The following is a 57,671-nucleotide window of genomic DNA, read 5'->3' as shown; positions in this document are numbered from 1 at the left end:
ACCGGCGCCGAGCCGGTGCGGTTGCCGGTACCGGGTTTCGAGCGGTCCAATGTGTTCACGCTGCGCTCGCTGGCCGATGCGCGCGCGGTCATCGCCGCGAGCGCCGGCGTGCGCACTGCGGTGCTGATCGGCGCAGGCTTCATCGGCCTGGAGGTGGCCGCGGCGCTGCGTACCCGCGGGCTGGAGGTGCACGTGGTGGCGCGCGAAGCCGAGCCGATGGCCACGGTGCTGGGACCGGTGCTGGCGGCGGAACTGGTACAGCTGCATCGCGGACACGGGGTGGTGTTCCACCTGCAGACCTCGCCAACCCTGTTCGATGGCAGCCGGGTGCTGCTGGAGGATGGCACCCCCGTGGACGCCGGGCTGGTGATCGTCGGGGTCGGGGTGGCGCCGCGCACCGCGCTGGCGGCTGCGGCAGGACTCGCGGTTGACCACGGCATCGTGGTTGACGAGCAGCTGCAGACCTCGGCACCGGGGATCTATGCGGCCGGCGACGTGGCCCGCTACCGCCAGGATGGGGCGCTGCGCCGGGTCGAACACTGGGTGCACGCCCAGCGCCAGGGCCAGGCGGCTGCGGCCAACCTGCTTGGCGCGGCGCAGGCGTTCACCGACGTGCCGTTTTTCTGGACCCATCACTACGGCCTCGACCTGCGTTACAGCGGCTATGGCGCCGGCTGGGACCAGGTGCAGCTTGAAGGCTCGCTGCCCCGTGGCGATTGTCTGGCCCGCTTCAGCCGGCAAGGGCAACTGGTGGCGGTGGCTTCGGTCGGACGTGACCGCGACAACCTGCTGGCGGAGGCGCAGCTATGGCACTGACCGCCTTCGTGTTGGCCGGGGGCGGCAGCCTCGGTGCGGTGCAGGTGGGCATGCTCAAGGCGTTGTGCCAGCGGCGCATCGTGCCCGACCTGCTGGTCGGGGCTTCCGTGGGGGCAATCAACGCGGCCTATTTTGCGGCGCGCCCGGATGCGGCCGGCGCGGCCGCGCTGGAGCAGGTGTGGCTCGGGTTGCGGCGGGCCGAGGTGTTCCCGCTGTCGTTGCGGCACAGCCTGAGCTGCCTGCTGGGGAGCGGCCAGTATCTGGTCGATTCCGCACCATTGCAGGCCCTGATCGCCGCGCAGCTGCCCTATTCCCGTCTGGAGCAGGCGACGGTTCCCTGTCATGTGATTGCCACCGATGTGCTGGATGGCTCTGAAGTGGATTTTTCCGACGGACCGGCGGTCCCGGCCCTGCTGGCCAGCGCGGCGATTCCCGTGGTGTTTCCGCCCGTGCAGCTGGGCGGGCGCTATCTGGCCGATGGCGGTGTTGGCGGATTGACGCCAATATCGGTGGCCTGTGCCTTGGGGGCTACGCGGGTGCTGGTGCTGCCTACGGGCAGATCCTGTGCACTGCAGGTGCCGCCGCGCGGGGCGATCGCGATCGCGCTGCATACCTTGAACCAGATGGCGATGCGCCAGTTGCAGGCCGATATCGAACGCTTTGCCGGTCGGTGCGACCTGCAGGTGGTGCCGCCGTTGTGCCCGCTGGCGGTGCATGCCTATGATTTTTCGCATACCTCCGAATTGATCGGACGCGCCGAGGTTTCCACGGCGGCCTGGTTGCGTGACGGGCCGGAGGATCCGGACCCGCGCTGGCCGCTGGCGCCGCACCGGCATCCGCACCACTGAGTTGCCAGCGTCTCCGCCGCCGTGGGCGCAGCGGCGGAGATCAGGTTGCGGTGCCGGCGGGACTCAGTCGGCGCGGCCGCCGAACTCGCCGGTGGTGGTGTTGACCAGCACGCGTTCGCCGTTGGCGATGTACTCGGGCACCATGATTTCAATGCCGCTGTTGAGCTTGGCCGGCTTCGGGCGCTTGGTGGCGGTGCCACCCTTGAGCTCGGGCGGGGTCTCCACCACTTCCAGCACCACATGCTGCGGCAGCTGCACCGCCACCGGCTGGTCGTCGATCACCTGCACGAAGATATTGCCCAGGCCTTCGGTGATGTAACCGGCATCGTCACCGATCACTTCGGCATCGAGCGTATACGGGGTGTAATCCTCGTCGTCGAGGAACACGAACGCGTCGCCATCCTTGTAGGAATAGGTGGACTGGCGGCGCAGCAGTTCGACTTCGGGCAGGTTGTCATCGGCGTCGAAGCTGGCATCGAGCTTGTTGCCGCCGGGGACGCTGTACATGATGAAACGGAAGCGGACATTGCCGCCGCGGCCCTGCGGCGAGCTGCGCTCGATGTCGCGGACCTGGTAGACGCCGTTGTTGTATTCGACGACGTTGCCTTTCTTGATTTCGTTGGCTTTCATGACATGGGGCCGATCAGTTGGAAAACGGTGGCGGGCGCGTTGCGGGCAACCTGCCGGGAAAGTTACTTCGGTGCCAGGCGGACGGCGCCGTCGAGGCGGATGGTCTCGCCGTTGAGATAGGTGTTGCCGAGGATATGCGCGACCAGGCCGGCGAAATCCTCGGGCTTGCCCAGCCGGGGCGGGAACGGGATGGAGGCGGCCAGCGACTGCTGCACGGCGTCGGGCATGCCGTCGACCATCGGCGTCCAGAAGATGCCCGGTGCAATCGTCATCACGCGGATGCCGAAGCGCGACAGCTCGCGCGCCATCGGCAGGGTCATGCCGACCACGCCGCCCTTGGAGGCGGAGTAGGCGGCCTGGCCGATCTGGCCTTCATAGGCGGCCACGCTGGCGGTGTTGATGATCACGCCGCGCTCGCCGTCGAGGCCGGCTTCGTTGTGCTGCATCAACTCGGCGGCGGCCTTGGCGACGTTGAAGCTGCCGACCAGGTTGACCATCACCGTGGACTGGAAATTGGCCAGCGGCATGGACGCTTCCTTGCCGAGCACGCGCCCGGCGCCCAGGATGCCGGCGCAGTTGATGGCGGCATTGAGCCCACCGAGGAATTCGCGCGCGGCCGCCAGGTTGGCGGCGACGCCGGCCTCATCGGTGACATTGGTGGTGAAGTAGCGCGCCTTGTCGGCGCCCAGCCCGGTCACCGCGGCGGCGCCCTTGTCGTCATTGAGATCGAACAGGGCCACTTTGCCGCCGTGGGCAACAAGGTGCTGCGCCACGGCCAGACCGAGGCCGGAGACACCACCGGTGATGACGGCACGTACAGAAGACAGCTGCATCCAGATGATCCTGCTGATGTGGAGAGCGCCGATTCTAGCCGAAGCGGCACGCGCGGCCGCGGGCGCCGGGATTCAGGCGATGCGGCGGGCGAAATCCTCCGCCGACAGCCCCGGTGCGAACAGGAATCCCTGGCCCACCGGCACCCCCAGTTCGAGCAGGAACTGGCGCTGCGCCTCGGACTCCACACCTTCGGCCACCAGCCCCAGGCCGAGGCTGCGGGCGATGCCGCAGACCGCCTCGCACACCGCCACATCCGAGCGGTTGCCGGGCACGCCCTCGACAAACAGCTGGCTCAGCTTGAGCCCGTGGATCGGCAGCCGGCGCAGGTAGTTCAGTGCGCTGTAGCCTTCGCCGAAGTCGTCGATGGTCAGCATCACCCCCATCTCGCGCAGCTGGGCAAAGGTGCGCAGGGTGGACGGGGCATCCTCGATCAGCACCCGCTCGGTGAACTCCAGCTCCAGCGCGGTGCCGGGCAGCGCGAACCTGTCCAGCGCCTCGCGCACGTGGCGGGCCAGCTCATCGCCGGCAAACTGGCGGTAGGACACGTTGATCGCCACGCGCACGATGCCCAGCCCCTGGTCCAGCCATTCGCGCACCTGGCGGCAGGCTTCGTGCAGCACCCAGTTGCCGATGCGCACGATGTCGCCGGTGCTCTCGGCGTGGGCGATGAACAGGTCCGGGCGCAGTTCGCCCAGCATGATGTTCTGCCAGCGGATCAGCGCTTCGGCGGCGACCACGCGGCCATGGCGCAGGTCCACCTGCGGCTGGTACACCAGCCGGAATTCGTTGTCGTCCAGCGCCCGGCGCAGCCGGCTTTCGATCTGCAGCCGGTCCTGCTGGCGTTGCGCCAGCTCCGGGGAGAACAGCTGCCAGGCATTGCGCGAACGCCGCTTGCACTCGTACATCGCCATGTCCGCGTTCTGGATCAGCTGCTGCGGGCGGTTGCCATCGTGCGGGGCGCGGGCGATGCCGATGCTGGTGGTGACCGAGAACTCGTCGCTGCCCAAGGTGAAAGGGCTGGAAAACGCCTCGGTGATCGCAGTCGCCAGCCGCTGCGGTTGTCCCGGCTCGGTACGGGCATCACACACCACCAGGAATTCGTCGCCGCCGAAGCGCGCCAGCAGGCCTTCGCTGCCCACCGCGGCGGCGATACGGCGGGTCGCCTCGATCAGCAGTTCATCGCCGGCCGCATGCCCGAGCATGTCGTTGACCACCTTGAACCGGTCCAGGTCGATGTACAGCACCGCGACCGCGGCATGGCTGGGATTGGCCATGCGCATGTCCAGGTCGGTCAGCGCCGCGTCGCGGTTCATGATCCCGGTCAGCGGGTCGGTCCGGGCCTGGATGCGCAGGGTTTCCTCGCCCTGCTTGCGCTCGGTGATGTCCTGCAGGGTGCCGGCAATGCGCGAGCCGGCCACATCGCCCGCTTCCACCTCGCCGACCATGCGGATCCAGAAACTGTGGCTATCGGCGCGTTGTCCCTGCAATTCCAGCTCGAATCCCGTGCGCCGCTCGACCACGTCCAGCAGCGCCCGTTGCAACTGCTCGCGGTCCTCGCTGCGCAGGCACTCGAGCAGCCGCTGCAGGGTTTCAGGCGGGCGCTGCTGGCCGAGGATGCGCTGGGCTTCGCCGGTCAGGTACAGCCGCTGCTGGCCGCGGTCCCATTCCCAGCCGCCGATATGGGCCAGTGACTGGGCGCGGTCGAACAGCGCGTTGTCACGCTTGAGTTCGGTGATGTCGCTGAACAGTGCGAACACATGGTCGGGGGTGTCGCAGCCGGAGGAGAAGACCGGGACATTGGTGGTGGAAATCCAGATCATGCGGCCGCGCGGGCGGTGGTACAGGCCGATGATGGTGCTGCGGGTGGTACGGCCGGCGTGGAACGCCAGCGAGACCGGCCATTGCGCGGGAGTGATCGGATGGCCGTTTTCATCGACGGTGATCCAGTCCTCGCCGCTCATCGCCGGCCGCGTCGCTCCCGCGGCCGCACCATTTACGCCGAGGATGCGGTAGGCGGCCGGATTGGCGGAGACCAGTTTCAGCTCGCGGTTGAACAGCATCACCCCCTTGTCGATCGATTCCATCAGCAGGCGGTAGCGCGACTCGGCCTCCCAGCGCCGGCTCAGATCGCGCGCCACCGCGACAATGCAGCGGTCGCCCTCCTGGACGAAGCCGGCCGAATGCACCTCGACCGGGAAGCGGCTGCCATCGCCGCGCATGTTGGTGACTTCCAGCACATAGGTTTCGCCGCGATCGAGCGTTTCCCATACCGGTTGCAGGTGGCCGTCGGGCAGGTCCGGATTCAGGTTCTCGATCGGCTGCCCGACGATTTCCTCGCGCGGGCGGCCATAGGCCTGGATGCCCGCCGTGTTGAGATCGAGCACGGTGCCGGTTTCGCTGAGGATGCTGACCGGATCGGGCACGGCATTGAACAGGGTGGCGTAGCGGCGCTGTGCCGACAGTCGCGCGGACATGGCCGAGGACAGGGCATCGCGGGCGGTGGCCAGCAGGCGTTGCAGCTCGGGAACGAGCGGCCCGGCGAGGGCCGCATCCAGTTCGGCCAGTGCATCGACATGGGCGGTGGGGTGATCACCGACGGAAGGGTCGTCGCGCTGGCCGGAGGTCGTCATGTCGTTGTCAGTGCTCGCCCTGTCTTGCTGCCCGTTTCGCGGCCCAGCCGTTCGGCCAGCCAGCGGCCCGTCGCCGCCAGCGCCGCAAGGTCGACGCCGGTCTCCATCCCCATGCCGTGCAACATATACACCACATCCTCGCTGGCGGCATTGCCGCTGGCGCCGCGGGCATAGGGGCAGCCGCCAGCGCCGGCCACCGCCGCATCCACCACCCGCACGCCTTCTTCCAGGCAGGCGGCGATGTTGGCCAGCGCCTGGCCGTAGGTGTCGTGGAAGTGCACCGCCAGCGCCGCCATCGGGATCTCCGCCGCGACCGCACGCAGCATCGCGCGGGCCTTGTGTGCGGTGCCCACGCCGATGGTGTCGCCCAGCGAAATCTCGTAGCAGCCCATGGCGTGCAGGCGGGTGGCCACGCGGACCACGTCGGCCAGCGGTACTTCGCCCTGATACGGACAACCCAGCACGGTGGAGACATAGCCGCGGACCTTGACCCCGTCGGCGGCGGCGCGCGCCAGGATCGGCTCGAAACGCTGCAGCGACTGCTCGATACCGGCGTTGGTATTGGTGCGGTTGAAGGTCTCCGAGGCCGCGGTGAACACCGCCACTTCCTGCACCCCGACCGCGCGGGCGCGCTCGTAACCCTGCTCGTTGGGCACCAGCACCGGGTAGTCGACCCCGGGAAGCTTGTCGATGCCGGCATAGACTTCGGCCGCGTCGGCCAGCTGCGGAACCCAGCGTGGACTGACGAAACTGGTGGCCTCCACGGTTTTCAGCCCCGTGGCCGCCAGCCGGTTGATCAACGCGATCTTGTCGGCGGTGGAAACCTGGACTTTTTCATTCTGCAGGCCATCACGCGGGCCCACTTCGACGATGCGGACGAAATCTTTCATACGGACCTGTTGCGGTAATCGGGTGGGAGGAATCCATGGAGCGGATCGGGCGGCCGGCCGACGCCGGATCGCACGGGGATCCGGTGGTTCCCGGCGACATGGCTGATGGCGCCCGCAGGGACTCCATCATAATGATTGGCGCGGGGCACGGCTCACGCCGGCCCGCCTCCGCCGGCGCTATTGCGGAACAGTGCAGTGCGACCGGAAAGCCGCGGCGGTCCGCTTGCTGGTCCCGCGTTGTTGGCCGTCGGGACTACGGGCGGCAGCGCACCGCCGGCGCGCCGGAACACCGCTCAGCCCTGGGTTGCCCAGCGCGGCGGGCGCTTGTCGAGAAACGCCGACAGCCCTTCCTTGCCTTCGGGGGAAGCGCGCAACGCGGCAATCAAGGCGGCATTGGCCTGATCCAGGCGGTCGCGCTCACCGCTGGCCGCCGCGACGTTGCGCACCAGGGTCTTGGCCGAGGCCGCCGCGACCGGTCCGGCCTTGCCGAGCAGGTCGAGCTGGCGCTGCACCGCCTCATCCAGTTGCGCAGGCACCACCATCTGGTGGATCAGGCCGATATTGAGCGCGGTGGCGGCATCGAAATGCTCGCCGGTGGTGAAGTAGCGTCGGGCCTGGCGCGGGCCGATGGCGGCAATCACGTACGGGGAAATGACCGCTGGCAGCAGGCCCAGGCGGCTTTCGGTCAATCCGAAACGGGCATCGGAACTGGCGATGGCGATATCGCAACAGGCGATCAGGCCGACACCGCCGCCAAAGCTGGCGCCATGCACCCGCGCAATCGTGGGTTTGGGCAGCTCATCGAGGGTGCGCATCAGCCGCGCCAGGGCCAGCGAGTCACGCCGGTTTTCTTCTTCCGTGGCCGAGGCCATCGCCCGCATCCACTGCAGATCCGCACCGGCCGAGAACGAGACCCCATGGCCGGCCAGCACCACCGCGCGGATCTCCGCAGCCTGCGCGGCCGTATCCAACGCGGCGGTCAACGTGGCGATCAGTTCGGCATCGAACGCATTGTGCAGGGCAGGCCGGTTCAGATGCAGCGTCAGCACCGATCCTGCGCGTTCCATCAAGAGTGCGTCGCTCATCGAACATCCTGTGAGGTTGAAAATCCGGGGAATCATAGCGTTCAACCGGGGGGCCGCCATGACGCGGCGCGGCGATGCTACAATTGATAACCATTCTTATTCAACATACAGGCGCCCATTAAGTGACGTTGTCAGATTTGCCGCTGCAAGGCAGTGCTCTGGTGGAGGACGTGCAGGACAGGTACGCCAACGACGCGATTGCCAGGAGACTCCGTGAGCTTGGGTTTGTGAAAGGCGAAGAGGTACGGATGGTGGCGCGTGGGCCGGTCGGTGGCGAGCCGTTGCTGGTCCAGGTTGGATTTACCCGGTTCGCGTTGCGCAAGAGTGAAGCGGCGCGTGTTCATATTTCCTTGTCGGGAGCGACGCGATGAGCAGCGCGGAGGCATCGATGCTGCGGCTGGCGCTGGTGGGCAATCCCAACTGCGGCAAGACCGCGCTGTTCAACCAGCTGACGGGCAGCCGCCAGAAGGTCGCCAATTACGCCGGCGTCACCGTCGAGCGCAAGGAGGGCCGCATGCGTGGTCCGTCCGGGCGTGAATATGCGGTGCTGGACCTGCCGGGCGCCTACAGCCTGCAGCCGGCCAGCCTGGACGAAGCGGTGACGCGCGACCTGTGCCGCGGGTTCTACCCGGGTGAGGCGGCGCCGGATGTGCTGGTGTGTGTGATCGATGCCACCAACCTGCGCCTGCACCTGCGCTTTGCGCTGGAGCTGCGCGAGCTGGGCAAGCCGATGATCGTGGCGCTCAATATGGTGGACGCGGCCAAGCGCCGCGGCATCCAGATCGATGTCAACGCCATGGAGCAGGCCTTGGGCGTGCCGGTGGTGGAAACCGTGGCGGTGCGCCGCAACGGGGCCCAGGCGCTGGTGTCCAGGATCGACCTCCTGCAGCCGGCGTTGCAGCCGCTGCCGTCCGCGCCGGCCGAGCGTGGCGACTACCACCAGCAGGTGCGCGAAATCCTGGGTGCGGCGGTGAGCATGCCCAGCCGTACCGCCAAAATCGACGACGCGCTGGACCGCTGGCTGCTGCACCCGGTGTTCGGGCTGCTGACCCTGGCCGTGGTGATGTTCCTGATCTTCCAGGCGGTGTTCGCCTGGGCAGCGCCGCTGATGGACGGCATCGAGGCCGGCTTCGGCTGGCTCGGCGAGCACGTCGCTGCGGTGCTGCCGGAAGGGCCGCTGGCCAGCCTGATCAGCAACGGCATCATCGCCGGCGTCGGCGGCGTGGTCGTGTTCCTGCCGCAGATCCTGATCCTGTTCGCCTTCATCCTGGCGCTGGAGGAATCCGGTTACCTGCCGCGCGCGGCGTTCCTGCTCGACCGCATGATGGCCTCGGCCGGTCTGTCCGGGCGTTCTTTCATCCCGCTGCTGTCCAGCTTTGCCTGCGCGGTGCCGGGGATCATGGCCACCCGCAGCATCCAGGACCCGCGCGACCGCCTGGCCACCATCCTGGTGGCGCCGCTGATGACCTGTTCGGCGCGCCTGCCGGTGTATGCGCTGCTGATCGGTGCGTTCATTCCGGAAGGGACCGTGGCGGGCGTGGTCAACCAGCAGGGCCTGGTGCTGTTCGGGCTGTACGCGGCCGGCATCCTCAGTGCGCTGGCGATGTCGTGGATCATGAAGAAGTGGCGCCGCGACAAGAGCGAGCACCCGCTGATGCTGGAGCTGCCGTCCTACCGGCTCCCGCATCCGCGCGACCTGGCGGTGGGCTTGTACGAGCGCGGCATGATCTTCCTCAAGCGGGTGGGCGGCATCATCCTGTCGCTGACCATCCTGCTGTGGGTGCTGCTGTCGTTCCCGGGTGCACCGGCCGGCGCCACCATGCCGGCGATCGATTACAGCTTCGCCGGCCAGATCGGCCATGCGATGACACTGTTCTTCGCGCCGCTGGGCTTCAACTGGCAGATATGCATTGCATTGATCCCGGGCATGGGCGCCCGCGAGGTGGCGGTGTCCTCGCTGGCGACGATCTACGCGTTGTCGGCGGCCGATGACGACGCCGCCATCCAGGCGCTGACCCCGGTGGTGAGCCACGGCTGGTCGCTGGCCACCGGCCTGTCGCTGCTGGTGTGGTTCATCTATGCGCCGATGTGCATCTCGACCCTGGCTACGATCAGGCGCGAGACCAACTCGTGGAAGCAGGTGGGGTTCGCCACGTTCTACCTGTTCGGCGCCGCCTATGTCGCCGCGCTGATCACCTACCAGGTGACCGTGGCACTGGGCGGTGGCTGATGGACGCCGGTCTGCTGCTGCAGTACGTGGTGATCGCGCTGGCGGTGCTGTTCAGCGCCTGGGTGGTGGTGAAGAAGCAGTTCCCCGGCACCACGTGGCGGCTGCGCGGCACGCTTGCGTTGTGGCTGCTCAAGCCGGAGCGCGCGCACTGGATACAGGCATGGGGGCGCCGGATCGCGCCGCCGGCCAGCGGCGCGGGCAGTGCCTGCGGCGGCTGTGACGGTTGCGGGCCGAGCGGGCCCAAGGCGGACTGAGCGCCTGTCCGCTTTCCGGCGATAGGGGTCTGCCGGGCGTTGCCCGGCACTACGGTCTGCTTGGGCAGGTCCTGCAGCGCTGGGCGATTCCCCGTTTCGCGTCACGGCGATGTCGGCCAGGCTGCGCGTCTGGCCAATCGCGCTTTCTGCACGCAACCCTTGTCTGCTGGGGTCATGAACCGGTAGCTTGCCGGCCATGAACAACACTCCCTTGCGTTTGCTTATCCATGGCGCGTCCGGTCGCATGGGCCAGGCATTGCTGCGTCTGGCCGCCGAAGATTCCTCGCTGGAAGTGGTCGCGGCCGTGGTCCGCCGCTCGCCGCCGCAGCGGGTGATCGATGGCGTCCCGCATTTCGCTGCCGGCGAACTCGGGAGTGTTCCCGTTTTCGATGTGGCGGTGGACTTCAGCCTGCCCGAAGGATTCGATCCGGTGCTGGCGCTGTGCCTGCAGCGCAGGGCCGGGTTTGTGTCCGGCACCACCGGGATCAGTGCCATGCAGCAGGCGGCATTGGCCGACGCGGCCACGCGGATCCCGCTGGTCTGGGCCACGAACTTCAGCCTCGGAGTGGCGGTGCTGGCCGATCTGGTCGAGCGTGCCGCGGCCAGCCTGCCGGGCTGGGACTGCGACATCGTCGAATCCCATCATGTGCACAAGAAGGACGCGCCGTCGGGCACCGCGTTGACGCTGGGGGCTGCGGCGCAGGACGGCGGCGCCGATCCGCGTTATGCCAGCCTGCGGGCGGGCGACATCATCGGCGAGCATCTGGTCCAGTTCACCGGATTGGGCGAGCGGATCGAACTGGTGCACCGGGCCACCAGTCGCGACATCTTCGCGCGGGGCGCGCTGCATGCCGCGCGACAGCTGAATGGGCGCACGCCGGCGTTCTACCGGGTACGTGACCTGGTGGCGCCGGCGGATTGAGCGCGCGCGGCCAGTCAGTTGTATTCCCCTGTCCGCAGGAGCCGGGCAGGGCAAAAACCCCTTAAAGCGCTGGCGTAGCCGCGGCCTTGCCGCTACAATTCCCGCTCGCCGAAACACGTCAGCCGGACCGGTCCTGAGCCGCAGTCCGCGCTTTTTTGCAACCGTTTTTTGCGGTTGATGCGGGCGTGGCTTCGGAGTCCCCTTCGGTAGCCAAAGTGAGATTCCCGTGACCCAAGCCGCAATTCTCGTGCTCGAAGACGGCACCGTATTCGAGGGCGAATCCGTTGGCGCGCCCGGCCTGTCCGTGGGCGAGGTGGTGTTCAACACCGCCATGACCGGTTACCAGGAAATCCTGACCGACCCGTCCTACGCCCGGCAGATGGTCACGCTGACCTACCCGCATATCGGCAATACCGGCATGACCGACCAGGATGACGAGGCCGCCCAGGTGTGGTCGGCCGGTCTGATCGTGCGTGATGTGCCGCGCCGCCCCAGCAGCTGGCGCAGCCAGATCTCGCTGCAGGACTGGCTGCTGCAGCGTGGCGTGGTCGCCATTTCAGGTATCGACACCCGCAAGCTGACCCGCATCCTGCGCGAACGCGGCGCCCAGAACGGTGCGCTGATGGCCGGCGATGACATCGACGTGGAAAAGGCGCTGGAAGCGGCGCGCAAGTTCCCCGGTCTGAAGGGCATGGACCTGGCCAAGGTGGTCAGTACCGCCAAGCCGTATCCGTGGACCGAAGGCCAGCTGGATCTGGATCGCAACGAGTTCGTCAGTGCCGCGCCGAAGTACAAGGTGGTGGCCTACGACTTTGGCGCCAAGCTCAATATCCTGCGCATGCTGGCCGAGCGCGGTTGCGACATCACTGTGGTACCGGCACAGACCTCGGCCGCCGAAGCGCTGGCACTGAACCCGGATGGCATCTTCCTCTCCAACGGCCCGGGTGATCCGGAGCCGTGCGATTACGCGATTGCCGCGATCCGCGAGTTCGTGGCCAGGCAGATCCCGATTTTCGGCATCTGCCTGGGCCATCAGCTGCTGGCGTTGGCCAGCGGCGCCAAGACCATCAAGATGGCCCATGGCCACCATGGCGCCAACCATCCGGTGCAGGACCTGGAAGACGGCCGGGTGATGATCACCTCGCAGAACCACGGATTCGCGGTGGATGAAACCACGCTGCCGGCCAATGTGCGCATCACCCACCGATCGCTGTTCGACGGCAGTAACCAGGGCATCGCACTGACCGATGCGCCGGCGTTCTCCTTCCAGGGTCACCCGGAAGCGTCGCCTGGCCCGCATGACGTCGCCTCGCTGTTCGACCGCTTTGTCACCAGCATGGAGCAGTCGCGATAACCCTGCTGGGGGGCTGGGCTTGGTGATGGCTGCTTTATTCGACAATCGCATTACACAAGGAGAGAGGCAGTGAGGAAGATTGCTCGTGTGTTGTTGCTGTTGGTGGCGCTTCCCGTTCTGGCGATGGCGCGGGAAGTGCCTGTCCAGGATTTCTTCAAGAATCCCGAGTTCACCGCCATCAGCCTGTCTCCCGATGGCAAGCACATCGCCTTGAGCGTTCCACAGGCCGATCGCACGGTTCTGGCCGTTATGCGTGTGGCTGACAATGCGGTGATAGGCAAGTGGGATTACGGTGCCGACCGTCATTTCCGTGAAGTGACGTGGGTCAACAACGAGAGGTTGCTGTTCACGGTCACGGTCAAAACCGGCGCGTTCGATTTTGAAAAGCAGACCGGGGATCTGTACGCCTCGAATATCGATGGCAGCAAGCGCATCGATATCCCCAACGGCGGCTACTACAGCATCGTCGACCTGACGCCGGAAGATCCCGCCACGATCCTGGTGCAGCGCTCCGTCGACAACGCGTATCTGTTCAAGCTGAATGTCTACAACGGAAAGTTGACGACCGTGGCCACCGCTCCGGTCGAACAGGGCAGCTTTCTGGTCGATCATGACGGCGTCGTCCGTTTCGTCTACGGCGTCATGAACGACGGCAGGAATCGCACCTATCGCCGGGAAGCGGAACGGTGGGTTCTGATTCATGAGAGTGAGCGCAACGGCGCCACCTATGTGCCGCTGGGTTTTGCCGGGGACAACCGCGGCGTCTACATGGCGAAGGGAGAGGATGGGCGCCCCGAGACGCTGGTTCTGGTCGACAGTGAAACCTGGCAGGAGCGAAAGCTCTCCAGCAACGACAATGTAAGTCCTTCCGGCTATCTGTGGAGCAGCGACCGCAAGACGCTGTTGGCGGTGCGTTACGAGGACGGGCTTCCGTACTGGGATTTTGTCGACACCGCACATCCCGAGTCCAAGGCGTACGCAGGGCTGGTGGCGGCATTCAAGGACAAAGCGGTGACGTTCATGCGGGCCTCCGATGACGGACGTTATCTGATTGCCCGGGTGTATTCGGATCTCGCTCCGCCTGCGGCATACCTGTTCGACAGGAAGGAAGGCAGGGCGCGCTTTCTGGTCAGCAGCATGGACTGGATCAAGCCGGAAGAAATGTCACCGATGAGGGCTGTGCAGGTCAGGACCCGTGACGGGCTGACCCTGCATGGCTACCTGACGGTTCCGAAAGACCACCCGGGAAAAAATCTTCCGTTGATCATCAATCCGCACGGTGGGCCGCATGGTCCCCGTGACAGCTGGGGATTCAATCCCGAGGTGCAGCTGCTGGCCAACCGGGGTTATGCGGTTCTGCAGGTGAACTACCGCGGTTCCGGCGGCTATGGAAATGCTTTCGAAGGCATGGGCTACCGGAAATGGGGCACGGCCATGCAGGACGACCTGACCGACTCGGTCAACTGGGCCATCGCCCAGGGAATAGCCGATCGCGATCGCATCTGCATTTATGGGGCGTCCTACGGCGGCTACGCGGCGCTGATGAGTGCGGTGCGGGAGCCGGATCTGTACAGGTGCGCGGTTGGATATGTCGGCGTCTATGATCTTGATGCCCAGCGCGATGCCGATTTCATGGCGTCCAAGGCAGGTCGCAGCTATCTGCGCGACGCCTATCCCCTGGAGCGCTCCGAGCGCGTCGCACAATCTCCCGCTTATGGCGTGGAGCGGCTGAAGGCGGCGGTCATGCTCGTCCACGGCGAGAAGGATTTACGCGTGCCGATCAGGAACATGCACTTCCTGGTGAGCCAGATGGCCAAGGCCGGCAAGGCGCCGGAAGTGACCATCGTTGAAAAGAAGGAAGCCCACGGTTTCCGTGATCCAGGAAACAACGTCAACCTCTACACCAGGATGCTGGCGTTTTTCGATAGACATCTCGGCAGCAAAAATGCTGTTTCGCAAAATTCACAGTAATCGGAAAAAACAGGCCATGCCCAAGCGCAGTGACATCAAAACCATCCTGATCATCGGCGCGGGTCCGATCGTCATCGGCCAGGCCTGCGAGTTCGACTACTCCGGTGCGCAGGCGTGCAAGGCGCTGCGTGACGAGGGCTACCGCGTGGTGCTGGTGAACTCCAATCCGGCCACGATCATGACCGACCCGGAGATGGCCGACGCGGTCTACATCGAGCCGATCAACTGGCAGACGGTCGAGAAGATCATCGCCAAGGAGAGGCCCGACGCGCTGTTGCCGACCATGGGCGGGCAGACCGCGCTCAACTGCGCGCTGGACCTGGCCGACCACGGCGTGCTGGAGAAGTACAACGTCGAGTTGATCGGTGCCAAGCGCGAGGCCATCCGCATGGCCGAGGACCGCGAACTGTTCCGCGTGGCGATGGGCGAGATCGGCCTGGAATGCCCCAAGGCCGCCGTGGCCCACACGCTGGAAGAGGCGCTGGAAATCCAGGCCACGGTCGGCTATCCGACCATCATCCGCCCGTCCTACACCTTGGGCGGCAGCGGTGGCGGTATCGCCTACAACCGCGAAGAGCTGATCGATATCGTGACCCGCGGCCTGGAATTGTCGCCGACCACCGAAGTGCTGGTCGAAGAGTCGGTGCTGGGCTGGAAGGAATTCGAGATGGAGGTGGTGCGCGACACTGCCGACAACTGCATCATCGTCTGTTCGATCGAGAACCTCGATCCGATGGGGGTGCATACCGGTGACTCGATCACCGTGGCCCCGGCGCAGACCCTGACCGACAAGGAATACCAGCGCCTGCGCGCGGCATCGATCGCGGTGCTGCGCAAGATCGGCGTGGATACCGGCGGTTCCAACGTGCAGTTCGGCATCAATCCGGACAACGGCCGGGTGGTCGTGATCGAGATGAACCCGCGCGTGTCGCGCTCCTCGGCGCTGGCTTCCAAGGCCACCGGTTTCCCGATCGCCAAGGTCGCCGCCAAGCTGGCGGTGGGTTACACCCTGGACGAACTGCGCAACGAGATCACCGGCGGGCTGACCCCGGCCTCGTTCGAACCGGCGATCGACTATGTGGTCACCAAGATTCCGCGTTTCGCCTTCGAGAAGTTCCCGGCTGCCGATGCCCGCCTGACCACCCAGATGAAGTCGGTGGGCGAGGTGATGGCCATGGGCCGCACCTTCAAGGAATCGTTGCAGAAAGCCCTGCGCGGCCTGGAAATCGGCAAGGTCGGCCTCGATCCGACCGGGCTGGATCTGGCCAGCGGGGACGATCTGGTCACGCTCAAGCGCGAGCTCAAGGCGCCGGGTCCGGAACGCCTGTTCTACGTCGGTGATGCCTTCCGTGCCGGCATGAGCGTGGATGAGATCTTCGCGCTGTCCTTCATCGATCCGTGGTTTCTCGACCAGATCGAGGAAATCATCCGCGATGAAGCCCGCGTTGCCGCCGAGGGCATCCACGCCCTGGATCGCGCACGCATGCTGCAGCTCAAGCGGGCCGGGTTTGCCGATGCGCGGCTGGCGCAGCTGACCGGCAGCGACGAGTCCTCGGTGCGCGCCCTGCGGCACGCCCACAACGTGCGCCCGGTCTACAAGCGCGTGGATTCCTGCGCGGCTGAGTTCGCCACCGATACCGCCTACCTGTATTCGACCTACGAGGACGAATGCGAAGCGGCGCCGAGCAACCGCGACAAGATCATGATCCTGGGCGGTGGCCCGAACCGCATCGGCCAGGGCATCGAGTTCGACTACTGCTGCGTGCATGCCGCACTCGCGCTGCGCGAGGACGGCTATGAAACCATCATGGTCAACTGCAACCCGGAAACCGTCTCCACCGATTACGACACCTCCGACCGCCTGTACTTCGAGCCGCTGACGCTGGAAGACGTGCTGGAGATCGTCGCGCTGGAAAAGCCCAAGGGCGTGATCGTGCAGTATGGCGGGCAGACCCCGCTGAAGCTGGCGCGCGCACTGGAAGCCAATGGCGTGCCGGTGATCGGCACCTCGCCGGACTCGATCGATCTGGCCGAAGACCGCGAGCGTTTCCAGCAGCTGGTTGAAAAGCTGGGCCTGAAGCAGCCGCCCAACCGCATTGCCCGCAACCCCGATGAGGCGCTGCTGCTGGCGCGCGAGATCGGCTATCCGCTGGTGGTGCGCCCGAGCTACGTGCTGGGTGGCCGCGCGATGGAAATCGTCTACGGCGAATCCGACCTGGCGCGCTATGTGCGCGATGCGGTCAAGGTCTCCAACGATTCGCCGGTGCTGCTGGACCGCTTCCTGGATGAAGCGGTGGAAGTGGACGTGGACATCATCGCCGACAGGCAGGGCAACGTCCTGATCGGTGGCGTGATGGAGCACATCGAGGAGGCGGGCGTGCATTCGGGCGATTCGTCCTGCTCGCTGCCGCCGTACTCGCTCTCGGCCAAGACCCAGGACGAGATGCGCCGGCAGGTGGTGGAACTGGCCAAGGCGCTCAACGTGGTCGGGCTGATGAACACCCAGTTCGCGATCCAGACCAGCGACGAGGGCGATGACACCGTGTACCTGCTGGAAGTGAACCCGCGTGCCTCGCGCACCGTGCCGTTCGTGTCCAAGGCCACCGGCATGCCGCTGGCCAAGATCGCCGCCCGCTGCATGGCCGGCAAGACGCTGGCCGAGCAGGGCGCCACCCGGGAAGTCGTGCCGGGCTACTACTCGGTCAAGGAAGCGATCTTCCCGTTCGCCAAGTTCCAGGGCGTGGATCCGATCCTCGGGCCGGAGATGCGCTCGACCGGTGAAGTGATGGGTGTCGGCCGCACCTTCCATGCCGCCTTTGCGCGGGCGCAGGAGGCAGGCAGCATCAAGGCTCCGCCTTTGGGCAAGGCGTTCGTCTCGGTACGCGACCCCGACAAGAAGCGCGTGTTGCCGGTGGCGCAGGCGCTGGTCGAGCGCGGCTACACCCTGGTGGCCACGCGCGGCACCGGCGCATGGCTGCAGCAGCACGGTCTGGAGTGTGAAATCGTCAACAAGGTGGCTGAAGGCCGTCCGCATATCGTTGACCGGATCAAGAACGGCGAGATCGTGTATATCGTCAATACCACCGAAGGCCGCGCGGCCATCAACGATTCGTTCTCGATCCGTCGCGAAGCGTTGCAGCACCGCGTGACCTATTCGACCACCGTCGCCGGCGCCAAGGCGCTGGTGCATTCACTGGAATTCCGCGGCACCGGTCCGGTATTGGCGCTGCAGGAGCTGCACAAGGAGTTGGAAGCATGAGGGCACCGATCACGCTGAAGGGCGCGCAGCGCCTGCGCGAAGAACTCGACCATCTGAAGTCGGTCAAGCGGCCCAAGGTCATCGCGGCGATCGCCGAAGCGCGTGAACACGGCGATCTGAAGGAAAACGCCGAGTACCACGCCGCGCGCGAAGAGCAGGGCTTTATCGAAGGCCGCATCAAACAGCTCGAAAGCGAGCTGTCGCACGCCGAAATCATCGACATCAGCAAGCTCAACGCCGGCTCCAAGGTGGTGTTCGGCGCGACGGTGACGCTGGCCGACGTCGAGACCGACGAAGAGAAGCGTTACCAGATCGTGGGTGACCTGGAAGCCGACATCAAGCTGGGCCTGATCGCGATTTCCTCGCCGGTGGCGCGCGCGGTCATCGGCAAGCTGGAGGGCGATGCCATCGCGATCGATGCGCCGGCCGGGCAGCGCGAGTATGAAATCGTCAGCGTCCAGTACCTGGACTGAGTGATGGCCACGGCAACGCTGCTGCTGCCGGCCCGCAGCCGTTTTCCGGCGGGCACGTTGCCTGTCGAGGTGGCCCGTGCGCTGGGGCGGGCCGATCGCGACAGCGCGCAGGACGGTGAGCTGGCGCAGTTGCGCCGGCATTTCAGGCCGGTCCCCGAGGCGTGGCCGGTGGCGGCACTGACCCGCCAGCTGGACGTGGGCGATGCCGATGGCGCGTGCTGGCTGCGCGCCGATCCGGCCTATGTGGTGCCCGACATGCAGGGCGCCCGCCTGATGGGCTATGGCGAAACCCTGCAGCTGGACACTGCCGATATCGCCCAGCTGCTGCCGATGCTCAAGCCGCTGTTCGGCGATCACGGGTTCATTCTGGATGCGCCGGTGGCCTCGCGCTGGTACCTGCGCTTGCCGCCCGGGTCGCCATTGCCGGCGTTTGCGCCGCCGGACGAGGTGCTCGGCGACGACCTGTTCGGCCATCTGCCTGCAGGGGATCTGGGGCGCCGCTGGCGGTCGCTGTTGACCGAGGCGCAGGTACTGCTGCACCAGCATCCGTGGAACCGGCAGCGGATTGCGCAGGGCAAGCCGGCGATCAATTCGCTGTGGTTCTGGGGCGCGGGCCTGCTGCCCGAAGCGGTGACCACGCCGCATGTGCAGGTGCGCAGCCGCGATGCGCTGCTGCAGGCCTTGGCCAAGGCGGCCGGGGTGGTCGCCGATGACCGCGAACAGGTCGATGCGCTGGTGGATCTGCGGCAGTTGCGCTCGCTGCAGCAGCTGGGTGCGGACGTCATCATGCCGCTGTTGGCGGCGCTGGCCCGTGGCGAGTTGCATACGCTGGTGCTGGATTTCCAGGATGGGGCGCAGTTCCGTATCGATCGGCGCCAGCGCTGGCGTTTCTGGCGCAAGCCCTTGCCCGCGCTGGGCGCATGACCGTCGCTGCGGAAATCGTCCGCCGCGACGCAGCCGAGCCCGGTGACTGGCCGGCTGACAGCCTGCCGCTGTTGCGGCGGATCTACGCCGCCCGCGGGGCACGCACTGCCGACGAGGCGCAGCCGCGTCTGGCCAGTCTGCACGCGCCCGAACTGATGGGCGGGATGGAGGCCGCGGTGAAGTTGCTGGCCGCCGCCATTGCCGCCGACAAGCGCATCCTGGTCGTGGGCGATTTCGACTGCGATGGCGCCACGGCCTGTGCGGTGGGCGTGCGCGGCCTGCGCCTGCTCGGTGCGCGCGACGTGGTGCATGCGGTGCCCAACCGGATGCTGCATGGCTATGGACTGTCACCGTCGCTGGTGGCCGACCTGGCGGTGATGCAGCCGGATCTGCTGGTCACGGTCGATCACGGTATCGCCTGTCATGCCGGCGTCAGCGCCGCCAAGGCATTGGGCTGGCAGGTACTGGTCACCGACCATCACCTGCCGGGCGACCAGCTGCCGCCGGCCGATGCGATCGTCGATCCCAATCTCTGCGATGACCCGTTTCCCAGCAAGGCGCTGGCGGGTGTGGGCGTCATCTTCTATGTATTGATGGCGCTGCGGCGCCATTTGCGCGGGCAGGGCGCCTTTGCCGCCACGCCCGAACCGGACCTGCTGACCCTGCTGGACCTGGTGGCCGTCGGCACCGTCGCCGACCTGGTGGTGCTCGATGGCAACAACCGGGCGCTGGTGGCTGCCGGATTGCGGCGGCTGCGCAGTGGCAAGGGCTGCGTCGGTTTGCGGGCATTGATCGAGGTCAGTGGTCGCGATGTGCGGCGGTTGACCGGCAGCGATATCGGTTTTGCACTGGCGCCGCGGCTCAATGCCGCCGGCCGGCTGGAAGATATGGCGCTGGGCATCGAGCTGTTGCTCACCGAGGATTGCACGCAGGCCCGCGAGATTGCCGCGACCCTGGAGGAAATAAATTCCGAACGTCGCGCCGTGCAACAGCTGATGACCGACGATGCCGAGCGGGCAGTGTCCCGCGCGATGCGGCTGGCCGAAGGCGAGCGGCCGATTGCCGCCTGCCTGTTCGACCCGGACTGGCATCCGGGCGTGGTCGGGCTGGTCGCCTCCAAGATGAAAGACCGCCTGCATCGCCCGGTGATCGCGTTCGCGCCGGCCGAACCGGGCAGCACCCAGCTGCGTGGCTCGGCCCGTTCAATCGCCGGTTTCCACATCCGTGACGCGCTGGCCGCGGTCAATGCGCGCCGGCCCGGGCTGATGGAGAAGTTCGGCGGCCACACGATGGCGGCGGGATTGAGCCTGAAGCACGGGGATCTGCACGAGTTCGAGCGCATCTTCCGGCAGTGCGTGCAGGACAGCCTGGATCCGGCACTGCTGCAACAGCAACTGCTCAGCGACGGCGAGCTGTCCGCCGGCGAACTGGACTACACACATGCCGAGGCGCTGCGCCTGGCCGGGCCGTGGGGGCAGGGGTTCCCCGAGCCGTTGTTCGATGGACATTTCGAGGTGGTGCAATGGCGGGTGTTGAAGGAGCGGCACCTGAAACTGGTGCTGCGCGGCAGCGGCCGTGCCGATCCGCTCAACGCCATCCATTTCAATGGCTGGAGCGGCACTGCGCCCGCCAACCGGGTGCATATCGCCTATCGCCTGGTCAGCGATGACTATCGCGGCGGACAGGCGGTGCAGCTGATCGTCGAGGCGTTGCAATCGCTGGCCTGAGGCCGGCGCCGGCGCTTCATCGGCACCAACCAGCGGCCATTGCTGCTGGAATCCAGGCCGGAGCTGGATCACCTGCTGCCCAGCTCAGGCGGTGGCCGGCAAGGTCGCGCCGGGTTTCACCGGGATTCGCGCCTTCAATCCGAACAATGGCCGGAGCCAGCCGACGCGGCGGATGAGGTACTCGTGCATCAGCACGCAGCCACCGACCGTGCCCGCCAATACCAGCAACGGTTCCGTCCATGGTCCCAGTTGCAGTGGCTTGAGCCAGAACAGCAGGGCGATGATCAGGCTCTGGTGCAGCATGTACCACGGGTAGATTGCCTCGGTGCAATACGGCAGCCAGCGGAATGGCCGGTCCAGCGTCATCTTGGCCCAGCCCAGCAGGGTCAGCAGTGCGCACCACAGATAGACCGACTGGGTGACCAGCACCTGCGTGGTCCAGAACCCGTCCGGCCATTGCCGCAGCTCCGAATCGACCGGCAGCACGCGGCCCAGCACGCGTATCCCGAAGTACCAGCCGATTGCGCCCAGCGCCAGCCAAAGCGTCACCCGCCGCAACGCGATGACCTTTTCCCAGAAGCGTGGCTCACGGGCCAGCAGGTAGCCGGCGAGGAACACCGTGCCGTACTTGGCGTGCTGGTACCAGTCGTTGACCAGTGCGTTGGTTGACGGATAGCGCGGGTCCAGCCATGCCACCAGGCCAGCAGCATCAAGCACGGCAGGCCGATCAGGATTGCCGGGTGCGCGGCAACGAAGCCGGTCACCGCGCGTTGCACCGGCTGCGAGCCCAGCGCCGGCATCAGCAGCGCCAGCAGCATGGTGTAGACCCACAGGTAGGCCAGGTACCACAGATGGTTCCAGGTGATGCCGAACTGCCAGCCGGCGAAGCTGCCCTCCGGCCACGGACGCACCTGCCAATAGCGCAGCAGGAACGCCCAGAATCCCGGTTCGGCGTGGCCGCTGCCCAGCGCTTCGCAATATGGCTGGATCGGTACCACCACAAACATCCCGAACAGCAGGGGCAGCAGCAACCGCCAGCTTCGCGACGCGGCGAAGCGGCCCAGCCCGCGCTCCGGGCGCATCAGTGCGATGGCGATGCCGGAGATCAGAAACAGCAGGGCCATCCGCCACCGGTTCACGAACAGCATCGGCCACTGCAGCCACTCACCGAGGTACGTGCTCTTGAGGTGGAAACCCCAGTCGTCCACGTAGGCCATGGCCGTGTGATAGAGGATCAGCAGGGCGAAGGCGAACACGCGCAGGGCGTCGATGTCGTGGCGGCGGGTCATGGGAACTCGGCGGTGGGAAGACCGCGGCAGACTGCGCCTGCCCACCGTGCCCGGCCAGCGACAAGGGCCGCACGCACGGGGAAAAGTGACGAATGGCGGTTCCCCGGGGACGGGCAGGGGCGGCTACCATGCCGGTCCCGATGCACTCTGGCGGTCACCCGCGCATGGACGATTCGATGGCCAACGCTTCCCCGGCACGCTGGCACCCGGCGACCCGTTTCATGGTCTGGTTGGCCATCCTGATCGTGACGGCGGTGGCCAACGCACTGCTCGAGGTCATGGACGCGCAACGCCGTGGCAACGAGCTGGAACTGTGGCAGCCGATGGTCTGGGAACTGAGCAGCGTGGCGATGATCCTGCTGACCCTCCCGCTGCTGTGGCGGGGTTGCCAGCGCTGGCCGCTGCATGCCGACACCTGGAGGCGTCGCCTGCCGGTGTACCTGCTGGCCAGCGTGGTGTGGTCGTTGGTGCACGTGGCCGGGATGATGGTCCTGCGCCATCTTGCCTATGCGACATTGGGTTACCACTACCAGGACGATGCCGGCTGGTTGGCGCGGATGCTGTACGAGTACCTGAAGGACGTGCGCGCGTTCTTCAGCTTCGTGGCGATCGAACATTTCTTCAGCTGGTTCGGCCGCCGCCGCCGGGGCGAGGCGCATCTGCTGGCAGCCCCGGAAGATGGAGCGCCGACAGAGCGGGTGGAGCGCCCCGAGCGCTTTCTGGTGCGCAAGCTGGGGCGTGACTTTCTGGTGGCCACGGCGGATATCGAATATGCCCAGGCGGCCGGCAACTACGTGAATCTGCGGGTGCGCGGCCACGACTATCCGCTGCGCAGCACCATGGCGGCATTGGAGGCGCGACTGGATCCACAGCTGTTCGCACGTATACATCGCAGCTATCTGGTGAATATGGCGCGGGTGGACTCGATCGAGCCACTCGAGGCTGGCGAGGGGCGGGTGCATCTGCGCGACGGAACCCGGGTTCCCTGTAGTCGCCGTTATCTGCCGCCGTTGCGGGCAAGGGCAAGCCAGGGCGTCGTGTAGCGGCGCGCAGCATGCCGGGAGAGAGGGGCACGGCCGGCAAGCCAGACCGGTTGTGGCCGGCCCGGCACAAGGACGCTCCAGTCGGCGATGACCGTTTCCGCTGTCGTCGCGGCTGTTTGCGCAGCGGTGTCAGCTGGTCGCCGCAATGGCGGGGGGGCGGGGGGGCGGGGGATGCTAGAATTGCAGCCTTGTCTGCCTTTCATCCCATGACCATGATTGAACTCAATCCCGTGCGCCATCGGATCAGTGATCTCACTGACCGGGTGGTTTCACTCAGGGGGTATCTTTGACTACGACGTCAAGAAAGAACGTCTGGAAGAAGTAACCCGCGAACTCGAAAACCCCGATATCTGGAACAACCCCGAATACGCCCAGGCCTTGGGGCGTGAGCGTTCGATGCTCGACAAGACGGTCAACGGCATCGGTTCGGTGCTGGAAGGGCTGGGCGAGGCCAGCGAGCTGCTCGAGCTGGCGGAAAGCGAACAGGACCAGGACACCGCCGATGCGGTGCTCGCCGATCTGGACAAATACCAGGCGCATATCGAGAAACTCGAGTTCCAGCGCATGTTCTCCGGTGAGATGGACAGCTGCAACGCGTTCGTCGATATCCAGGCCGGTGCCGGCGGTACCGAAGCCCAGGACTGGGCCGAGATCATGCTGCGCATGTACCTGCGCTGGTGCGAGGCGCGCGGCTGGAAGACCGAGCTGATGGAAGTGTCCGGTGGCGATGTGGCCGGGATCAAGTCGGCGACGTTCCGGGTCGAGGGCGAGTTCGCCTATGGCTGGCTCAAGACCGAGATCGGCGTGCACCGGCTGGTGCGCAAGTCGCCGTTCGATTCGGACAACCGCCGCCACACCAGTTTCACCTCGGTGTTCGTGTCGCCGGAAGTCGATGACAACATCGAGATCGACATCAACCCGGCCGACCTGCGCACCGATGTGTACCGCTCGTCCGGCGCCGGTGGCCAGCACGTCAACAAGACCGAGTCGGCGGTGCGCATCACCCACATCCCGACCAATACCGTGGTGGCGTGCCAGACCGGCCGCAGCCAGCACCAGAACCGCGACACCGCGATGAAGATGCTGGCCGCAAAGCTCTATGAGCTGGAAGTGCAGAAGCGCAACACCGAGCGCGACGCGCTGGAAGCGACCAAGTCCGACATCGGCTGGGGCAGCCAGATCCGCAATTACGTGCTCGACCAGAGCCGTATCAAGGACCTGCGTACCGGCATCGAACGCACCGACACGCAGAAGGTGCTTGACGGCGACCTGGACGAGTTCATCGAAGCCAGTCTCAAGTCCGGCCTGGAGGCCGGCTCCAAACGCAGCGACGCGTGAACGTAATGGCCCCATCGGGGCCGTTACGCTGTAAGCCCGGCGGATGGAGCAACGCGCTTTGCGACCTGTCCGCACCGGTTTCACTCCCCCATATCCAGCATCCAACGCCATGAACGATCAGACCCCCGCCCCGCAGCCTGCCGTCGACGAGAACAGCCTCATCGCCGAGCGCCGCGCGAAACTCACCGCCTTGCGCGGGCAGGGTATTGCCTACCCGAACGACTTCCGCCGCGCGCATTTTTCCGGCGACCTGCAGGCCGAGTTCGCAGATGCCGAAACGTGGACCGCCGACGCGCTGGAAGCATCCGGGCGCAGGGTGAAGATGGCCGGCCGGCTGATGGCCAAACGGGTGATGGGCAAGGCCAGCTTCGCGCAGATCCAGGACGAATCCGGTCGCATCCAGTTGTTCCTGCAGGGCAGCGTGCTGGGCGATGCCTACACCGCGTTCAAGGGCTGGGACGTGGGCGACATCATCGCCGTCGAGGGTGGTCTGACCCGTACCCGGACCGGCGAGTTGTCGGTCAAGGCCAGCAGCATCCGCCTGCTGACCAAGTCGCTGCGGCCGCTGCCGGACAAGTGGCATGGCCTGGCCGACGTCGAGCAGCGCTACCGCCAGCGCTATGTGGACCTGATCGTGACCCCGGAGTCGCGCGAGGTCTTCATCAAGCGCTCCAAGATCATCCGCGCGATGCGCGCGTGGCTGGACAACCGCGACTTCCTCGAAGTCGAGACGCCGATGATGCACTACATCCCCGGCGGCGCCACCGCCAAGCCGTTCACCACCCACCACAACGCACTGGATATGGAGCTGTACCTGCGCGTGGCGCCGGAGCTGTACCTCAAGCGGCTGGTGGTCGGCGGGCTGGAGCGGGTGTACGAGATCAACCGCAACTTCCGCAACGAAGGCGTATCCACCCGCCACAATCCGGAATTCACCATGATGGAACTGTACGAGGCCTACGCCACGTACAACGAGGTGATGGATCTGACCGAAGGCGTGATCCGTGATGTCGCCCAGCAGGTTCTGGGGCGGATGGATGTGGAGTGGGACGGGGTGACGATCGACCTGGCCCCGGCCTTCCGCCGCTGGCGCATGGACGAGGCGGTGCGTCACCACAACCCGGAAATCTCCGCGGCCGACTGCACCGACCGCGACGCGCTGGCGCGCCATTGCGAGCGTCTGAAGCTCAAGATCAAGCCGTCCTACGGCTGGGGCAAGTTGCTGCTGGAGATCTTCGAGGCCACGGTCGAACACACCCTGGTGCAGCCGACCTTCATCACCGACCACCCGGTCGAGGTGTCGCCGCTGGCCCGCGGCAGCGACAACGAGCCCGGCTATACCGACCGCTTCGAGCTGTTCATCAACGGCAAGGAGATCGCCAACGGCTTCTCCGAGTTGAACGACCCTGAAGACCAGGCCGCACGCTTCCAGGCGCAGGTCGAGGCCAAGGAGGGCGGCGACGACGAGGCCATGCATTACGACGCCGACTACATCCGGGCGTTGGAGTACGGCATGGCGCCGACCGGCGGGCTGGGCATCGGCATCGACCGGATGGTGATGATGATGACCGGCCGCAGCTCCATCCGCGATGTGCTGCTGTTCCCCTATATGCGCCCGGAAAACTGAGGACGGTGCTGCCGGGGCCCTGGCCGCCGGCATTCCCCGCTACGGTTGTCACGGTCCGGAACGGCGGCCGGGTATACATTCAATGCCCCTTCGGGGCGGTTTTGCGAACCCGCACGTTGCACTCCGGTGGGGAGCGGCTTGATGATGGGGGGCAACCGGGTCCATCAGGGGAATCGCTATGAAAGACTGGAGTGGGCAGGCCGCCTGTATTCCGTCGGCCAAATCCTCTTTTCCGGATCATCTCTACAGCGGGGAATATGCGGCGGATATGGTTTTGAACATCGTCATAGTGGACGACCAGACATCGGCGCGGACGATGCTGCGGCACGTGATCGAAGACATCGCCACGGAGCTGGTGGTGCACGATTTCGCCGATCCGGTCGAGGCGTTGCGCTGGTGCGAGGCCGAGCACGCCGATCTGGTGCTGCTGGACTACCGCATGCCGGGCATGGATGGCCTGGAGTTCGCGCGTCGCTTCCGGCGGCTGCCACGCAATCGCGATATTCCGATGATCCTGGTCACCGTGGTCGGTGATGAACCGGTCCGCCAGGCGGCGCTGGAAGCGGGCGTGATTGATTTCCTGGTCAAGCCGATCCGGCCACGCGAGCTGCGGGCGCGTTGCCACAACCTGCTGCAGCTGCGCAAACAGAGCGAGAACGTCAAGCAGCGGGCGCTGTCGCTGGAGCAGCGCCTGCTGGCAAGCATGAACGAGGTTGAAGAGCGCGAGCGCGAGACCCTGTCGCGGCTGGCGCGGGCGATCGAATACCGCGATGTCGGCACCAGCGCCTATCTGGAACGCATGGCCCACGTGGCCGGATTGATCGCCGAACAGTTGGGCCTGCCCGAGGAGCAGGCGCGGTTCATTGAAATGGCTGCGCCGCTGCATGACATGGGCAAGATCGCCATTCCCGATGCGGTGCTGCTCAAGGCCGGCAAGCTGGACGAGGATGAGATGGCGGTGATGCGCCGGCATCCGCGGATCGGCTACGAGTTGCTCAGTGGCAGCCAGAACCGCTTCATCCAGATCGGCGCGTTGATCGCGCTGCGTCACCACGAGCGTTTTGACGGCAGCGGCTATCCCGATGGTCTGGTCGGCGATGCGATTCCGCTGGAGGCGCGGATCGTGGCGGTGGCCGATGTCTTCGACGCGCTGCTTTCGCCGCGCCCCTACAAGGAAGCGTGGACGCTGGATGCGACCCTGGCCTATCTGTATACCCAGCGCGGGCGCCTGTTCTGCCCGGCATGCGTTGACGCGCTGATGCGCGGCCGCGAGGCGCTGGAGCAGATCTGCGCGCAGTACTCCACCGCGTCCGTGCGTCCGGGCTGGTGACATGCATACCGGCGTCCCGGCTTGGGTGAAACAGCGCCTGGCACAGCGCCCGGACAGCGAACACGGCCAGGTGAGCGTCCGGATGGTCCTGATCGCCCTGATCCTGGCCTACGTGCTGTTGCCCACGGTGCGCGCGGAACTGCCCGCGGCGCAGTATCAGGGCGTGCTGTTGATCGTGCTGGGCGGGTTGGGCTTGTCGCTCCTGCTCGCGGCTTGGCTGCTGATGGTGCCGGGGCGATCCGATCCGCGCCGGGTGGCGGGAATGCTGGCCGACTACGGGCTGATGGCGGCCGGCATGGTGCAGATGGGCGAGCCGCTGGCCTGGGTCTATGTGGTGGTGATGTGGGTCACCGTCGGCAACGGCATGCGCTATGGCAACCAGTATCTGTATGTGGCCGTAGCCATGGCCCTGGCCAGCTTCGGCGCAACGCTGGCGCTGACCGACTATTGGCAGCAGAACCTGCGGCTGGGGCTGGGGCTGCTGATCGGGCTGGCGGCGGTGCCGCTGTATTTCTCCAGTCTGCTGCGGCAGTTGACCCGGGCGATGGCCGAGGCGCGCCGCGCCAGTGAAGCCAAGAGCCGCTTCCTGGCCAATATGAGCCACGAATTCCGCACCCCGCTCAACGGCCTGTCGGGGATGGCCGAAGTGCTGGCCACCACCCGGCTGGATGATGAGCAGCGCGAGTGTGTGAGCACCATCCAGGCTTCGTCGCGCAGCCTGCTGGCGCTGGTGGAGGAGGTGCTGGACATCTCCGCGATCGAGGCCGGCAAGCTGCGGGTCAGCGCCGAGGATTTCTCGCTGGACGAGACGATCCAGGCCATCGGCCTGATCCTGCTGCCGCAGGCGCGGGCCAAGCGGCTGGAGTACCGGGTGGTGATTGCCGCCGAGGTGCCCGACCGGCTGCGCGGCGACGCCGGCCACCTGCGGCAGATCCTGCTCAACCTCGCCGGCAACGCGGTCAAATTCACCGACAGCGGCAGCGTGGAGATCCGCGTCGCGCTGATGGGCCCTGTAAGCGCGGATGGCATCCGCTTGCATTTCGACATTCTCGATACCGGCAGCGGGGTGCCGGAGGCGTTGCGCCCCCGCCTGTTCGAGGCGTTCGAGCAGGCCGACGTGTCGATGTCGCGGCGCTACGAGGGAACCGGGCTTGGAACCACCATCGCCAAAGGCATGGCCGAAGCGATGGGCGGCACCATCGGCTACGCCGAGAATGCCACCGGCGGCAGCCGCTTCTGGGTCGAACTGCCGTTCCAGGCGGCTTCCAGCGCGCAGCGCCGGCATGCGTTGCAGCAGGTGCCGGCGGTGCGGGTCGAAGGCGCGCGTGGCGACAGTGGCAACGTCATCGCGTTTTCCGACCCGTTCCTGCGCCATCGGGCACGGGTGCGCAGCATGCAGATCCTGGTGGCCGACGACCACCAGGCCAATCGCATGGTGCTGCAACGGCTGCTACAGAAGGCCGGCCATCGCGTCACCTGCGTCAGCGGTGGAGAGGCGGTGCTTGAAGCGCTGGCTGAGACCGATTTCGATGTGGCCATCGTCGATCTGCACATGCCCGGCATGAGTGGGCTGGATATGCTCAAGGAGTTGCGGGTGATGCAGTCCGGCGGTGGGCCGCGCACGCCGGTACTGGTGCTCAGCGCCGATGTCACCGCCGATGCCATCCAGCGCTGCCTGCAGGCCGGGGCGCATGCCTTTCTGGCCAAGCCGGTGGTGGCCACGCGGCTGCTGGACACCCTGGGCGAGATTGCCACCCGCGGCCGACCCGCCACTGCGGCGCCGATCATGCGCGCGCCGGCGACCGGTGACTGTGTATTCGATCCGGGCGTGCTGGATGAGCTGGCCTCACTGGGCATGGGCGAGGGCTTCGAACGCGAGTTCATCAGCCAATGCCTGAATGATGCCGACGGTTGTCTGGGAGGCATTGCCCATGCCGCTGAAAGCGGCAACTGGGAACGGCTGCGTGAACATGCCCATGCGATAAAAGGGGTGGCAAGCAACCTGGGTCTGGTACGGCTGGCCGAGCAGAGTGGCCAGATGATGCGGATGGCCGACTGGCAGTTGCAGGCCGAATGGCGTCAGCGCCAGGGCCAGCTCAATGCCAGCCTCAGCGAAGGCCGGTTGGCACTGGAGGCGCGCGCGCGCCAGATTGCCCAGCACAGTGGCGGCGATGCGCCGTAACCGTAACGATCGGCGCCGAAGCCCGGCATTGCGCCGGGCCTGATTCCCCCAGTCCGCTCACTTTCCGGTGATCGCTCAGGCGTTGTCCATACCGCTGCGGCGGGTCTGCGCCTTGACCAGCCGGTCCATCGTGCGCAGCGACTTGTCGCCCAGCGCCAGTGCCGATTCCACCCAGACCTTGGTGATCTCCAGCAGCTCGTCGTAACTGACCGCCTGGGCCACGTTGCGCGCCGCGTTCATCGCCAGGTAGGAGTGCGGATTGCGCTGCTGCTGACGGATCAGGTCTTCGACCGCCTTGACGCCCTGGCCCTTGGGCACCAGCACATCGACCACGCCCATCGCGTGCATCTCCTCGCTGCTGTAGATGCGCCCGTCGAGGATGATCTTTTCGGCCAGCTGTGGCACCACCCGCTTGCACAGGAACGAATAGGCCCCCATGCCCGGGAACAGCCCGAACAGCACTTCCGGCAGGCCCATGCCCACCCCCTCCTCGGCCACGATGGTGTGGCAGGCCAAGGCCATTTCCAGCCCGCCGCCGAGGGCATCGCCCTGGATCAGCGCGATGCTGCGCACGTCGCCGCCAAAGCCGACATGCAGGTGATGGACGCCTTCGATGCAGCGTTGCGCGTACGCCAGCAGCTGCTCGCGGTTGCCCGTGCGGATCAGCCGTGTGAACAGATCCAGGTCGCCGCCCAGGTTGTACGCGTTCGCCTCGGAGGCCAGCACGAAGTGACGCAGCTGGCCGCGGCTGTGCGGCGCTGCCGGGCGGGTGAGGGCGCTCATGAAGTTCCACATCTCATCCAGCATTTCCGGACGGCAGCACGGGCGCACGCCCGGAGCAGCGTCGGCGTGCATGTACAGCCAGTGCGCGTCACCGCTGGCCGAGGAGTCGACACGGATGGTGGAATAGGGGCGGCTGGCGTGCAGCTTTTCGATCATGCTCATGGGGTCTTGTCCTTCAGGGAAAAGCCCGCTCAGGGGACGTGGGCGGCGGGCGAGGCGCGTTCACACGGCGATCCTACACCGCACTCATGGGCATGAATGAGCAGGGCCCCTGCCGTTGCCGGCAGAGGCCCTGTGATCGCGACCCGGAAGGGGGTTACGCCGCCGGGGTATCACGCAGCTCGCGGCGGAGGATCTTGCCGACGTTGGTCTTCGGCAACTCGTTGCGGAATTCGACAATGCGCGGGTGCTTGTAGCCGGTGAGATTGGCGCGGGCGAATTCCTTGACCTGTTCTTCGGTCAGGTTCGGGTCCTTCTTGACGATGACGACCTTCACCGCCTCGCCGGACTTCTCGTTGGGCACCCCCACCGCGGCCACTTCCAGTACGCCGGGCATCATCGCGATGACGTCTTCGATTTCGTTGGGATATACGTTGAACCCGGACACCAAGATCATGTCCTTCTTGCGGTCGACGATATAGAAGAAGCCCTGCTCATCCATGCGCGCCATATCGCCGGTATGCAGCCAGTTGTCCGCGTCGAGCGCCTGCGCGGTGTCCTCCGGGCGGTGCCAGTAGCCCTTCATCACCTGCGGGCCACGGATGCACAGCTCGCCGACTTCGCCGGCCGGCAAGGTCTGGCCGTCATCGCTTTTCACACAGGCGTCGGTGGAGGGAATCGGCAGCCCGATCGCGCCGTTGTACTCCTTCAGATCCAGCGGATTGATACAGGCCGCAGGCGAGGTCTCGGTCAGGCCGTAGGCCTCCACCAGGGTGCCGCCGGTGGTCTTCTTCCAGCGCTCGGCCACCGAGCGTTGTACCGCCATGCCGCCGCCCAGGGTGACCTTGAGGCCGGAAAAGTCCACCTGGTCGAAACCGGGGGTGTTGAGCAGCCCGTTGAACAGGGTGTTGACACCGGTGATCGCGGTGAAGCGGACGGCCTTGAGTTCCTTGACGAAACCTTTCATGTCACGCGGGTTGGTGATCAGGTAGTTCATGCCGCCCAGTTTCATGAAAACCAGGCCGTTCGCCGTCAATGCGAAGATGTGATAAAGCGGCAGGGCGGTGATGATCACTTCCTTGCCCGGTTCCACGCCGGAGCCGGAAATCCATGCCGAGGCCTGCTGCATGTTGGCGATCAGGTTGCGATGGGTCAGCATCGCGCCCTTGGCCACGCCGGTGGTGCCGCCGGTGTACTGCAGGAAAGCGATATCGTCGTGGTCGATTTCCACTACCGGCATCGGGTGGCGCTTGCCCAGCCTGAGCGCGTCACGGAACCGCACCGCGCCGTGGAGGCGGTAGTCAGGCACCATCTTCTTGATGTACTTGAGCACGAAATTGACGATCGGCCCTTTCGGAAAGCCGAGCATGTCGCCCAGTCCGGTGGTGATGATGTGCTTGACCTGGGTCTGGGCAATCACCTGCTCGACGGTCACGCCGAAGTTGTCCACCACCACCAGCGCCACCGCGCCGGAATCGACCAGCTGGTGTTTCAGCTCGCGTGGGGTGTAAAGCGGATTGACGTTGACCACGGTCAGCCCGGCGCGCAACACGCCGAAGGTGGCAATCGGGTACTGCAGGCAGTTGGGCATCATCAGGGCGACGCGGTCGCCTTTCTTGAGCTGCAACTCACCCAGCAGATAGGTGGCGAACTGTTCGACCAGGGCATCGGCTTCGCCGTAGGTCAAAACTTTGCCGAAGTTGGAATAGGCGGGCCGGTCCCGGAATCTGGCGACAGAAGTGTCGAATACCGCTGCCACCGAGCGGAACTCATCGACGTCGATTTCGGCCGGTATTCCAGCCGGATAGCTCTGCAACCACGGGCGTTCCTGACTCATATTCCCCCTCCAGGATCAATGATGCGGTTATTGGATGAAGCCCCGACAATGAACTGTCCTGCCCCTGATGTCAGCATACCGTTCCGAATGGGAAAGGCGAAGAGATCCAGGGTTCGGGCCGTATTGGGCGGACTGCTGTTTGCGTTGATCGTGCCGGTTCTGGGCGGATGCAGGACTGCGGCTCCCGAGCAGCGTCTGCGCGAACCTGTCGCGCGGATGCAGGCGGCCGTGACATGCGGTGAGGTCCGGGATTTCATGGGGACGGTGGCCGAAGACTACGGCATGGACCGGGTCGCGCGGGCGCCGATGCTGCGCGCGCATCGGCTGGTCCATCGGGAGCTGGGCCTGCACGCCCGGCGGCTCGCCATCGAGATGGGCACCGATACCGCGGTTGTGCGATTTGCCGTGGTGTCGACTGGCCGCTGGCTCCCCGGGCGCGGGCAGCTGCACTTCATCATCAGTGGCTGGCGGCAGGTGGACGGCCAATGGCAGCTGCATCACGCGCAATGGCAACCGCAGGGCGATGCACCGCTGCGATAGCCGGCCGTTGAAACTGCCTGCCGGGCATGGCGATTGCCACGCCCGGCAGGGGGATCACGCCGCGTTGCGGCCGGCCAACTGGCGCAGCACGTACTGCAACAGACCGCCGTGCTTGAAGTACTCCACTTCCTTCGGGGTCAGCAGCATCACCGTCACTTCGAACTGCTGGCGACTGCCATCGGCCTTGGTGGCGGTGACCGTGGCGCGCTTGCTGGCGCCATCATGCAGGCCTGCGATGTCGATCGTTTCCGAGCCATCCAGCCCCAGTTTCACCGCGCTCTGGCCGTCACGGAACTGCAGCGGCAGCACCCCCATGCCGACCAGGTTGGAACGGTGGATGCGTTCGAAGCTTTCGGCGATCACCGCCTTGACTCCGAGCAGGTTGGTGCCCTTGGCCGCCCAGTCGCGGGAGGAACCGGTGCCGTATTCCTTGCCGGCCAGCACCACCAGCGGCACGCCGTCGGCCTTGTACTTCATCGCCGCATCGTAGATCGGCAGCTTTTCCGGCTGGCCGCCGCCTTTGGGGAAGTACAGCGTGTTGCCGCCTTCCTCGCCACCGAACATCAGGTTCTTGATGCGGATGTTGGCGAAGGTGCCGCGCACCATCACATCATCGTTGCCGCGACGGCTGCCGTAGCTGTTGAAGTCGGCCGGCTGCACGCCGCGTGCCTGCAGGAAACGGCCAGCGGGTGAGTCCTTCTTGATATTGCCGGCCGGGGAGATGTGGTCGGTGGTGATGGAGTCGCCGAACAGGCCCATGATGCGCGCGCCGTGGACATCGTCGACATGGCCGACCTGCATCGTCATGCCGTCGAAATACGGCGGGTTCTTGATGTAGGTGGACGCGGTATCCCATTCGTACAGCTCGCCCTCGGGCGAGGCGATCGCGTTCCAGCGGCTGTCGCCCTTGAACACGTCGGCGTAGTGCTGCTTGAACATTTCCGGGCCGACGGTCGCGGCGATGGTGTCGCCGATCTCCTTGTTGCTGGGCCAGATGTCGCGCAGATAGACCGGGTGGCCGTCGCTGCCGGTGCCCAGCGGATCGCGGGTCAGGTCGATGTCGGTGGTGCCGGCGATGGCGTAGGCCACCACCAGCGGCGGCGAGGCCAGGTAGTTCATCTTCACTTCGGCGTGGATACGGCCTTCGAAGTTGCGGTTGCCCGACAAAACCGACGCCACTGCCAGATCGCCTGCGGCAATGCCGGCGCTGACTTCCGGCGGCAGCGGGCCGGAGTTGCCGATACAGGTGGTGCAGCCGTAGCCGACCACGTAGAAACCGAGTTTCTCCAGCTCGGTCAGTACCCCGGCTTTTTCCAGGTAGTCGGTGACTACCCGCGAACCCGGCCCGATCGAGGTCTTGACCCATGGCTTGCGTTGCAGGCCCTTGGCCGCGGCGTTGCGCGCCAGCAGCCCGGCGGCGAGCATCACCGCCGGGTTGGAGGTGTTGGTGCAGGAGGTGATGGCCGCGATCACCACCGCGCCATCCTTGAGCCGCACCTGTTTGCCCTCGATCTGGATGTCGGCCAGGCCCTTGACCAGGTTCTCGTTGCCCACCGCCGCGCCGCCACCCTCATTGATGAAGCCGGCTACCGCGTCGCTGCGCTGGTCGCGATGGGCCGTGAAGCTGCCCACGTTCTGGCGGAAGTTGGCCTGCATGTCTTCCAGCAGCACGCGGTCCTGCGGGCGCCGCGGGCCGGCCAGCGAGGGCTTCACATCGCCCATGTCCAATTCCAGTGTGGCGCTGTATTCGGCGTGGGCTGAGCCCGGCTCGTGCCACAGGCCCTGCGCCTTGGCATAGGCCTCGACCAGCGCGATCTGCGCTTCGCTGCGGCCGGACAGTCGCAGGTAGGTCAGCGATTCGGCATCGATCGGGAAGATGCCGCAGGTGGCGCCGTATTCCGGGGCCATGTTGCCGATGGTGGCGCGGTCGGCCAGCGGCAGGTGCTGCAGGCCTTCGCCGAAGAACTCGACGAACTTGCCGACCACCCCGTGCTTGCGCAGCATCTGGGTGACGGTCAGCACCAGGTCGGTCGCGGTCGCGCCCTCGGGCAGTTGGCCGCTGAGCTTGAAGCCGACCACCTGCGGAATCAGCATCGACGAGGGCTGGCCGAGCATCGCCGCCTCGGCCTCGATTCCGCCCACGCCCCAGCCCAGCACGCCGATGCCATTGATCATGGTGGTGTGGCTGTCGGTGCCGAAGACGGTGTCCGGATACGCCAGCGCGGTGCCGCCGCTCTCGGCGGTCATCACCACCCGGGCCAGATTTTCCAGATTCACCTGATGGACGATGCCGGTGTTGGGCGGCACCACCTTGAAATTCTCGAAGGCGGTCTGGCCCCAGCGCAGGAAGCCATAACGCTCCTGGTTGCGCTGGAACTCGATCCGGCCGTTGATGTCGAGCGAGTCGATGCTGCCGAACGAGTCCACCTGCACCGAATGGTCGATCACCAGCTCGGAGGGGATCTGCGGATTGATCTGCTCCGGCTTGCCGCCGAGCTTGACCACCGCATCGCGCATTGCCGCCAGGTCGACCACACAGGGCACGCCGGTAAAATCCTGCAGCACCACGCGCGCGGGCATGAAGGCGATTTCGATATCGGGTTCGGCGCTCGGGTCCCACTTGGCCACCGCTTCAATATGCTCCTTGCCGACGGTGATGCCGCCATCCTCATGCCGGAGCAGGTTCTCCAGCAGGATCTTCATCGAATACGGCAGGCGGGAAATATCGAACTGCTGGCCCAGTCTGGGCAGGCTGAAGTAGTCGTAGGTGGTGCCGGCGACCTTCAGTTGGCTGCGGGTGGAGAACGAATCGCTCATGTGGGATGACTCCTCTTGCGGATGGCTGGCATCAGGCCGCTGGAAGCGGCCCTGCTTGCGTTTGCCGGGACGGGCAGATCAGGTGGTCACCTTGAGTATGAACCATTCAGCCGACGCACCGCGGTGGCAGCGGTTCCCACGCTACACGGCAAGGTGTGTCGTGAATGTCATTTGCCGGGGGCGGATCCGTTGCCCGGGAAGGCGCAGCGCAGCGCGGGCCGAGGCCGGCGAGGGTGGAGGTATGCCCTGTCAAGTATGTATAATTCATCCATACTTTGGAGGGCCTGCCGATGGAAGCCACTGTCGCTGAACGCGGCCAGATCACCTTGCCCAAGGCGGTCCGCGATGCACTGGGCCTGACCAAGGGCACGCTGCTGAAGGTCGAACTGGACGGCAGCCGCATCATCCTGCGCAAGAGCGTGGATGACGCCATTTCCCGTGCCCGCGGCAAATTCGCGCTGGACGGTTTCGAATCGGCCGAACAGGCCGTGCGTACCGTCCGTGACGAGACCGGCGAGGCATGATTGCCGTCGACTCCCCGGTCCTGATCGAACTGCTCAGCGACGGCCCGCGTGCCGACGCGGTGGAAGCCTGCCTGCGGCAGGCGCTGGTCGGTGGCCGGGTGGTTGTCTGCGGCACCACGCTGGCCGAAATCTGCGCCTCGCTGCGTGGGGGCGCCGTGGTGCAGGAAGCGCTGGAGGAAATGGGCATCCATTTCAGCCCGCTGGAAGCCAAATCCGCATTGCGTGCCGGTGAGATGTACCGCCGTCATCGCCAGCGCGGCGGCGACACCCGCCGCATCGACGATTTCATGATCGGCGCCCACGCACTGCTGCAATGCGACGGCCTGATCACCTGGAACGACACCTTTTATCGCGATTACTTCAAGGGCTTGAAGCTGATCGTGCCGCACGTCTGAGCCCATCCATTTTTTAACCGTATCACCCGGGAGTTGTCATGTTGGAAGCCTACCGCCACCACGTAGCCGAGCGCGCCGCGCTTGGCATCCCGCCGCTGCCGCTGACCGCACAGCAGACGGCCGACGTCATCGAGCTGCTGAAGAACCCGCCGGCAGGCGAGGCCGAGTTCCTGCTCGAGCTGATCACCCACCGCGTGCCGGCCGGCGTCGATGACGCGGCCAAGGTCAAGGCCTCGTACCTGGCCGCCATCGCCTTTGGCAGCGAGAAGAGCGCGCTGATCAGCCGCGCGCGCGCCACCGAGCTGCTGGGCACCATGCTCGGCGGCTACAACGTCGCGCCGCTGATCCAGCTGCTGGACGATGCCGACGTCGGCGCCATCGCCGCCAACGCCCTGAAGCACACCCTGCTGGTGTTCGACGCGTTCCATGACGTGCAGGAAAAGGCCAAGGCCGGCAACGCCAACGCCCAGTCCGTGCTGCAGAGCTGGGCCGATGCCGAGTGGTTCACCTCCAAGCCGGAAGTGCCGCAGAGCCTGACCATCACCGTGTTCAAGGTGCCGGGCGAAACCAATACCGACGACCTGTCGCCGGCGCCGGACGCCACCACCCGCCCGGACATCCCGCTGCACGCGCTGGCAATGCTGAAGAACAAGCGCGATGACGCACCGTTCGTGCCGGAAGAAGACGGCAAGCGCGGCCCGATCCAGGAAATCCTGTCGCTGAAGGACAAGGGCAACCTGGTTGCCTACGTCGGTGACGTGGTCGGCACCGGTTCCAGCCGCAAGTCCGCTACCAACTCGGTGCTGTGGTTCACCGGTGAAGACATCCCCTTCATCCCGAACAAGCGCTTCGGCGGCGTCTGCCTGGGTTCGAAGATCGCCCCGATCTTCTACAACACCATGGAAGATGCCGGCGCGCTGCCGATCGAGCTGGACGTGTCGCAGATGAACCACGGCGACGTGGTCGAGCTGCGTCCGTACGACGGCAAGGCGCTGAAGGGCGGCGAAGTGATCGCCGAATTCCAGGTCAAGAGCGAGGTGCTGTTCGACGAAGTGCGTGCCGGTGGCCGCATTCCGCTGATCATCGGCCGCGGCCTGACCGCCAAGGCGCGCGAAGCGCTGGGCCTGCCGGTCACCGATCTGTTCCGCCAGCCGACCGCGCCGGTCGACACCGGCAAGGGCTTCAGCCTGGCGCAGAAGATGGTTGGCCGCGCCTGCGGTCTGCCGGAAGGCCAGGGCGTGCGCCCGGGCGCCTACTGCGAACCGAAGATGACCACCGTCGGCTCGCAGGACACCACCGGTCCGATGACCCGTGACGAGCTGAAGGACCTGGCGTGCCTGGGCTTCTCGGCCGACCTGGTGATGCAGTCGTTCTGCCACACCGCCGCTTATCCGAAGCCGGTGGACGTGAAGACCCACCACACCCTGCCGGAGTTCATCTCCACCCGTGGCGGCGTCTCGCTGCGTCCGGGCGACGGCATCATCCACTCGTGGCTGAACCGCATGCTGCTGCCCGACACCGTCGGCACCGGTGGCGACTCGCACACCCGTTTCCCGATCGGCATTTCCTTCCCGGCCGGTTCCGGCCTGGTGGCCTTCGCCGCCGCCACCGGCGTGATGCCGCTGGACATGCCCGAGTCGGTGCTGGTGCGCTTCAAGGGCAAGATGCAGCCGGGCGTGACCCTGCGTGATCTGGTCCACGCGATTCCGCTGTACGCGATCAAGCAGGGCCTGCTGACCGTGGCCAAGCAGGGCAAGAAGAACATCTTCTCCGGCCGCATCCTCGAGATCGAAGGTCTGTCGGAGCTGAAGATCGAGCAGGCGTTCGAACTGGCCGATGCCTCGGCCGAGCGTTCGGCGGCCGGTTGCGCGGTCAAGCTCGACAAGGCGCCGATCATCGAATACCTGACCAGCAACATCACGCTGCTGAAGTGGATGATTGCCGAGGGTTATGCCGATGCCCGCACCCTGGCGCGCCGCATCGAGAAGATGGAACAGTGGCTGGCCGACCCGCAGCTGCTGGAAGCCGATGCCGATGCCGAGTACGCCGCGGTCATCGAGATCGACCTGGCCGAAATCGTCGAGCCGATCGTGTGCTGCCCGAACGATCCGGACGATGCCAAGACCCTGTCCGACGTGGCCGGTGCGCAGATCGATGAAGTCTTCATCGGTTCGTGCATGACCAACATCGGCCACTTCCGTGCCGCGGCCAAGCTGCTGGAAGGCAAGCGCGACATCCCGACCCGTCTGTGGATCGCACCGCCGACCAAGATGGATGCTGCCGAGCTGACCAAGGAAGGCCACTACGGTACCTTCGGTGCCGCTGGCGCGCGTATGGAAATGCCGGGCTGCTCGCTGTGCATGGGCAACCAGGCGCAGATCCGTGAAGGCTCCACCGCGATGTCGACCTCGACCCGCAACTTCCCGAACCGCCTGGGCCGCAACACCAACGTGTACCTGGGTTCGGCCGAATTGGCCGCGATCTGCTCGCGTCTGGGTCGCATCCCGAGCCGTGAGGAGTACATGGAAGCGGCCGGCGTGCTGGCCGGTGCCGGTGATTCGATCTACCGCTACATGAACTTCGACCAGATCCAGGAATACCAGGACGTGGCCGATACGGTCAGCGCCTGATCCTGACGGTTGCGCAACAGAGGAAAGCCCGGCATATGCCGGGCTTTTCTTTGTACGTCAGCTTGGGGTGGCGAGGGTCGTTGCCGTTGCAGAGCGCGCCGCGGTGCTCAGGCCCGGAGCGCGCGGTTGTGGTCAAGCAGCCATTGCTCCAGCGCCGCGGCCGGCAACGGGCGCGAAAACAGGTAGCCCTGCAGGATGTCGCAGCGCTGTTCGGTGAGGAAACGGCATTGCTGTTCGGTTTCGACGCCTTCGGCGACGACGCGTTTACCCAGGTGTTCACCGATACGCAGCACCGAGGTGATAAGCATGCGCGCCGCTTCGCTGTGTTCGATCTCGCGCACGAAGCTCATGTCCAGCTTCAACTCGCTGATCGGCAGCCGGTGCAGATTGCTGAGGCTGGAATATCCGGTGCCGAAATCATCCAGCGACAACGGGATGCCGAGCGCGCGGATGGCTTCCAGGTTGAACAGCGTCTGCGGGAGTGGCGACAGCATCACGCCCTCGGTGATTTCCACCACCAGGGCATCGGCGGGCAGCGCGTGGCTGTGCAGCAGGTCTTCCAGCTGCAGGGGCAGGGCGATATTGTCGAGGTTGCGCGCCGACAGGTTCACCGATACCCGCGGCACGGGCATTCCTTGCTGCCGCCAGCGCGCCAGATCCGTGCACGCCTGCTGCAATACCCAGCGGCTGAGGTCGTCGATCAGCCCGCACTCTTCGGCCAATGGAATGAACTGCGCCGGCGATACCGGACCCAGGTGCGGGTGCTCCCAGCGCACCAGCGCTTCCACGCCGTACAGTTCATGCGTACTGCTGCATACCTGTGGCTGATAGTGCAGCTGCAGGTCGCCGCGCCGCAGCGACTCGCGCAAGGCGGTTTCCAGCGCGACCCGTTCCTGCGCCACGCGGTTCATGTCGGCACTGAAGAAACGGAAGCTGCCGCTGCCTTCGTCCTTGGCCCGGTACATCGCCAGGTCGGCGTGCTTGAGCAGGGTTTCGATATCGCGGCCGTCGTCCGGATATATCGCCACGCCGATGCTTGCGCTGCTGTACACGGTCATGTGCCCGACCACGCGCGGCCGGGCAATGGCGCCGAGCAGGCGCTCGCACAGCACGGCGACCTGCGCGGTGCCGTCGCCGGCCAGCAGCAGCACGAATTCGTCACCGTTCAGACGCCCGATCAGCGCCTCGCTGCCGGCGGTCTCGGCAAGGCATTGGGCGATGTCGCGCAGCAATCCGTCACCGGCGGCGTGCCCCTGGGTTTCGTTGATGCGTTTGAACCGGTCCAGGTCGAGATAGAGCACGGCCAACGAGGTTTTTCTGGCGTAGGCGGTGGCGAAGATCTGTTCGGCGCGCGCGTGGAACATGATCCGGTTGGGCAGTCCGGTGAGCGCGTCATAGAACGCCAGCTGGTGCATCCGTGCCTTGGTCTTTTCCCGTTCCATTGCCAGCGAACACAGGTGCAGACACAGTTCGGCCAGCTTGCGGTGCCACGGACCCGGAGCCATGGGCTGGCGGAAATAGAACGTGAAGGTGCCCAGCACCTGGCCGGTACTGGATTTCACCGGGATCGACCAGCACGCGCGCAGCTGCTGCGACAGCGCCGGTTCGCGATGGGCGGAAAACAGCGGATCGGTGGCGATATCGACCACTTCAACCGCCCGGCCGCGCCAGGCCACCGCGCCACAGGCGGCCGTGCCCGGACCCGGTAACTGTCCGTCGAACCGTTCGGTGAAGATCCGCGGAAGACTGGGCGCGGCCAGCAGACGCAATCTGCCCTCCGCATCGAGGCGATAGATCGACACGACCACATCCGGGGCCACCCGTTCGACTTCCTGGCAGATCAGCGCCATCGATTCGTGCAGCGATTCTTCGCGCACCAGCGCTTCGAGCACCCTGTTGTGCAGTACCTCGTTGGTCTTGGCCGCGGTGATATCGGTCAGTACGTTGATGAATGAACTGGGGTCGCCATGCTCATCGGCGATCGGGGTGGCCACCACCGACGTCCACAACGGGCTGCCATCCTTGCGATAGGCGAGCAGATCGGTCTGGTGCGGGACCCCGGCGAGGTGGTGCGTGGTGAGAAATTCCAGTGTCTCCGGGTCGCTATGGCGGCCGCCGACCAGTTCACGGAGGCGCCGCTGCAGCGCCTCGTCCGGAAGATAGCCGAGCATCCGGGTAAAGCCGTCATTGACATACTGGAGATGCCCTTGGCGATCGCACAGCAGGATGGCGTTGTCGCTGCGATCCAGTGCCAGCGACAGGCGCTGCACATGCGCCTGCTGCTCAAGTGATGCGGTGACATCGCGGACGAAGGCGATATACAAATTTCGGCGCGGGTGCGCCACCGCCGAGATGCTGACCGCCAGCGTGTGCCGGCTTTCACCGGTCTGGCGCCGCACCAGGTAACAAGGGCGCACGCTTCCGCCGGCGCAATTGCGCAGGTCGGCGAGGATGTCGTCGCATTCGCCACCGCGCAACAACACCTCCACCGGCTGCCCGATCACCTTTGCACGCGGCACGCCCCACAGGGTCTCCGCAACGGTGTTGTAGAACGCCACGCGCAGGCGGGTGTCGACCACCACGATGCCGGCGGGCGCATGCTGCAGGCCCTGCAGCAGCAGTGCAAGATCGGGCACGTGCGCGGTGGTCGCCACGCCGGTGTCCGGGTGGTCGGTCGTGTGCCGCGAGGTGGATTGATGCGGAACTGGCGTCATGCCATGGCAGCCTTGAGGTGGGCTATTTTTGCCGGGAAAGCGCGACGAGGCGCGCCGCAATGATGTCCAGCGGCAGGATTTCCGCCGCCGCGTCGAGCTTTACCGCGCTGCCCGGCATTCCCCAGACTACGCTGCTGGCCTCGTCCTGCACCAGCGTTGGCGCACCGGCCTGGCGCATTTCCAGCAGGCCGCGGGCGCCGTCATCGCCCATGCCGGTCAGGATCACGCCGATCGCGTTGGGTCCGGCACTGAGCGCGACCGAACGGAACAGCACATCCACCGCCGGCTTGTGCCGGTTCACCGCAGGGCCATCGTCGATCCGGCAGCGCCAGCGGGCACCGTCGCGGATGACGCGCAGGTGGCGGCCGCCGGGTGGCAGATAGGCATGGCCGGGCAGCACCGCTTCGCCGTCGCTGGCTTCGCGCACGCTCATGGCCGAATAGCGGTCCAGACGTTGCGCAAAAGCGCTGCTGAAACTGGCCGGCAGATGCTGGGTCATCACCACGGCGGGGGCATCGGCGGGCATGCCTTCCAGCACCACGCGCAAGGCTTCGGTACCCCCGGCCGAGGCACCGATCGCGATCAGGCGGTCGGTGCTGCGGAATTTCATCGAGGGTGAACCCGGCGGCAGCGGATCCAGCGGGCGTCTGCCAGGCTGCGGGCGGGCGAGGGCACGTACCCGCGAGCGCGCGGCCATCTTCACCTTCGCGCAGATTTCCTCGGCATATGTTTCCAGTCCGCGGGCCACGTCGAGTTTTGGCTTTGAGACGAAATCCACCGCGCCCAGGGCCAGTGCCTGCAAGGTGGTATCGGCGCCGCGCTCGGTCAGCGATGACACCATCACCACCGGAACCGGGTACAGCCGCATCAGGTTTTCCAGGAATGCCAGGCCATCCATCCGCGGCATTTCCACGTCCAGCGTGATCACGTCCGGATTCAGGCGTTTGATCTTCTCCCGCGCCAGCAGCGGATCGGAGGCGGTACCGGCTACTTCGATGCCGGGATCGCGTGACAGGATCTCGCTCAGCACCTGCCGAACCAGAGCGGAGTCGTCGACGATCAGCACGCGGCAGGGTGCTTCCAGACTCATTCGAACAGCTCCACGCCACCGGTGACCGGCGCCCGCGACAACTGTGCACGCACCGCGGATTCGGTAACGGCCACCTCATGCGCATGTGGCAGGCGTTGAACCACCACGCGCCCGGTGACCGGGAAGAACCAGATCTTGCGCGGATGGATGCCGCACAGGTCCTCGGCCAGCACCGGAATGTGCTCGGCTTGCAGGTACTGGCGCACGAACTCGGCATTGCGGGTGCCGACCGGGTTGCTGGTGAAACCCTTGAGCACGTTGGCGCCACCGAACACCTTGGCTTCCAGCCGCTTGCGGTGCGCACCGCGCTTGAGCAGGTCGTTGATCAGCAGCTCCATCGCGTAGCTGCCATAGCGCGCCGGGGCGCCGTCACCGACCTGGCCTTCGGGCAGCAGGAAGTGGTTCATGCCACCGATGCCGAGCAGCGGATCGCGGATGCAGGCGGCCACGCAGGAGCCCAGTGTGGTGCACAGCGCAGTGTCATCGTCGACCACCAGGTACTGGGTCGGCAGCAGTTTGGCCGCCATGGTCTGGAAGCGGCTGTCGCGGTAGCGCATCACCCCGTCGGCTTGCACGCTGGGCTTCATGCGCCTGCTCCGCGCGTGCGCCGGTACAGGGTGCGTCCGCAGGGCTGGATCAGGTCGGCCGCGTGCAGGTAATTCTCCGAATGGCCGGTGTACAGCAGACCGTCATCACCCATGTGGTGCACCAGACGCGACAGGATGCCGCGCTGGGTCGGCTTGTCGAAGTAGATCATCACGTTGCGGCAGAACAGGGCATCGAAAGGGCCAGCCACTTCGTACCGCGGGTTCAGCAGGTTCAGCGGGCGGAACTCGATCAGCGCCCGCAACGCGGGCAGCACCCGGCACTTGCCCTCATGCGGGCCGCTGCCGCGCTGGAAATAGCGGCGCTTGAGCGCAGGGTCGAGGTTGGCGATACGTTCGAGCGGATACACGCCCTGGGCGGCGGTCGCCAGTACCTGGGTATCCACATCGGTGGCCAGGATCCGTACCGGAGGGCTGGTGGTGCCAAAGGTTTCGCACGCGGTGATCGCCATCGAATAGGGCTCTTCACCGGTGGACGCGGCGCAGGACCACAGTTGCAGCGGGGCGCGGCTGGCGCGTTGGTGCAGTTCTTCAGCCAGCTTTTCAAAGTGGTGAGGCTCGCGGAAGAACGAGGTCAGGTTGGTGGTCAGCGCATTGGTGAACGACTGCCACTCCTCGCCACCCTCGCTTTCCAGCCGGTCCAGATAGTCCTGGAACGAGCGCAGACCCAGCGCCCGCAGGCGACGCGACAGCCGGCCATAGACCATGTCGCGCTTGGCCGGGGCCAGCGCGATGCCGACGCGCTGGTGGATCAGCTCGCAGACGCGGCGGAAGTCGCGGTCGCTGAACTCGAAGTCGCGGCCGGCGGGGGTGGGTGCGGACAAAGTCATGGCGTGAGCGGGCGTCAGCTGTACTGGACGGCGGGCGGTTTGCCGGCAACGGCCGGCTTCCCGGTGCTTGCCTGCTTGAGCCGGAATGCCGATACCGCCTGGCCCAATTGCCGGGCCTGTTGTTCCATCGAGCGCGCGGCAGCGGTGGCTTCCTCCACCAGTGCGGCGTTCTGCTGGGTGGTCTCGTCCATCTGGGTCACGGTCTGGTTGACCTGTTCAATACCGGCCGACTGCTCCTGCGAAGCGGCGGCAATCCCGGCCATGATGTCGGTCACGCGCTGCACCGAGGACACGATCTCGCCCATGGTGGTGCCGGCCTGGTGTACCAGGGCGGAGCCTTCGGACACCTTGTCGACCGAATCGTCGATCAGGGTCTTGATCTCCTTGGCGGCGGCGGCCGAGCGCTGGGCCAGGGTGCGCACCTCGCTGGCGACCACCGCGAAGCCGCGGCCCTGTTCACCTGCACGTGCGGCCTCCACGGCGGCGTTCAGCGCCAGGATATTGGTCTGGAAGGCGATGCCGTCGATCACCGAAATGATGTCGGCGATCTTCTTCGAGGACTGTTCGATGCCGGTCATGGTACTGACCACCTGGCTGACCACCTCGCCCCCCTGCGAGGCCACCGCCGCGGCGCCGATGGCGAGCTGGTTGGCCTGGCGCGCGGACTCGGCGTTCTGGCGCACGGTGGAGGTCAGTTCCTCCATCGAGGCGGCGGTTTCTTCCAGGTTGGCGGCCTGCTGCTCGGTACGCTGCGACAGGTCCTGGTTGCCGCTGGCGATCTCGCCGGCCGCCAGGTTGATGCTGTCCGCCGCGTGCTGGATGCCACCGACAATGCCGGTCAGCTGTTCGATGGTGGTGTCGGCATCGTCGCGCATCTGTGCAAACACGCCATGGAACTGGCCCTGCATGGAGGCGGTGAGGTCGCCGCGGGCGATCGCACGCAGCAGCTGCGAGATCTGCGCCAGGTTGCTGTCGCTGACTTCCATCATCGCGTTGAGGTTGTCGACCATCAGGCGGAAATCGTGATCGAAGCGCGCGCTGTCACCACGCTGGCTGAAATCGCCGGCCGCCGCCGCTGCCGCAAGGCGTTTGATCTCGGCGTTGATACCGGACAGGTTGGCCTTGGTGGCGTCCATGGTTTCGGTCAGGTTGGCCTTCTCGCCCGGCAACCGCTCCATGTCGCTGTGCAAGTCGCCGACGGAATATTCCTGCATGATCTTCATCGCGCTGCCGATCGCATGCAGATGCGAAGCGACCAGCGCATTGGTATCGCGGACCATGAGGCCGTAATCACCGGGGAAGGTGCTGTCATCCATGCGGAAGCTGATGGTGCCGGCATCGTGCTGGCGCGCCATTTCCTTCTGCGCGGCCATTACCGACTGCAGCTGCGCCTGCATTCGGCCCATGCTTTCCAGCAGGCGGCCGGGCTCGTCACGCGGCTGCGGACCGATGGCGGTGTCGAGCTTGCCGCGCGCGATGGCGTCGGCCACGGCAGTGGCGCCGCGCAGCGGGATGACGATGCGGTTGCCGATGATCCAGCTCAGTGCCAGGACCACCAGTACCAGCACGCCGCCGGCTACGCCCATGATTAAGGTGAATGACAGCGCCTGCCGTTGCAGATCCTGCAGATAGGTGCCGGTGGACATCACCCAGCCCCACGGCTGGAAGGTCTCGGCGTAGGAGACGCGCGGCAGCGGCGTGTCGCTCTCGGGCAACTTGGAGTTGTAGGTGACGTAGCCACCGCCGGCGCGGGCCACGGCCACCTGCTCGGAATAGTGCTTTTTGCCGAAGCCGTCGTCGAATCCGTCCAGATCCATCCCGGCACGTTCGCGCCGGAACGGGTGCATGACCATGGTGTTGTCCAGGCTGTAGATCGTGTAGTTGACGCTGCCGGTTTCCGCGCGCATCGCGGCCAGGGTTTCGACAGCCAGCGCCTGGGCCTGCTCGAGTGTCAGTGTGCCGTCTTTGACCTGCTGCTCGTAACGGGCCAGCACGCTGTTGCCGAGCTCGACCTCGCTCTTGATGCTCTGCATGCGGGTGTCATACAGGTCCAGGTACTGCATGCGTGCGGCGATGACCGACAGGGCGATGACGCCCAGTGCGATCAGCACGGTCAACAGGTTCAGCTTGCGCCGCACCGAGATATTGGAAATGTAGTTGGACCACAGCTTGACGATGTTCATCGGGCTTCTTCGCAAGGACGGGCAGGCGGTCGACAGGTGGGCGTGCCCAGCCATATCGGCGCACTACCGGTATCGGCCGCGGGCGGCTTTTTTTGAGCGCATAAAAAGGCCCCGGCACAGAGTGCCGGGGCCTTGTGGGCACCGTGTTGCGGTCAGAATTCCTGCCAGTTCGCCTCGGCCATTTCCGCGACGGGCTTTCGCTGCGGGGTATTGCGCGCTGCACGCGCCGCCGCGGCGGGTGCCGTCGGACGCGATGCCGCCACCGGTTTGACCGGAGCGGGCACGCTTTCGGCGTCTTCCTCGAAGCGGAACACCGATACCACCTGGGCCAGATGCTCGGCCTGCTCTTCCATCGAACGGGCCGCGGCGGTGGCTTCTTCCACCAAGGCAGCGTTCTGCTGGGTGGTTTCATCCATCTGGGTGATGGTCTGGTTGACCTGCTCGATACCCGAAGACTGTTCGAGCGAGGCGGCCGAAATCTCGGCCATGATGTCGGTCACGCGCTGCACCGAGGCGACGATCTCACCCATGGTCGAGCCGGCCTTCTTCACCAGCGCCGAACCGTCGCTGACCTTCTCGACCGAATCGTCGATCAGGCCCTTGATCTCCTTGGCGGCACCGGCCGAGCGCTGGGCCAGGGTGCGCACTTCCGAGGCGACCACGGCAAAGCCGCGACCCTGTTCACCGGCGCGCGCCGCTTCCACCGCGGCGTTCAAGGCCAGGATGTTGGTCTGGAAAGCGATGCCGTCGATGACCGAGATGATCTCGGCAATCTTCTTCGACGACTGCTCGATCTGGGTCATGGTGCTGACCACCTGGCTGACCACTTCACCGCCCTGCGAGGCCACCGAAGCGGCGCCGATGGCCAGCTGGTTGGCCTGGCGTGCGGACTCGGCGTTCTGGCGCACGGTGGAGGTCAGCTCCTCCATCGAGGCGGCCGTTTCTTCCAGGTTCGCTGCCTGCTGCTCGGTACGCTGCGACAGGTCATTGTTGCCGCTGGCGATTTCGCTGGCCGAAGCGTTGATCGACACCGACGACTGCTTGATGCGACCGACGATACCGGTCAACTGCTCGGCGGTGGCGTTGGCGTCATCGCGCATGGTGGCGAACACGCCCTGGAAGTCACCGTGCATACGCACGGTCAGATCACCGTGTGACAGCGCCGAGAGCAGGACGGAGATCTGCTCGATGCTGCTGGCATTGGCGTTGAGCAGGCTGTTGATCTGCGTTGCCAGCTCCAGGAAGAAGCCATCCTTGCCGGCGACATCGACGCGACCGCTCAGGTCACCCGCCGCGGCGGCATCGATCACCCGCGCCACTTCGGCCTCGACCTGCGCCTCGGTGGTACGGTCGCGCCATTCGACCACTTGCCCGACATTGGCGCCGGATGCGTCGCGGATGACGTTGATGGTCTGCGCAAACTGGGCGCCGCCATACTTCATCTCGCGGCTGACCACACCGGTCTTCTCCAGCGCATCGATGATCTTGCCATCGACTTCACCGTGATGTTCCAGCGTGTTCACCGACTTGCCGATCAACGAGGCATTCGTGTCGTAGTGGGGGAGCGCGGCGGCGATATCGTCGGCGTACTTTTCCAGCGTCTGCTGCAGGGCGCGGTTGGCATAGACCACCTCCAGCTGTGGATTGGTCAGATAGACGCCGGTGGACGAGTAATCCAGCGCGGTACGGATGCGCAGATTCTCATTGGCGATGAGCTGGTCACGTTCGATGCGCTCGCGCAGATCGTGCTGCATGCGCTGCATGGCGCGCAGCAGATCGCCCACTTCATCGGCGCGGGTGACGTCGATATGGCCGTCGAGCTTGCCGCTGGCGACATCATTGGCGACCGATACGGCGCCGCGCATGCTGTTCACCAGCGAACGGGCGAACAGCCATACCAGCAACAGGCCGAAGCCGGCACCGCCCAGCATCGCGATCAACGACAGCATCGCCGAGGCCGAATACGTGTCGGCAGCGTGGGTTCCGGCGGCAACAGCCAGGCGGTTGTCGCCTTCCGTCAGGGCTTCCAGTGAGGCGAATGCCTTGCGGTGCAGGGTCCGGGTTTCGCCGACGAAGGTGTCGATGGCGTCATCGGGCAGCTCCAGTTCCAGCATTTCGGTGACCGCGTCATAGGAAACCAGGGCGGCCTTCCAGTCAGTCACGAACGTGTCGAACAGCTTGCGCTGCGTGGCATTGTCGATCAGCTTGGGGTAGGCGACGATCGTGTCGTCGATTTGCTTGCGCAAGGCCGCCGCGCGCGTCTTCGCATCGGCCTTGATCTCATCGCTGGCCCGTATCAGGCCCTGATAGGAGGCGTTGCGGAACTCGCTCACCAGTCCGCTGAGCTGGCCGGTGACGCGCATGCTGCCCATGCGGGTGGTGGCCAGGTCAGTGGTGACATTGTTGAGCGAATGCAGGCCGCGGTAGGCGACGATGCCCTGCAGGACCATGAAGAACAGAATGACGCCGAAGGTGAGCATCAGCTTCGGCTTCAGTTTCAGGGAATTGATCCACTGCATTTGTGCGATATCTCCGTTGACTTCAGACCCCGGCCAGGCGCCCGGGCGATGGCCGCGCCGGTTTGGCCGGCGCGGCGGCAGCAGGATTACTTGATGTTGGCCAGCTTCAGGCCGGCCGGCGAGCTGACTTCGATCTCGGCACGTGCCGCGTCACGCTGGATCTTGCCGATCACGCACACGTCCTTGCCTTCCAGCGACTCCAGCGGAAAACTGAACTTGCCGCGGTTGCTGCCGGCGATGCGGGCCGAGAAGGTGTGGCGCGGGAAGGCGCCGCCCATGTGCAGGAAGGTCGGCTGGCCTTCGGAGCCTTCGGCATAGCGCGCCTTTTCAACCTTGCCGCAGACCATGCCGTCCTTGCCGGCGTTGCGTGCGGCCAGCTCCGGCGGAATCATTTCCGCGCTCTGGGCATGGACGGTGGAAACGCTGGCGGCCATCACGGCGGCGGAAAGCAGGGGGAACAGGTACTTCATTTTCGATATCTCCGGAAAGGATCTTTTCAGTCCGGGCCCACGGCCGAGACGATTGATGCCCCAGCTATCGGCCCTGGGTCGGGCTTCTGTAGCGGTGAGCGGGGAGGTGGCGCGGGTCTTGTGACCGGGGTCGCAAAAATCAGGCGATTTCTTCGGCCGGTTTCGGCGTGCCCATGTCGGCGCTGTCGAGCAGGGTTTCGATGTCCAGCAGGATCAGCATGCGCTCGTCCTGGGTGCCGATACCCGAAATGAAACGGGTGTCGACCGAGGCGCCAAATTCGGGGGTGGGGCGGATCTGGTCGGCGGTCAGCGGAATCACGTCCGAGACGCTGTCCACCACAATGCCGACCACGCGGTCTTCCACGTTGAGCACGATCATCACGGTGAACGCGTCGTAGCGCGCCTCATCCAGGCGCAGCTTCAGGCGCAGATCGATGACCGGCACGATGGTGCCGCGCAGGTTGATCACGCCCTTGATGTAGTCCGGCGCATCGGGAACGCGGGTCACCGCATCGTAGCCGCGGATCTCCTGGACCTTGAGGATGTCAACGCCGTAATGCTCATTGCCAAGGGTGAAGCTGAGGTACTCGCCGCCGGCACTGTCGGCGGCGCTGTTTCGGTTGTCGTTCATCGGAGTTCCTGGTCCTGGCGTTGTACCGGTGGGTGCAGCACCGGTATCGGCCTCGCGGCGCGGGACTTTAGCCGCAGCCGCGGTTACGACTCGCCGTTTTTGCGGGCGTTTCGTTGGCGGTCGATGCGGAAGATGTAGCGCTGGATGGCGGCGTCGCCGCCGCGGGGAAGCGCGTCGAAGCGCAGTCCGATCCGCTGCATGTGCACGCCATTGGCCATCAGTTGCTCGCGCATGTTGCACACGATCAGGGTGACCGGAAGTGCCGGGCCTTCGGGAAGCTTCAACTGGCAGCCGGCATAGCGCTGCTGAAGCGACAGCAGGGTCTGCCCCTCAGGCAGCAGCAGCGCCAGTCCGCCGCCACTGATATCGACCACCCGCAATTCAACCGCCTCGCCGCCGTCGCGCGCCGGCAGCACGCAGGAGGGCGAGTCGGCGATCGGCGTTTCCAGCCGGTACAGTTCGCGCCGCTGCAGATGGCAGAACTCCTCGGGAAAGGCGGCGCGGAACGAGGTGCGGTTGCCCGCGACCACCCGTTGCAGGCGCTCCAGCCGGAACCGCACCAGCACGCGTTCGAGCTGGGCAAAGCACAGCACGTGGCTCGCCTGTTCGGCCGACTGGTTGATCGCCTGCAGCGGGCTGCCATCGAGCAGCAGGAAATCCTCGTCGGGGTCCAGCTCCAGCACCGCGGTCGGGAAGGTCCGGTCGCCCCCGCCGGGATGGGCGTTGATCAGCGAGCGCTGGTCGATCAGCGACTGCAACAGCTGCCGTATATGGCGCGGGTTGCGCACCAGGTACTTTTCGTCGATGTTGGCATCCCCGCCATCGCGGTGGGGCTGCTGCGCTGTCGCGTTGCCGTCGGACATGGAGTCTTTGGGAAGTTGGGCCAGTTGCCGGCGCACCCGTAGGAGTTGCACCGGTAAAGGAAGGTATCGGCCGACGGGGACGCGTCTTTAGCGGGACTGTCCCTGCCACCGCGCATGGCGCTTTCGGCTGGCCTGCAAGCCCGGCCCGCGGATATGCGCGGTGCAGTCGGACGTCGCGTTGCCGCCGCGCCGCTCGCGCGGCGCGGCGTTGCATAAAGCAAGGGTGCGCCGATCCGCGGGATTCAGAAGCCCGTCCAGTTGCTGCCCGGACGGGTGCCGGCTGGCAGCGGGTGCGGGGAGTGCGCCGACGTCGGTGTGGTCCGCGGGGCCGTGGGCGGCACCGGGATGGCAATTCCCGGCAACGGCGTGGCCTGTGACAGTTTGAAGCGGGTCACAGCGTTGGCCAGGTTGTGCGCCTGTTCTTCCATCGAGCGGGCCGCCGCCGTGGCTTCTTCCACCAGTGCGGCGTTCTGCTGGGTGGTCTCGTCCATCTGCATCACCGTCTGGCTGACCTGCTCGATACCCGTGGTCTGTTCCTGCGAAGCGGCGGAGATCTCGGCCATGATGTCGGTGACCCGCTGCACCGAAGACACGATCTCGCCCATGGTCTGTCCGGCCTTGCGCACCAGCGCCGAGCCGTCGGCCACGCGCTCGACCGACGCGTCGATCAGGCCCTTGATCTCCTTGGCCGCGCCCGCCGAACGCTGCGCCAGGGTGCGCACTTCGCTGGCGACCACCGCGAAACCGCGGCCCTGTTCGCCGGCGCGCGCCGCTTCCACGGCGGCGTTCAGCGCCAGGATATTGGTCTGGAACGCGATGCCGTCGATCACCGAGATGATGTCGGCGATCTTCTTCGACGATTGCTCGATTTCGCTCATGGTAGTGACCACCTGGCCGACCACCGCGCCGCCTTCGGAAGCGACCGAGGCCGCGCCGATCGCCAGCTGGTTGGCCTGCCGCGCATGCTCGGCGTTCTGGCGCACGGTGGAGGTCAGTTCCTCCATCGAGGCGGCGGTTTCCTCCAGATTGGCCGCCTGCTGTTCGGTGCGTTGCGACAGGTCCTGGTTGCCGGAGGCGATTTCGGTGGCCGCCAGATTGATGCCGGACGCCGCCCCCTGGATGTCGCCGATGATGGTGGTCAGCTGCGCGATGGTGGTGTTGGCGTCATCCCGCATCCGGGCGAACACGCCTTCGAAATCGCCTTCCATGCGCACGGTCAGGTCGCCCTTGGCCAACGCCGTCAGCACCCCCGAGACCTGTCCGATACTGCCGGTGAAGGTCTCCAGCAGGTCGTTCAACTGGCCTGAAAGCTGCTTGAGAAAGCCTTCCTTGCCTTCCAGGGCGATGTGCCCGGACAGGTCGCCGCGTCCAGCGGCTTCCACGATGCGGCTGAGCTCGTGCTCGACGGCAACCTCGTCAGTGCGGTCGGCCCACTCCACGACATAGCCGAGCAGGGCGCCGTCTGGATCGCGCACGGGATTGATGATCTGCCGCAGCACGTGGTCGCCGAGGGAAATCTGGCCGCGATGGGTGCCGCGCAATTCGCCCAGCACATGGCGCTGGTGCGCGGGCTTTTTGTGGAAGCTGTCGATATTGCTGCCGATCAGCGTGGTGGTATTGAACCGGGGCAGGTCGCGGCGGATATCGTGTTCGGCCTTTTCCAGCATCTGGAACAGCGAGCGGTTGGCATAGAGGATGTTGAGGTCCGCGTCGGCGATCATGATGTTGGTGGTGACATCGTCCAGCGCGGTGCGGATGCGCAGGTTCTCGGTAGCCAATGCCAGGTCACGCTCGTTGCGGGCGCGCAGCTGCAGCACCATGTTGCCGATGTCCTGGTGCATCTGCCCGATCTCGTCGCGCGAATGATTGGCCACACGCGGCGACAGATCCCCTGTGGCCACTGCGCGGATGGCCCGCGATGCCTCGGACAGTGGTTGCAGGATCGAGCGGGCGATATACAGGCAGGGCAGCAGCGCCGACAGCAGGATCAGCAAGCCGGCAATGGCCAGCCCCCGGGTGAAGCGCGCAGCATGCGCGTTGATCTCATCGGTGTATTCGCCAGTGCCGATGATCCAGCCCCAGCGCTGGTGCAGGCCCACATAGGAAATCTTCTGGACCGCGCCGTCAGTGCCGGGCTTGGGCCAGGTGTAATCGAGGAAGCCGCCGCCATCGGCACGGCCCAGCCGGACCATCTCGACGAATATCTTCTTGCCGTCGGCACTGGTCGTCGCGCTCAGGTCCTTGCCGTTCAACGCCGTCTGGTAGGGATGCATCAGCATGGTCGGATGCAGGTCGTTGACCCATACGTAATCGCTGCCGTTGGCGCTGCGCAACGACTCCAGCGCGGACAGCGCCTGCTGCTGCGCCTGTTCTTCGCTCAGCTCGCCGGCGTCGGCGCGGTCAGCGTAATGGTTGGCCATCGCCAGCGCTGCTTCCACCCGGGTATGCAGGGTGTCGCGCTCGTTCTGGATCAGTTCGATGTGGTTGCGGCGTGCGGTGACAACGCACAGCACGATGATGCCGATCGCCAGGACGCCGAGCATCAACATGAACTTTCTTCTCAAGGGAAGATCGCGGAACAGCCGGAGCAGCGGGTTGGAGGTCATGGCAGGTGCAGTTCGAAAGGGGGACGGAGGTGCGGCGCCCAAGATGGGATGCCGCGTTGCTTCCCGTTATCGGCCGCGTGCGGGTTATCTCCAGTGTGTCGCCTGGAAGAGTCCGCGGCGACGTTGCATCGGGGATCTTCCGGCAGGGCCTGCCTATCTTCGCGGACTGCTCCCGTCTGCGCAGGATCGTCGCAGGAGCAGTTTCCGCCCAAGGCCACTTCGTCGCCGGCGCCTGGTTCATCCGTGGCGGCCAGCGCGGGCAATGCGCGGCGATGGCCGCGGTGCTTATCTACCGCGGCAGATACGGGAGGACCGCACGTGTGATGCAAATCCTCTCGAGGCAGGGCGGGTGGGAGGCGCGCCATGATCCGGCAGGATCATGGCGAAAAGACCACATCGGGGCGGAGGGCCTCAGGCCGCTTGCGGAGCGCGCAGCGAACGCACCAGTCCACCGACATCGACGATCAGCGCCACCCGGCCATCGCCGAGGATGGTGGCGCCGGAGACACCGGCGATGCGGCGGTAGTTGTTCTCGATGTTCTTGACCACCACCTGCTGCTGGCCGAGCAGTTCGTCCACTTCCAGGGCGATCTTCTGGCCATCGCCTTCGACCACCACCACCAGTGGATCGTCGTTGACCTGACCGTTGTAGCCGTAGTTCTGGCTCAGCGACACGATCGGCAGGTATTCACCGCGCACCCGCAGCACGCGACCTTCGCCGGCCATGGTGCGGATGTCTTCGGCCCGCGGCTGCAGCGCTTCCAGCACATAGGCCAGCGGCAGGATCAGTGTTTCACCGGCCACCGACACGGTCATGCCGTCGAGGATGGCCAGGGTCAGCGGCAGCCGGATCAGCACGCGGGTGCCGGCACCGGTGTTGCTTTCCAGCTGCACTTCGCCGCCCAGCGCCTGGATGTTGCGGCGGACCACGTCCATGCCCACGCCACGGCCGGAAAGATCGGTCACCGCATCGGCGGTGGAGAAACCGGGCTGGAAGATCAGGTCCCAGACCTGGGCGTCGGTCGGATTGTCGGGCACGTTGAGACCACGCTCCAGCGCCTTCTCAAGAATCTTTCCGCGGTTCAAACCGCGCCCGTCATCGCTGACCTCGATCACGATATGGCCGCCCTGGTGCGAGGCAGCCAGGGTGATCGTGCCGGTTTCGTCCTTGCCGGCGTCGCGGCGCACGTCGGGCATTTCCAGGCCATGGTCGATCGAGTTGCGCACCAGGTGCACCAGCGGATCGGCGATCTTCTCGATCAGGCCCTTGTCCAGCTCGGTGCCTTCGCCGACGGTGCGCAGGCGCACCTGCTTGCCCAGTCGCGAGGACAGGTCGCGCACCAGCCGGGGGAAGCGGCGGAACACCGCATCCACGGGAAGCATGCGCACGCTGATCACCGCTTCCTGCAGATCACGGGTGTTGCGTTCGAGCAGGTCCAGGCCGGCCAGCATCTGTTCGGCATGGGCCGCATCAAGGCCACCGGACACCTGCTTGAGCATCGCCTGGGTGATGACCAGTTCGCCCACCAGGTTGATCAACGCATCGACCTTGTCGACGCTGACGCGGATCGAGGTTTCGGCCTCGTGTGCCGGGGCGGACGTGGCGACCGGTGCGGCGGGCTTGGCCGCTTCCACGGCGGCCGGTACCGGGGGTTCCAGCGCAAGGCTGGGCGGCGCGGCAGGGCGGATATCCAGCTCGCAGTCGTCCACCACCCAGGCGAAAGTGTCTTCAATCTTGCTGCGCGGCACTTTGCCGATCAGGCCCAGGTCCCAGGCCAGATAGGCTTCCAGCGGATCGAGCTGGTCGAAGCCGGGCAGGCGTTCCAGGCGGGTGGACACTTGCAGTGAACCCAGGCTCTCCAGCTCGCGCAGGATGCGCAGCGGATCGTTGCCGCTCATGAACAGCGACGGCGCCGGCACAAAGCCGATCTGCCATGCGTCCGGGGTGTCATCCACCTTGGCGGCCGGCGCCGGTGCGGCGATGGCCTTGCCCGCCAGCACGGCTTCCAGCCGGGCCTTGATGCTGGCGACCGCCTGCGGATCGGCCGCCTGGCCGTGTTCGGCCTCGCGCAGCAGCGCGCGCAAGACATCCACCGAAGCCAGCATGGCGTCGATCGCGGCACTTTCCAGGGTGCGTTTACCGGCACGCAGCTCGTCGAGCAGGGTTTCCAGTACGTGGGTCAGCGATGCGATGGCATCGAAGCCGAAGGTGCCGGCGCCGCCCTTGATCGAGTGCGCGGCACGGAACACGGAGTTGATGATTTCCGGATCCACCTGGCCGTCTTCCAGCGCCAGCAGGCCGGCTTCCATCGCGTCCAGCCCTTCGCGGCTTTCCTCGAAGAAAGTGGCGTGAAAACGTTGCAGGTCCATGCTCATTGCGCGCTATCCGGTCAGTGGGCGGTAAGGGGTTCAGCCCAGTACTTTCTGGACGGTGGCAACCAGCTGTTCCGGGTTGAACGGCTTGACCAGCCAGCCGGTCGCACCGGCGGCCTTGCCTTCGGACTTCTTGTCGGCCGCCGATTCGGTGGTCAGCATCAGCATCGGCGTGAACTTGTAGTCCGGCAGCTGGCGCAACTCGCGGATCAGCGAAATGCCATCCATGTTGGGCATGTTGACGTCGGTGACCACCGCGTTGAAGCGCTGGCCTTTGGCGCGGCCCAGCGCCACGGCGCCGTCTTCGGCTTCCTCGACGGAAAAACCGGCCGAGGTGAGGGCGAACGACACCATCTGGCGCATTGATGCCGAATCGTCCACCACCAGAATACGTGCGCTCATGCCGGGTTCTCCACAGATTTCAGTTTGTCTTGGGTTGCTTCCAGGCCCAGGGCCTGGAGGACGCCGAGCAGTCGCGCGGCGTCAAGGAAGGTGTCGGTACTGTTGTCGAACGCAGTGCTGTGGCCGGCCTTGCGGCGGGCATCCACAAACGCGCACAGCACCTGGATGGCAGCGGTATGCACGCGGGATACCAGGCTGGCGTCCAGGCGCAGTTCCCCGCTGTGGCCCACCAGTGGCGCCAGTTGTTGTTTCAGGTCGCTGGTGGTCTCGATGCCGAGATCCTGCGCCAGTGCGACTGTGCTCATCATTGCTCCGGACGAACGGTACTAGGGCAGTTAACGGCCGCTGCGGCGCAAGCTTTAGCCGCAGCGTCGGGTCCGCGGGCGCGGAAGGCGGCGGGCATGGTTCAGTGCAGCAGGTGCGAGGCGTCGAGCAGGATCATCGGCTGCTGGCCCAGGCGGGCAATGCCGCGGAACAGGTCGTTGGAGATCTGGCAGATGCGGGTGGTGTCGGGTGGTTCGATCTGCGAATCGGTGAGGTTGGCGACATCCTCCACCGCGGTTACCCGCAGGCCGAGGGTTTCCCCGTTCTCTTCGAGCACCACGATGCGGGTAAGGGCGTCGTCGCCGATGGGAGCGGCGCCCAGACGCAGGCCAAGGTCGATCACCGGCACCACCTGGCCGCGCAGATTCATGATGCCCAGCATCGACGGACCGGTACCCCGCAACGCCAGCAATGGCACCGGCAGCACCACTTCCTGCACCTTGAGCAGTTCCAGCGCATATGCCTGGGCGCCGCAACGCAGGCGCAGCCATCGCGAGGTGCGTTCACCGGCGCGGCGTTGCTGCGGCGGGCGCGCCATCTGCAGGGCCTGGGCCTGCAGTTCGTTCCAGGTGGCGTTTTGTGAAGGTGACGGCGACGGCATCGGGTCCGCGGTGGCAGGAACGGAGGCGGACCTTGCGACGGCATGGCTGTGTGCCGGTGCGGCCGGCACGGCCGGCGAGGGGGCCGCCTGTGCGACGGCAGGCAGCGGCGTTGGCGCGG

43 protein-coding genes and 1 pseudogene (1 of these 44 running past the window's edge) are annotated in these 57,671 nt (G+C 65.9%); 21 read left to right on the top strand and 23 right to left on the bottom strand.

The window, feature by feature from the left end; all coding sequences use genetic code 11:
* Positions 1-816: the 3' portion of an FAD-dependent oxidoreductase gene (locus QZH66_RS00220; RefSeq protein ID WP_305803934.1), read on the top strand. 720 nt of this gene lie to the left of the window's left edge; 816 of the gene's 1,536 nt are visible here — the last part of the coding sequence; the start codon falls outside the window, past its left edge; the stop codon is at positions 814-816.
* A complete protein-coding gene (locus QZH66_RS00215) occupies positions 807-1,664 on the top strand; it encodes a patatin-like phospholipase family protein (RefSeq protein WP_305803933.1) in 858 nt (285 codons plus the stop codon). The genes QZH66_RS00220 and QZH66_RS00215 overlap by 10 nt, the downstream gene beginning before the upstream one ends.
* Positions 1,665-1,727: 63 nt before the next feature.
* Here QZH66_RS00215 and yeiP read toward each other — a convergent pair whose 3' ends face one another.
* The 5 genes from yeiP to QZH66_RS00190 all read right to left on the bottom strand — a co-directional run bounded on the left by yeiP (position 1,728) and on the right by QZH66_RS00190 (position 7,733).
* Positions 1,728-2,294, bottom strand: a complete 567-nt coding sequence (gene yeiP / locus QZH66_RS00210) for an elongation factor P-like protein YeiP (RefSeq protein WP_305803932.1) — start codon at positions 2,292-2,294, stop codon at positions 1,728-1,730.
* 62 nt (positions 2,295-2,356) lie between these two features.
* Positions 2,357-3,127 carry an SDR family NAD(P)-dependent oxidoreductase gene (locus QZH66_RS00205; RefSeq protein WP_305803931.1) on the bottom strand — a complete coding sequence of 257 codons (771 nt, stop codon included), beginning with the start codon at positions 3,125-3,127 and terminating at the stop codon, positions 2,357-2,359.
* A gap of 72 nt (positions 3,128-3,199) precedes the next feature.
* On the bottom strand, positions 3,200-5,758 hold the full coding sequence (locus QZH66_RS00200) for an EAL domain-containing protein (protein WP_305803930.1): 2,559 nt from the start codon (positions 5,756-5,758) through the stop codon (positions 3,200-3,202).
* Positions 5,755-6,648, bottom strand: coding sequence for a hydroxymethylglutaryl-CoA lyase (locus tag QZH66_RS00195; RefSeq protein ID WP_305803929.1), 894 nt, complete (start codon positions 6,646-6,648; stop codon positions 5,755-5,757). Before QZH66_RS00195 ends, QZH66_RS00200 begins: the two co-directional genes overlap by 4 nt.
* A gap of 293 nt (positions 6,649-6,941) precedes the next feature.
* Entirely contained in the window at positions 6,942-7,733 is a 792-nt protein-coding gene (locus QZH66_RS00190; protein WP_305803928.1) for an enoyl-CoA hydratase-related protein, read from the bottom strand.
* Positions 7,734-7,855: 122 nt separating this feature from the next.
* Between QZH66_RS00190 and QZH66_RS00185 the strand changes: the two genes are divergently transcribed.
* From QZH66_RS00185 to recJ, 10 genes are all read left to right on the top strand, one after another.
* Positions 7,856-8,104, top strand: coding sequence for a FeoA family protein (locus QZH66_RS00185; protein ID WP_305803927.1), 249 nt, complete (start codon positions 7,856-7,858; stop codon positions 8,102-8,104).
* On the top strand, positions 8,101-9,963 hold the full coding sequence (locus QZH66_RS00180) for a ferrous iron transporter B (RefSeq protein ID WP_305803926.1): 1,863 nt from the start codon (positions 8,101-8,103) through the stop codon (positions 9,961-9,963). The genes QZH66_RS00185 and QZH66_RS00180 overlap by 4 nt, the downstream gene beginning before the upstream one ends.
* Positions 9,963-10,217 carry a DUF6587 family protein gene (locus tag QZH66_RS00175; RefSeq protein ID WP_305803925.1) on the top strand — a complete coding sequence of 85 codons (255 nt, stop codon included), beginning with the start codon at positions 9,963-9,965 and terminating at the stop codon, positions 10,215-10,217. Before QZH66_RS00180 ends, QZH66_RS00175 begins: the two co-directional genes overlap by 1 nt.
* Before the next feature lie 196 nt (positions 10,218-10,413).
* Positions 10,414-11,139 (top strand): 4-hydroxy-tetrahydrodipicolinate reductase, encoded by a 726-nt coding sequence (gene dapB, locus QZH66_RS00170; protein WP_305803924.1) that lies wholly within the window; start codon positions 10,414-10,416, stop codon positions 11,137-11,139.
* A 226-nt stretch (positions 11,140-11,365) separates the two neighbouring features.
* Positions 11,366-12,493, top strand: a complete 1,128-nt coding sequence (carA, locus tag QZH66_RS00165) for a glutamine-hydrolyzing carbamoyl-phosphate synthase small subunit (protein ID WP_305803923.1) — start codon at positions 11,366-11,368, stop codon at positions 12,491-12,493.
* A gap of 69 nt (positions 12,494-12,562) precedes the next feature.
* A complete protein-coding gene (locus QZH66_RS00160; RefSeq protein WP_305803922.1) occupies positions 12,563-14,464 on the top strand; it encodes a S9 family peptidase in 1,902 nt (633 codons plus the stop codon).
* A gap of 16 nt (positions 14,465-14,480) precedes the next feature.
* On the top strand, positions 14,481-17,723 hold the full coding sequence (carB, locus tag QZH66_RS00155; protein WP_305803921.1) for a carbamoyl-phosphate synthase large subunit: 3,243 nt from the start codon (positions 14,481-14,483) through the stop codon (positions 17,721-17,723).
* A gap of 8 nt (positions 17,724-17,731) precedes the next feature.
* Complete coding sequence (greA, locus tag QZH66_RS00150) at positions 17,732-18,196, top strand: transcription elongation factor GreA (RefSeq protein WP_305804102.1); 465 nt, start codon at positions 17,732-17,734, stop codon at positions 18,194-18,196.
* Positions 18,197-18,199: 3 nt separating this feature from the next.
* Positions 18,200-19,120, top strand: a complete 921-nt coding sequence (locus tag QZH66_RS00145) for a phosphoglycerate mutase (protein ID WP_305803920.1) — start codon at positions 18,200-18,202, stop codon at positions 19,118-19,120.
* Positions 19,117-20,847 carry a single-stranded-DNA-specific exonuclease RecJ gene (gene recJ / locus QZH66_RS00140; RefSeq protein WP_305803919.1) on the top strand — a complete coding sequence of 577 codons (1,731 nt, stop codon included), beginning with the start codon at positions 19,117-19,119 and terminating at the stop codon, positions 20,845-20,847. Before QZH66_RS00145 ends, recJ begins: the two co-directional genes overlap by 4 nt.
* An 84-nt stretch (positions 20,848-20,931) precedes the next feature.
* Here recJ and QZH66_RS00135 read toward each other — a convergent pair.
* Positions 20,932-22,136 (bottom strand): annotated as a pseudogene (locus tag QZH66_RS00135) (acyltransferase family protein).
* 164 nt (positions 22,137-22,300) lie between these two features.
* Here QZH66_RS00135 and QZH66_RS00130 point away from each other — a divergent pair.
* The 5 genes from QZH66_RS00130 to QZH66_RS00110 all read left to right on the top strand — a co-directional run bounded on the left by QZH66_RS00130 (position 22,301) and on the right by QZH66_RS00110 (position 29,656).
* Positions 22,301-23,179, top strand: a complete 879-nt coding sequence (locus QZH66_RS00130) for a LytTR family DNA-binding domain-containing protein (RefSeq protein ID WP_305803918.1) — start codon at positions 22,301-22,303, stop codon at positions 23,177-23,179.
* A gap of 212 nt (positions 23,180-23,391) precedes the next feature.
* Positions 23,392-24,517, top strand: a protein-coding gene (gene prfB / locus QZH66_RS00125) for a peptide chain release factor 2 (protein WP_305804101.1) whose coding sequence is annotated in 2 segments (ribosomal slippage) — positions 23,392-23,466 and positions 23,468-24,517 — 1,125 coding nt in all. Because the reading frame shifts where the segments join, the coding sequence is not laid out codon by codon here.
* Between the two features lie 109 nt (positions 24,518-24,626).
* A complete protein-coding gene (lysS, locus tag QZH66_RS00120) occupies positions 24,627-26,144 on the top strand; it encodes a lysine--tRNA ligase (protein ID WP_305803917.1) in 1,518 nt (505 codons plus the stop codon).
* A 178-nt stretch (positions 26,145-26,322) separates the two neighbouring features.
* Positions 26,323-27,474 carry a two-component system response regulator gene (locus QZH66_RS00115; RefSeq protein WP_305803916.1) on the top strand — a complete coding sequence of 384 codons (1,152 nt, stop codon included), beginning with the start codon at positions 26,323-26,325 and terminating at the stop codon, positions 27,472-27,474.
* A gap of 1 nt (position 27,475) precedes the next feature.
* Positions 27,476-29,656: a response regulator gene (locus QZH66_RS00110; protein WP_305803915.1), complete on the top strand. Its 2,181-nt coding sequence runs from the start codon at positions 27,476-27,478 to the stop codon at positions 29,654-29,656.
* Between the two features lie 75 nt (positions 29,657-29,731).
* Here the strand turns inward: QZH66_RS00110 and QZH66_RS00105 are convergent, their stop codons facing one another.
* Entirely contained in the window at positions 29,732-30,601 is an 870-nt protein-coding gene (locus QZH66_RS00105; protein ID WP_305803914.1) for a crotonase/enoyl-CoA hydratase family protein, read from the bottom strand.
* 154 nt (positions 30,602-30,755) lie between these two features.
* Positions 30,756-32,435 carry a long-chain fatty acid--CoA ligase gene (locus QZH66_RS00100; RefSeq protein WP_305803913.1) on the bottom strand — a complete coding sequence of 560 codons (1,680 nt, stop codon included), beginning with the start codon at positions 32,433-32,435 and terminating at the stop codon, positions 30,756-30,758.
* 123 nt (positions 32,436-32,558) lie between these two features.
* Here QZH66_RS00100 and QZH66_RS00095 point away from each other — a divergent pair, with 123 nt between their 5' ends.
* Positions 32,559-32,975, top strand: a complete 417-nt coding sequence (locus tag QZH66_RS00095) for a hypothetical protein (protein ID WP_305803912.1) — start codon at positions 32,559-32,561, stop codon at positions 32,973-32,975.
* A gap of 54 nt (positions 32,976-33,029) precedes the next feature.
* On the opposite strand, the gene acnA is transcribed toward QZH66_RS00095, so the two are convergent.
* Complete coding sequence (gene acnA, locus QZH66_RS00090; RefSeq protein WP_305803911.1) at positions 33,030-35,792, bottom strand: aconitate hydratase AcnA; 2,763 nt, start codon at positions 35,790-35,792, stop codon at positions 33,030-33,032.
* A 290-nt stretch (positions 35,793-36,082) separates the two neighbouring features.
* Between acnA and QZH66_RS00085 the strand changes: the two genes are divergently transcribed.
* The 3 genes from QZH66_RS00085 to acnB are packed head-to-tail and all read left to right on the top strand — an operon-like array spanning position 36,083 to position 39,341.
* On the top strand, positions 36,083-36,316 hold the full coding sequence (locus QZH66_RS00085) for an AbrB/MazE/SpoVT family DNA-binding domain-containing protein (RefSeq protein ID WP_305803910.1): 234 nt from the start codon (positions 36,083-36,085) through the stop codon (positions 36,314-36,316).
* Positions 36,313-36,711 carry a type II toxin-antitoxin system VapC family toxin gene (locus QZH66_RS00080; RefSeq protein ID WP_305803909.1) on the top strand — a complete coding sequence of 133 codons (399 nt, stop codon included), beginning with the start codon at positions 36,313-36,315 and terminating at the stop codon, positions 36,709-36,711. The genes QZH66_RS00085 and QZH66_RS00080 overlap by 4 nt, the downstream gene beginning before the upstream one ends.
* Positions 36,712-36,749: 38 nt before the next feature.
* Positions 36,750-39,341 carry a bifunctional aconitate hydratase 2/2-methylisocitrate dehydratase gene (gene acnB, locus QZH66_RS00075; protein WP_305803908.1) on the top strand — a complete coding sequence of 864 codons (2,592 nt, stop codon included), beginning with the start codon at positions 36,750-36,752 and terminating at the stop codon, positions 39,339-39,341.
* 107 nt (positions 39,342-39,448) lie between these two features.
* Here the strand turns inward: acnB and QZH66_RS00070 are convergent, their stop codons facing one another.
* The 14 genes from QZH66_RS00070 to QZH66_RS00005 all read right to left on the bottom strand — a co-directional run.
* Positions 39,449-42,055 carry an EAL domain-containing protein gene (locus tag QZH66_RS00070; protein WP_305803907.1) on the bottom strand — a complete coding sequence of 869 codons (2,607 nt, stop codon included), beginning with the start codon at positions 42,053-42,055 and terminating at the stop codon, positions 39,449-39,451.
* A 22-nt stretch (positions 42,056-42,077) separates the two neighbouring features.
* Positions 42,078-43,145 (bottom strand): chemotaxis response regulator protein-glutamate methylesterase, encoded by a 1,068-nt coding sequence (locus QZH66_RS00065; RefSeq protein ID WP_305803906.1) that lies wholly within the window; start codon positions 43,143-43,145, stop codon positions 42,078-42,080.
* Positions 43,142-43,732, bottom strand: coding sequence for a chemoreceptor glutamine deamidase CheD (cheD, locus tag QZH66_RS00060; protein ID WP_305803905.1), 591 nt, complete (start codon positions 43,730-43,732; stop codon positions 43,142-43,144). The genes QZH66_RS00065 and cheD overlap by 4 nt, the downstream gene beginning before the upstream one ends.
* A complete protein-coding gene (locus tag QZH66_RS00055; RefSeq protein ID WP_305803904.1) occupies positions 43,729-44,580 on the bottom strand; it encodes a CheR family methyltransferase in 852 nt (283 codons plus the stop codon). The genes cheD and QZH66_RS00055 overlap by 4 nt, the downstream gene beginning before the upstream one ends.
* A gap of 14 nt (positions 44,581-44,594) precedes the next feature.
* Positions 44,595-46,763, bottom strand: a complete 2,169-nt coding sequence (locus QZH66_RS00050; protein ID WP_305803903.1) for a methyl-accepting chemotaxis protein — start codon at positions 46,761-46,763, stop codon at positions 44,595-44,597.
* A gap of 152 nt (positions 46,764-46,915) precedes the next feature.
* Positions 46,916-49,282, bottom strand: coding sequence for a methyl-accepting chemotaxis protein (locus tag QZH66_RS00045; RefSeq protein ID WP_305803902.1), 2,367 nt, complete (start codon positions 49,280-49,282; stop codon positions 46,916-46,918).
* Positions 49,283-49,368: 86 nt separating this feature from the next.
* A complete protein-coding gene (locus QZH66_RS00040; protein WP_305803901.1) occupies positions 49,369-49,752 on the bottom strand; it encodes a hypothetical protein in 384 nt (127 codons plus the stop codon).
* Between the two features lie 139 nt (positions 49,753-49,891).
* Positions 49,892-50,383: a chemotaxis protein CheW gene (locus tag QZH66_RS00035; RefSeq protein ID WP_305803900.1), complete on the bottom strand. Its 492-nt coding sequence runs from the start codon at positions 50,381-50,383 to the stop codon at positions 49,892-49,894.
* An 83-nt stretch (positions 50,384-50,466) separates the two neighbouring features.
* Positions 50,467-51,246 carry a flagellar brake protein gene (locus QZH66_RS00030; RefSeq protein WP_305803899.1) on the bottom strand — a complete coding sequence of 260 codons (780 nt, stop codon included), beginning with the start codon at positions 51,244-51,246 and terminating at the stop codon, positions 50,467-50,469.
* A 242-nt stretch (positions 51,247-51,488) separates the two neighbouring features.
* Positions 51,489-53,852 (bottom strand): methyl-accepting chemotaxis protein, encoded by a 2,364-nt coding sequence (locus tag QZH66_RS00025; RefSeq protein WP_305803898.1) that lies wholly within the window; start codon positions 53,850-53,852, stop codon positions 51,489-51,491.
* Between the two features lie 411 nt (positions 53,853-54,263).
* Positions 54,264-56,228, bottom strand: coding sequence for a chemotaxis protein CheA (locus QZH66_RS00020; RefSeq protein ID WP_305803897.1), 1,965 nt, complete (start codon positions 56,226-56,228; stop codon positions 54,264-54,266).
* 33 nt (positions 56,229-56,261) lie between these two features.
* Positions 56,262-56,627 (bottom strand): response regulator, encoded by a 366-nt coding sequence (locus QZH66_RS00015; protein WP_038688521.1) that lies wholly within the window; start codon positions 56,625-56,627, stop codon positions 56,262-56,264.
* Positions 56,624-56,932, bottom strand: a complete 309-nt coding sequence (locus QZH66_RS00010) for an STAS domain-containing protein (RefSeq protein WP_305803896.1) — start codon at positions 56,930-56,932, stop codon at positions 56,624-56,626. The genes QZH66_RS00015 and QZH66_RS00010 overlap by 4 nt, the downstream gene beginning before the upstream one ends.
* Positions 56,933-57,033: 101 nt before the next feature.
* Positions 57,034-57,671, bottom strand: a 638-nt coding sequence (locus QZH66_RS00005) for a chemotaxis protein CheW (protein WP_305803895.1), incomplete at its 5' end; no start/stop codon positions are given.

The organism is Stenotrophomonas sp. YIM B06876, assembly GCF_030711595.1.
Classification (GTDB): Bacteria; Pseudomonadota; Gammaproteobacteria; order Xanthomonadales; family Xanthomonadaceae; genus Stenotrophomonas.
The sequence above is the reverse complement of the archived record's forward strand: the minus strand, read 5'-3'. Positions and strand labels throughout refer to the sequence as shown.

Excerpts from the sequence above, each read along its gene's own strand:
- QZH66_RS00215 (WP_305803933.1), top strand. The coding sequence starts at position 807 with ATGGCACTGACCGCCTTCGTGTTGGCCGGGGGCGGCAGCCTCGGTGCG.
- yeiP (WP_305803932.1), bottom strand. The coding sequence starts at position 2,294 with ATGAAAGCCAACGAAATCAAGAAAGGCAACGTCGTCGAATACAACAAC.
- QZH66_RS00205 (WP_305803931.1), bottom strand. The coding sequence starts at position 3,127 with ATGCAGCTGTCTTCTGTACGTGCCGTCATCACCGGTGGTGTCTCCGGC.
- QZH66_RS00200 (WP_305803930.1), bottom strand. The coding sequence starts at position 5,758 with ATGACGACCTCCGGCCAGCGCGACGACCCTTCCGTCGGTGATCACCCC.
- QZH66_RS00195 (WP_305803929.1), bottom strand. The coding sequence starts at position 6,648 with ATGAAAGATTTCGTCCGCATCGTCGAAGTGGGCCCGCGTGATGGCCTG.
- QZH66_RS00190 (WP_305803928.1), bottom strand. The coding sequence starts at position 7,733 with ATGAGCGACGCACTCTTGATGGAACGCGCAGGATCGGTGCTGACGCTG.
- QZH66_RS00180 (WP_305803926.1), top strand. The coding sequence starts at position 8,101 with ATGAGCAGCGCGGAGGCATCGATGCTGCGGCTGGCGCTGGTGGGCAAT.
- QZH66_RS00175 (WP_305803925.1), top strand. The coding sequence starts at position 9,963 with ATGGACGCCGGTCTGCTGCTGCAGTACGTGGTGATCGCGCTGGCGGTG.
- dapB (WP_305803924.1), top strand. The coding sequence starts at position 10,414 with ATGAACAACACTCCCTTGCGTTTGCTTATCCATGGCGCGTCCGGTCGC.
- carB (WP_305803921.1), top strand. The coding sequence starts at position 14,481 with ATGCCCAAGCGCAGTGACATCAAAACCATCCTGATCATCGGCGCGGGT.
- QZH66_RS00145 (WP_305803920.1), top strand. The coding sequence starts at position 18,200 with ATGGCCACGGCAACGCTGCTGCTGCCGGCCCGCAGCCGTTTTCCGGCG.
- recJ (WP_305803919.1), top strand. The coding sequence starts at position 19,117 with ATGACCGTCGCTGCGGAAATCGTCCGCCGCGACGCAGCCGAGCCCGGT.
- QZH66_RS00130 (WP_305803918.1), top strand. The coding sequence starts at position 22,301 with ATGGACGATTCGATGGCCAACGCTTCCCCGGCACGCTGGCACCCGGCG.
- lysS (WP_305803917.1), top strand. The coding sequence starts at position 24,627 with ATGAACGATCAGACCCCCGCCCCGCAGCCTGCCGTCGACGAGAACAGC.
- QZH66_RS00115 (WP_305803916.1), top strand. The coding sequence starts at position 26,323 with ATGAAAGACTGGAGTGGGCAGGCCGCCTGTATTCCGTCGGCCAAATCC.
- QZH66_RS00110 (WP_305803915.1), top strand. The coding sequence starts at position 27,476 with ATGCATACCGGCGTCCCGGCTTGGGTGAAACAGCGCCTGGCACAGCGC.
- QZH66_RS00105 (WP_305803914.1), bottom strand. The coding sequence starts at position 30,601 with ATGAGCATGATCGAAAAGCTGCACGCCAGCCGCCCCTATTCCACCATC.
- QZH66_RS00100 (WP_305803913.1), bottom strand. The coding sequence starts at position 32,435 with ATGAGTCAGGAACGCCCGTGGTTGCAGAGCTATCCGGCTGGAATACCG.
- acnA (WP_305803911.1), bottom strand. The coding sequence starts at position 35,792 with ATGAGCGATTCGTTCTCCACCCGCAGCCAACTGAAGGTCGCCGGCACC.
- QZH66_RS00085 (WP_305803910.1), top strand. The coding sequence starts at position 36,083 with ATGGAAGCCACTGTCGCTGAACGCGGCCAGATCACCTTGCCCAAGGCG.
- QZH66_RS00080 (WP_305803909.1), top strand. The coding sequence starts at position 36,313 with ATGATTGCCGTCGACTCCCCGGTCCTGATCGAACTGCTCAGCGACGGC.
- acnB (WP_305803908.1), top strand. The coding sequence starts at position 36,750 with ATGTTGGAAGCCTACCGCCACCACGTAGCCGAGCGCGCCGCGCTTGGC.
- QZH66_RS00070 (WP_305803907.1), bottom strand. The coding sequence starts at position 42,055 with ATGACGCCAGTTCCGCATCAATCCACCTCGCGGCACACGACCGACCAC.
- QZH66_RS00065 (WP_305803906.1), bottom strand. The coding sequence starts at position 43,145 with ATGAGTCTGGAAGCACCCTGCCGCGTGCTGATCGTCGACGACTCCGCT.
- cheD (WP_305803905.1), bottom strand. The coding sequence starts at position 43,732 with ATGAAGCCCAGCGTGCAAGCCGACGGGGTGATGCGCTACCGCGACAGC.
- QZH66_RS00055 (WP_305803904.1), bottom strand. The coding sequence starts at position 44,580 with ATGACTTTGTCCGCACCCACCCCCGCCGGCCGCGACTTCGAGTTCAGC.
- QZH66_RS00050 (WP_305803903.1), bottom strand. The coding sequence starts at position 46,763 with ATGAACATCGTCAAGCTGTGGTCCAACTACATTTCCAATATCTCGGTG.
- QZH66_RS00045 (WP_305803902.1), bottom strand. The coding sequence starts at position 49,282 with ATGCAGTGGATCAATTCCCTGAAACTGAAGCCGAAGCTGATGCTCACC.
- QZH66_RS00040 (WP_305803901.1), bottom strand. The coding sequence starts at position 49,752 with ATGAAGTACCTGTTCCCCCTGCTTTCCGCCGCCGTGATGGCCGCCAGC.
- QZH66_RS00035 (WP_305803900.1), bottom strand. The coding sequence starts at position 50,383 with ATGAACGACAACCGAAACAGCGCCGCCGACAGTGCCGGCGGCGAGTAC.
- QZH66_RS00030 (WP_305803899.1), bottom strand. The coding sequence starts at position 51,246 with ATGTCCGACGGCAACGCGACAGCGCAGCAGCCCCACCGCGATGGCGGG.
- QZH66_RS00025 (WP_305803898.1), bottom strand. The coding sequence starts at position 53,852 with ATGACCTCCAACCCGCTGCTCCGGCTGTTCCGCGATCTTCCCTTGAGA.
- QZH66_RS00020 (WP_305803897.1), bottom strand. The coding sequence starts at position 56,228 with ATGAGCATGGACCTGCAACGTTTTCACGCCACTTTCTTCGAGGAAAGC.
- QZH66_RS00015 (WP_038688521.1), bottom strand. The coding sequence starts at position 56,627 with ATGAGCGCACGTATTCTGGTGGTGGACGATTCGGCATCAATGCGCCAG.
- QZH66_RS00010 (WP_305803896.1), bottom strand. The coding sequence starts at position 56,932 with ATGAGCACAGTCGCACTGGCGCAGGATCTCGGCATCGAGACCACCAGC.